Here is a 54,684-nt window from a genome sequence, read left to right as displayed (position 1 = left end):
TTCGGCCACGAGGTCGTCGAGGTCCACGCCATCGAGCCCCAGCCGCCGCCAGGCCCCGGCGTCGATGGGCGGAACGAGGTCCGTCCCTCCGGACCCCACGCCGAAGGCCCGGACCAGGGCGTCGGCCACGTGGACCACGGCGGCGAAGGGATGCTCGCTCTTTCCGGGGGCGTGGTGATACCGGATCCCGTGGACGATGCCCTCGGGGAGCCGCCACTCCGCGGCCAGCCAACCGCCGAGGCCCGCGTGACCCACCGTGAAGGCCCTCTTTTCGACCTCGCGGATGAAACGATCCTCCGCCCGGGCCGCCTGGAGCACCCCGGCGAAGCCCTCGGGGAAGAGGCGGAGGAGGAGGAGCTTTCCGATGTCGTGGAGGAGCCCCGCCACGAAGGCGTCGTTCGCCTCGGGGAGGGCGGCCCGGGCGGCCAGGCGCTGGCTGACGAGCCCCGCGGCGATGGTGTGGACCCAGAAGGGCTCCGGCGGGAAGTCCCGGCTGGCGATCCCCCGGAAGGCATCCGCCAGGGAGATGGAGAGCACCACGTTCTGGACCGTCTGGAGCCCCAGCACCACCACCGCCTGGCGGAGGTCCGCCACCCGGTTCGGCAGGCCGTAGAAGGAGGAGTTCACCAGCCGGAGGATCCGGGCGGCCAGGGCCTGGTCGAAGGCGATCTCCTCCGACAGGGCCTCCACCCGGACGTCGGGATCGCGCAGGGCCTCGAGGAGCCGCGAGACGGTCTGCGGGAGCGCCGGGAGATCCGGGGCCTTCTGGAGGCGCTCGCGGACGTCAATCCGTTCCACGCCCCTCCCCTCCCCCGTGCCCGGCCAGGTGCCGCGCCAGCGCCAGGCGGATGGCCTCCATGAGGGGGTCCCCCGCCACCCGCCGGAACCGGGGGGCCAGGGCATCGAGGGCCGCCCGGACGGCCATGTCCGCCCCGCCCTCGGCCGCCGCCTCCGGGGTCTCGGCCACCGGCACCGAGTCGATCCCCTTCTCCGCCAGCCAGGCGAGGGCCTCCGGCGTGAGCGCCGTCCCGGCCCGGAGCAGCAGCTGCCCCTCCGGGGTATGGAGGTCACGGGCGAGCACCGCGCCCTCCGGCACCTCGCCCACCGGCATGCGGACGGCCCCCGCCATGCGCCCTCAGTCCTCCAGGCTCACGCGGACCCGGCCCGCGATGGGGTCCACCTGGTGGAAGTTCCGGAGCCGCATGATCTGGACCTCGTTGAGCCGCGTGCCGCGGGGCACGAGGAACCGCCCCGAGGCCGTCTTGATGTCGGCGGCAAGGCGCATCCCGGGCTCGAGTTCCTCGAGGGGAAGCGCCACCACCTTCCGGGGCGGCGCCTGGGCGGGGACCAGCTCCGCCAGGACCCGCACCACCTCCGGGTCGAACACCGTGCCGGCGAGGCCCGACATCCGCTCCAGGGCCTTGGCCGGGGCCACGCCCTCCCGGTGGACCAGGCCGTCCAGGTAGCTCGCCGCGTGGGTGATCATGGCGCCCACGGGGATCGCCACCCCCGGGAGCCCGTCCGGGAACCCCTGCCCGTCGAACCGCTCGTGGTGACTCCGGACGAGGAGGGCGGCCTGGCGGAGGAACTCGATCTTCTTCAGCAGGCGCTGGCCGAGCGCCGGGTGGCCGCGGTAGATCTCCTGCTGGGCCGGGGTCAGGCGGTCGGCGGGCACCTTGACCACCTCCTTGGGCGCCCCGATGAGCCCGATGTCGTGGAGGGCCGCCCCGATCTCCACGAGGTCGAGGTCCACGCCCTCGATCCCCATGCGCTCGGCCAGGCGGCGGGCGAGGGCGGCCACCCGGTTGGCGTGCCCCCCGAGGAAGGGGTCGTAGAGCTCCATGATCTCCACGAAGACCCGGACCGTGTCGCGAAAGTTGGTCTGGAGCCGGGCGTGGAGTTCCTGGAGCTCCCGGTGGCGGTCCTCCAGCTCCCGGGTCCGCTCGAGGACCTTCTCCTCCAGCCGGGCGTTGAGTTCCTGGAGCCGCTGGTTCTGCTCCTCGGTCACCTGGAGGAGGCGCCGGTTCTCGGTGACCAGGAAGTGCTGCAGGGCCGCCTGGCGCACCGTGGCCACGAGGTCCGACTCCTGCCAGGGCTTGGTGATGAAGCGGAAGACCTCCCCCTTGTTGATGGCGTCCATGGCCGCCTCCATGTCGGCGTAGCCCGTGAGCATCACGCGCACCACGTCCGGGGCGGCCTCCTTGATGGCGGCGAGGAGCTCCGTCCCGCTCACCTCGGGCATCCGCTGGTCGGAGATCACCACGGCCACCGGGTGTTCCAGGACGAGGTCCATGGCCTCCATGGGGCTCGTGGTGGCCAGCACCCGGTAGCCTTCCCGCCGGAGCAGCCGGTTGAGGGCCTTGAGGATGTTCTCCTCGTCGTCCACGAGGAGGACGGTCTGGACGTTTCCGCCGGGAGCCGCCGCCCCGCCCCGCGGCGGGGTCTCCATCACCTGGTCCGTCACGGTAGACCTCCTTCTTCCGGGCCGCCGTCCCGTTCGATCAAGACCACCACCCGCCCCACGGCCCCGTGGGGGTAGCGCACCGGCGCCGCCCGGACCTCCACCGGCGACCCCCCGGGCCGCTGGAGGACGCCCCGGAAGGAGGGGCGGCCGGGGCCGACTCCGGCGACCTCCCGGGCCGTCTCCGGGCCGAGCACCGCCGCCACCGGGGCCTCGAGGAGCACCGGATCGGCCCCGCCCAGGATCCGGCGGGCCCGGTCGTTGGCGAAGGCCACGAGGCCGTCGTCGCCCACCCCCAGGACGCCCACCGGCACCTGGTGGAGGACGTGCTGGTAGTTCTCGAGCACCCGGTTTCGGAGTTCGAGCTCCCGGGTCCGGTCCGCCACCCGCTCCTCGAGGCGGCGGTTCCAGTCCTCGAGTTCCCGGTTGCGCTCCCGGAGTTCCCGGGCGAGGCGGTCGTTTTCCCGCCGGAGCCGGGCCACCTCCAGGGCCTCCCGGACGACGGCCTTGAGCTCGTCGTCGTCCCAGGGTTTCAAGAGGAACTTGAAGACGTGGCCCCGGTTGACGGCCTCTGTGATGGCGTCCACGGCGGTGTAGCCGGAGAGGATCATCCGGACCGAGAGGGGGGAGATCTCCCGGGCCCGTTCCAGGAACTCCGTGCCGCTCATCCCCGGCATGCGCTGGTCGGCGACGATGACGTCCGCCGGCGTCTCCCGGAGGAGGGCCAGGGCCTCCTCGCCCCCCGTGGCGGTGAGGATCCGGTACCCCTCGCGTCGGAGGAGGCGCCGGAGGGCCGCAAGCACGTTCTCCTCGTCGTCCACGATGAGGACGGTCTCTCGTTCCGCCATGCCCCGCTACCCCCCGGCCGCGCCGGCGGCGGGCGCCGCCGGGTCCGGCTCCCCGGCGAAGTCCGCCTCCTCGAGGACCGGGAGGAAGACCCGGAAGGTGGTGCCCCTGCCGGGTTCGCTCTCCACCTCGATGGTCCCCTGGTGGCGCTGGACGATCTTGTAGGTGACGTGAAGGCCGAGCCCCGTCCCCTTCCCCACGGGCTTCGTGGTGAAGAAGGGCTCGAAGATCCGGTGGCGGATCTCCTCGGGGATGCCCTTTCCGGTGTCGTGCACCACGATCTCCACCCCCGGCCGCGGCGCGTCCACCGCCCGGGTGGAGACGGTGATCTCGCCCCGGCCCTCGATGGCCTGGGCGGCGTTCACCAGGAGGTTCATGAAGACCTGGTTGAGCTGCTGGGGGTAACAGAGGAGGAGCGGGATGTCGCCCAGGTCCTTGTGGACCTCGGCCTTGTACTTGAGCTCGTTCCAGACCACGTTCAGGGTGCTCTCGATCCCCCGGTTGAGATCGGCCCGCTTGAGCTCCGCCCGGTCCACTTGGGAGAAGTCCTTCAGATCCGCCACGATCTTCCGGACCCGCTCCGTCCCCTCGAGCGACTGCGCCACGAGGTCGTCCAGGTCGGCGAGCAGGAAGTCGAGGTCCGCCTCCCGTTCCGCGGCGCGGACGCGGGCGGCGAGGTCCGCCGCCTCCCCGGGGCCCTCCCGTTCCACGAGGGCGGCCAGTTCCCGGTAGAGTTCGATCACCCGGCGGAAGTCCGCCGCGTAGGACCGGAGCGTCTGGAGGTTGCTGCTCACGAATCCCACGGGGTTGTTGATCTCGTGGGCGACGCCCGCGGCGAGCTGCCCCACCGAGGCCATCTTTTCCGACTGGAGGAGATGCGACTGGGCCTCCTTGAGTTCCCGGAGGGCCTTCTCGAGCTGGGCGTTGCGGTCCTCGAGCTTTTCGAGGTTGCCCTGGATCTCCCGGTTGAGCCGCCGGATCTCCTCCTCCGCCGCCCGGCTCTCGGTGATGTCCCGGAGGACCAGGGCCACCTGCCCGCAGCGCCCCTCGCCGTCCGGAACGGACGCGGCATTGACCCCGAAGATCCGCCGCCCGAGGCGGCCGGAGAGCTCCAGCACCCTGGCGACGGCCCGGCCCTCCGAGAACACCTGCCGGACGGGACACGCCGCCGGGTCCGCCTCCGTCGGGCATTCGCGCCCCCCGTGCAGCTCGGTGCAGGGCCGCCCCGCCGCCTCCTCCACCCGGCACCCCATCCAGTGGGCCGCCGCGTGGTTCGCCAGGGTCACCCGGAAGTCCCGGTCCACGGCGAGGATCAGGTCGGGGACCGCGTCGGCCACGGCCCGGAGGCGGTTCCGGCTCTCGATGAGCCGGGCCTGGAGCTCGCGGGCCCCGCCCATGTCGAGGAGGAGGCCCACCACCGTCCCGCCGTCCGCCGCCTCCGGCACGAGCGCCGCGGTCACCGAGAGGAAGGCCGGCCCTCCCCCGGGGAACTCCCACTCGCACTCGAAGTCCTCGGCGTACCCCTCCGCCCGGAGCGCGGCCACGAGGTGGTCCCACCGCTCGGGCGGCCGGCAGCAGGCCCGGAGGGCGGCCTTCTTCCCCTTGCCGGGAGCCAGGCCGAGGACGCGGCGCCCGTGGACGTTGAGCTCGACGAGCCGGCCCCCGGGCGTGGCCCGGAAGGCCGCCTGGGGGATGAGGTCGATCAGGGACGGGTGATCGGATGCGGGCATGGGCGTTCCTCCGGGAAAACCGCGGCGGCCCCGCGAAGGGGTCCCTTTTCTCTATCGGTACCCCGGCGGGGAAGGTTGAGCCGCCGCGCCCGCGGCGCCGCTTGCCGCCGTTAAAATTTTTTTGGCAAAATCCCGATGGGTTCGATAAGTTGAAGAGGTTGGAGGTTGGACGTCCCGTTCCTCCCATAGCCGGGGCCGGAACGGCGCCCCGGGCATGCCCGCGGGCGCCGGCCCCACGAAGGCGACGCGTGTTCGACTGTGGAATCTTCCTCCCATAAGAACCCCCGCCCCCGGGTGGGCCGGGCCGCGACCCTGGCGGCGCTCTGCGCCCTGCTCCTCGCCCTCGGCCCCCCGGCGGCGCCGGCCGCCGAGACCACCGAGGTGGTGGCGGTGCTGGAGGGACGGCTCCTGCCCTACCTCGAGGCCTACCAGGGCATCTCCGAGGGGTGCGGGTGCCAGCCCGCCGCGGTCTGGCTGGACACCCCCGTGCCGCAGCGGGAGCTGCTGCGCCGGATCCGGGCGCGGCACCCCAAGATCATCGTGGCCATGGGGTCCAAGGTGCTCCGGCTGCTCCTGACCTCGCAGATCAAGGCCCCCATGGTCTACGGCCTGGTCCTGAATCCCTGGACCTTCTTCAACTCCCGGCCGAAGAACGTCACCGGGGTGGCCATGAACATCGCCCCGGAGGACTACTGGTGGGCGCTGCTCACCCTCCGCCCGAACGCCCGCCGGGTGGGCCTGGTCTACGACCCCACCCAGTCGGCCTTCCTGGTGGAGGAGGCCCAGCGGATGACCCGGAAGCACCACCAGGTCCTCGTGGCGCGGGCGGTCTCGAGCCCGGCCGAGGCCCTCCACGCCATCAAGGAGATCTCCCCCGAGATCGACGCCTTCTGGCTGCTCCCGGACACCACCGTGATCCGCCGGGAGATCCTCGATTACCTCCTGCTCAACTCCCTCCGGTACAAGTTCGTGCTCATGGCGCTCTCCGACAAGCAGGTGGCGGCCGGGGCGCTCTTCTCCTTCGATTTCGACATCCGGGCCATGGGCCGGGCGGCCGGCGAGATCGTCAAGGTCCTGCAGAGCGGCGTCCCGCCGTCCAAGGTGCCGTTGCGGTGGTCGCCGCGGCCGCGGCTGATCATCAACATGAAGACGGCCGAGAAGATCGGGGTCCGGGTCCCCGAGGACCTGGCCAAGGCCTCGCGCCTCTTCGACTAGCCGGCGCCGCCCCGGCGGCGGAGGCACACGGTGGCGATGAACCGGATCTCTCCCCAGCCCCAGCGGCGGCCCGTCACCTTCCGGGCCAAGCTCATGGCCGCCACGCTGGCCGCGGTGGCGGGGGCCTTCCTGGTGCTGCTCGGGGTCACGGGCTACCACGAGATGCGCTTCCTGCGCGAGAACTTCTTGAAGCGCGGGGAAAGCCTGGTGGAGGGCCTCGCCTCCGGAAGCCGCATCCCCCTCCTGGCCGAGGACGGGGACCGGCTCCGCGCCATGGTCCGGGGGCTTCGGTCCCGGGACGCCGTCCTCTACGCCGTCTTCTACAATGCCAAGGGGGAATACCTGGCCGGCGAGCTCTTCCGGCCGGAGGCCCGGTGCGCCTTCGACCGCCTCCGGGCCGCCCCGGCGCCGCCCCTCGCCCCCGGCGCCGTGGAGATCCGGGAGCTGGCCGGGCCCCAGGGCCGTTCCTACGAATTCTGGCACTCGGTGGCCTCCCGGCGGATGACGGAGATCGACCTCCTCGGCGGCCTCGGGGACGGCGAGGCGGAGGGCGAGATCCAGTCCATCGGCACCCTGTGCCTCGCCGTCTCCGGGGAGGAACTCGCCGCCACCGCGCGCCGCCTGCTGCGCGACGGGCTCCTCATCGGCGTCCCGCTCCTCCTGGGACTGGCCGGGCTCATCCTCGTCCTCGTCCGGCGCCTCGCCCGGCCCCTCTCCGACCTCGCGGCGGTCATCCGCTCGGTGGAGTGGGAAGGGATCCACCGTCCCGTGCCCGAGGCGGGCCCCGCCGAGATCCGCCAGCTCGCCGAGGACTTCAACCACATGATGGCGGCACTGGAGGAACGGCGGGAGCGGCTGCAGGCCTCGGAATCGCGTTACCGGCGACTCTTCGAGGGGATCCGCCACGGGCTGGTCCACCTGGGCCCCGGGCGCGAGATCCTCGACTGCAACCCCGCCTTCCTGGAGCTGCTGGGTATCCAGGAGTGCGGCGGCGCCGCGGGCCACCGCCTGGACGACTTCGCCTGGGACCCGGCGGGCGCAGACGCGCTCTGGGAGGCCCTGGAGGCCCGGGGCGGGGTGCACGACTGGCCGCTCGCCCTCCGGGCGCGTCACGGCGGCCGGCTCGAGACCCTCTTCTCGGTGGTCGCCCACCGCGACGAGACCGGGCGGCTGCAAAACGCCGAGGCCATGGTGGTGGACGTCACCACGCTCCGCAACCTCGAGAGCCAACTCCGCCACGCCCAGAAGATGGAGGCCGTCGGCACCCTGGCCGGGGGCATCGCCCACGACTTCAACAACATCCTGACCGGCATCTCCGGCTACGTGAGCATGATCCGGCCGCTGCCGGAGGTGCGGTCGCACCCCCTCCTCGCCAAGGCCGTGGCCGCCATCGAGAAGAGCGCCGACCGCGCCGCCCACCTCACCGGCCAGCTCCTCGCCTTCGCCCGCAAGGGCAAGTACCAGGAGACCCTGGTGGACCTCAACCAGCTGCTGGAAGAGGTGGCCCGCCTGCTCCGCGAGACCTTCGACCGTCGCATCGAGATCCGGACCGAGCTGGCCCCGGGCCTGCCCCCCGTCCAGGCCGACGGCGACCAGATCCACCAGGCGATCCTCAACATCTGCATCAACGCCCGGGACGCCATGCCGGAGGGCGGCGTCCTGACCCTGGCCACCGAGCACCTGCGGCTCGAGGAGGCATTCGACTGCCAGGGCACCCTCGTCCCCCCCGGCGACTACGTCCGGCTCACCCTCTCCGACACCGGCCACGGCATGGACGAAGAGGTCCGGGCCAAGATCTTCGAGCCCTTCTTCACCACCAAGGGCCCCCGGGAGGGCACGGGCCTCGGCCTCGCCATGGTCTACGGCATCGTCCAGAACCACGGGGGCCACATCTCGGTGGCCTCCCGGCCCGGCGGCGGGACCACCTTCCGCCTCTACCTCCCGGCGGCGCAGGAGACCGGCGGGGCGGCGGCCGAGACGCGGCCGGAGCCCGGCCCCGTGGAGGCGCTGGGGCGGGGCGAGCTGATCCTGGTGGTGGACGACGAGGAGATGATCCGGGAGCTGTCCACCGACATCCTCGCCCCGGCGGGGTACCGGGTGGTGACCGCCGCCGACGGGGCAGAGGCCCTGGAGCGCCTCGGGGAAGAGGCGGAGATCCAGGCGGTGCTCCTGGACATCATCATGCCCGGGATGGGGGGGCGGGAGGCCTTCGAGCGGCTGCGGGCCCGGGCCCCGGGCCTGCCCGTCATCCTCGCCACCGGCTACACCAAGGACCAGACGGCCCAGGAACTCCTCCGGGCGGGGGCGGCGGGCCTGGTGCTCAAGCCCTACAAGCGCGAGGAACTGCTGCGGGTCCTCCGGCGGGCCCTGGACCAGGCCGCCGGCGGGTGAGCCGGAAGGGAGGGCGGGGGAGAAGGGGCCTCAGGCCACGGCCACGGCCACGGCCGGGCGCGGCCGCTTCGGGACGGGTCGGACCTCGGCGTCGGAGCGCCGGCGCTCCACCACGCACCAGGTGCCGGGCCGGGCCTCCAGCTCGGCGAGCAGGGCGTGGTGCAGGGCGTGGCCGCTCTTCCTGGCCACGACCCGCCCGATCAGGGGCAGGCCGCAGAGGTAGAGGTCCCCGAGGAGGTCCAGGACCTTGTGGCGGACGAACTCGTCGGGGAAGCGGAGCCCGCCCCGGTTCAGCACCCCGTCGTCGCCGAGGACCACGGCGTTGTCGAGGGAGCCGCCCTGGGCCAGGCCGTTGCGCTTGAGGTATTCCACCTCGTGGAGGAACCCGAAGGTCCGGGCGCGGCCGAGCTGACGCGCGAAGGCCTCGGGACCCACGTCGGCCGAGAACCGCTGCCGGGCGATGAGCGGATGGTCGAAGTCGATCTCGAAGGCCACCCGGAAACCGTCGAAGGGCTCCAGCCGGACGAACTTGTCGCCCTCCCGGACCTCCACCGGCTCGAGGATCTCGAGGTAACGCCGCGGGGCGGACTGCTCCTCGATCCCCGCCGCCTCGATGAGCTTCAAGAAGGGCCCGGCGCTGCCGTCCATGGCCGGGACCTCCGGGCCGTCCACCTCGACCCTGGCGTTGTCCACCCCCAGCCCCGCCAAAGCCGCCATGAGGTGCTCGATGGTGCCCACAGAGCAGGTGCCGTCGCCGATGGTGGTGGCCATGCGGGTATCCACCACGTTGGCGGTGCGGGCGGCGATCCACCGCGCGGGCGTCTCGTCCACCCGGACGAAGGTGATCCCGGCGCCCGGATCGGCCGGGTGGAGGCGAACGGTCACGACCCGGCCGGAATGGAGCCCCACCCCCCGGGCGGCGACACTCCTTTGCAACGTCTTTTGCATGACGACCACTGGCATCTCCTTGGACCGGGGCGGCGAGGGCACACCCCGACGTCGAATCCTTGATCCGCCGGTCTATGAGCAAAAAGGGTGCCAATCTGGAGATAAATTTTTATTCTTTTATTCCAGCCAGTTATATGTGTACCGGTACATCAACACCCCGGGGCGGGACCTCGATGTCCCATCCGCCGTCCCGAAATGGGACCAAAATGTCTCACCTTGAGACGACCCCGGCCGCCGGGGTCGAGAAGAAACGGGGACCGGCGCGGAAGGCGGAAGGCCCCGGCAGCGGCGCGCCGGCGGCGCCCGCCCTCACTCCTGGCGGGCCAGCCCGAGCCGGCGCAGGGCCTTTTCGTCCCGGGACCAGTCCTTGAGGACCTTGACCCGGAGATCCAGGTACACCTTGCGGCGCCAGAGTTCTTCCATCTCCTCCCGGGCCATCCGTCCGACCTTCTTGATGAAGCGCCCGCCCTTGCCGATGAGGATCCCCTTCTGGGAGGGACGCTCCACGTAGATGGTGGCCGTGACCCGCCGGAGCCCGGTCTCCGGCTCGTCGGCGATGTCCTCCACCTCCACGGCGGTGGAATAGGGGACTTCCTGGCCCGCCAGGAGGAAGACCTTCTCGCGGATGATCTCCGCGGCCAGCTGGGCCGGGCCCTGGTCCGTGAGGGTCTCGGCGTCGTAATACGGCGGGCCCTCGGGGAGGAGGCGCAGGATCTCGTCCAGCACCGCCTCCACCCCGTCACCGTCCCGGGCGGCCACGGGCACCAGGGCGGCGAAGGGGTGAAGCCGGCCGAGTTCATCGAGGATGGGCAGCAGGTTCTCCTTGGCCACCTTGTCGATCTTGTTGAGCACCGCCACCACGGGACACCCCACCTCCCGGAGAAGATCCAGGATGGCCAGCTCCCGGGCGCGGTCGCGGTGGCTGACGTCCACTACGAAGACCACCACGTCCACGTCGTGCAGGGCCCGGGTGGCCCACTGGACCAGCACCCGGTTGAGGAGCCGCTTCGAGTCGTGGATGCCGGGGGTATCCACGAAGACCACCTGGAAGTTCTCCCCCGTGAGGATACCGCGGATCTGCCCCCGGGTGGTCTGGGGCTTCGGGGTGGTGATGGCCACCTTGGCCCCGAGAAACTGGTTGAGGAGGGTGGACTTTCCGACGTTCGGGGCCCCGACGATGGCCACCACTCCGGAGCGGTGGCCGGGCCGGGAGCCGGCGGCGGTCCTCTCGGGTCCTTCCCTGGCCGGGTCATCCATGGGGGACGTCCTTCCCGCCGGCGGCCTCGAGGGCCTCGAGGGCCTTGCGGGCCGCCGCCTGCTCGGCCTCCTTCTTGCTGGCGCCCTCGCCGGTGGCCAGGCGGCGGCCCTTCAGGGAGAGCGCCACCACGAAGTGCTTGGCGTGGTCCGGGCCCCGGGCCTCGACGACCTCGTAGGCGGGGGCCTCATGGTACCGTCTCTGGGTGACCTCCTGCAAGGCGCTCTTGTAATCGCCCAGTCCCCCCACCTCCTCGGCGTGTTCCAGGAGGGGGCCGAAACTCGACCGCACGAAGCGGAAGACGGCCTCGAGCCCCCCGTCGAGGTAGAGCGCCCCCACCAGGGCCTCGAAGGCGTCCGCCAGGATGGAGGCCTTGTGCCGCCCCCCGCTCCGTTCCTCCCCCCGCCCGAGGCGCAAGAGGGCGCCCAGGCCCAGTTCGCGGGCCGCGGCGGCCAGCCGCCCCTCGTTCACCAGGCCGGCGCGCATCTTGGTGAGATCGCCCTCCCGGAGACGGCCGCCGTAGCGGTCGAAGAGCAGGCGGCTGATGACGAGGTCGAGCACGGCGTCGCCCAGGAACTCGAGCAACTCGTTGTCCGGAGACGTATCCCCGTGCTCCACGGTGTAGGACCGGTGGGTGAGGGCCTGGCGCAGCAGCCCGGGAGACGAAAAGGTGTGGGAGACCCGGCGCTGAAGCTCGGCGAGGGGATCGGGAGAGGGCGAGGTCGGCGCCTCGGGCATCGGGACTCCGGCGCGGGGAAGACCAGGGCGCCCCGGCTGTCAGCCGGCGGAGCCGGGTTCTTCCTCGAGGACGGCGCTCACCTGTTCCAGCTGCGGCGGCGTCTCCTGCCCGACGCCGATCATGCGGCACATCCCGTCCACGATGCCCCCCTCGTTGATCACGAAGGTGGGCGACATGATGTCGCCCTTGACCCGGCCGGTGGAGGTCACCTCGAGGTGCCCGGTGGCCACGATGTTGCCGACGACCTGGCCGCCCACCACCACGGAGGTGGCCAGGATGTCGCCCTCCACCTTGCCGTTGGTGCCGAGGATGACGCTCCCCTTGGATTCCACCCGGCCTCGGATGGTCCCCTCCACGCAGATGCTCCGTTCCGAGAAACAGTTGCCCTCGAAGAGGGTGTTGGCACCGATCATGGCATCGAGCTTTTGCAGTTCCTTCTTCTTGGTGAACACGGCCCGCTTCCTCCGCCTAGCCGCCCCAGGCGTAGTTGGTCTTCATGTTGAGGATGTAGTGGGTGGGGTTGACGGCCTTGCCGTTGATCTTGACGATGTAGTGGACGTGGTGCCCCGTGGAAAGCCCCGTGTTCCCCATGAAGGCGATCACGTCGCCCCGCCGGACCCGGTCGCCCCGCTGGACGTTGAACCGGGAAAGGTGCCCGTAGATGGTGACGCAGGAGGGGGAGTGGCGGAGCTGGACGTAGCGGCCGAGGTACTTGTCGCGGCCGACCTTGACCACCGTGCCGTCGGCGGGGGCGATGATGGGGGTTCCGGGCCGGCCGGCGATGTCGAGCCCGTTGTGGAAGTCACGCCCCCCGGTGAAGGGGTTCACCCGCCACCCGAACCCCGACGAAATCCAGTAGTCGCTGGCCTTGACGGGGACGATGCTGGGGGTGTGATCCCAGCGCTCCCGGCGTTCCTTGATGTAGGCGAGGATCTCCTGGACGCTGTCGGCCAGGGCCTCCACCTGGGCCACCGCGGGCCGGTCCGCCGGGCGCTGCGGCACCTGGACCGTGCTCTGGGCGGCGGTGTCCTCCGGGGCGATGGTGGAAAGGTCCACCCCCGGCACCCCGCCCTGGCCGAGGAAGGCCTCGGGCGAGTCGGCCGAGGCCTCCTTCTCGAGGCCGAGGAAATCGCGGATGAGGGCCTCGTCCTTCTGGAGGTGGCGCACCTTCTCCATCACGGCGTCCAGCTGGCTGGCCTTCCGGGCCAGGACCTCGTGCTCCTGGCGGATGGCGCGATACTCCCGGTAGTAGGTGTAGGCCAGGTAGCCCGAGACCGCCAGGGAGACCCAGGAGGCCGCGACCAGCGCCAAGACCCCGTAGAAGACGACCCCGGGGCTGGAGAACATCCGCGGCCGCGACCGCGCCGACGGCAACCACATCACGGTGACTGTACCGGCTTTCATGCCTTCGCCTGCCTCTTCCCCCGCGCGGCCGCCGGCCATGCCGGCGCCGCGCCTGGTCGGCCCGCCCGAAACGCCGGGCGGCCCTTTCTATGGGCGTGAAGATGGATCAGCCCGTACCCCCCACGCGACGTCGAGGCGGCCGCCCCTCCCCAAAAAAACGGGGCGCCGCCCTGCCACTTCGCTATTCCATAGCCAAGAAACGCCTCGTTGGCAAGGGAAAAACGCACACAAGACCCCCTTGCAGTCTCGTTATCGATATTCGGCCGCAACTTCTTTAAACAAAAAAAGCGGCACTTTCGCCCCACGCCATCCCTTTGCGGGGCCGCCCGGGCGCCGACCCTTGGCAGGGCCGAAATCCGGGGTAAAGTGGGACGAAACGGGGAGGATCCGGCCCGCCGCGCCGGCCGGGCCTCCCGCAAAGGGGTGAATCATGCGAAGCGACAGGATGAAAAAGGGCCTGGAGCGGGCCCCGCACCGCTCCCTCTTCAAGGCCATGGGCTACACCGACGAGGAGATCCGGCGGCCGCTCATCGGCGTCGCCAACTCCTTCAACGAGATCATCCCGGGCCACGTGCACCTGCGCCAGGTGGCCGAGGCGGTCAAGGCGGGCATCCGCATGGCGGGCGGAACGCCGGTGGAGTTCGGCGGCATCGGGGTTTGCGACGGCATCGCCATGAACCACCTCGGCATGCGCTATTCCCTGGCCAGCCGGGAGCTCATCGCCGATTCCGTGGAACTCATGGCGCAGGCCCATCCCTTCGACGGCCTCGTCCTCATCCCGAGCTGCGACAAGGTCACCCCCGGGATGCTCATGGCCATGCTCCGCCTGGACATCCCGGCCATCGCCGTCAGCGGCGGCCCCATGCTGACCGGCTCCTGGCGGGGGCACCCGGTCAACCTCATCAGCGTCTTCGAGGGGGTCGGCCGGGTGAAGGCCGGCGAGATCTCCCGGCGCGACCTGGCGGAGCTGGAAGACGAGGCCTGCCCCACCTGCGGCTCGTGCGCCGGCATGTTCACCGCCAACTCCATGAACTGCCTCACCGAGGCCCTGGGGCTGGCCCTGCCCGGCAACGGCACCATCCCGGCGGTCAGCGCGGCGCGGCTGCGGCTGGCCAAGGCCACGGGCCGGCGCATCGTCGAGATGGTGGCCGAGGACCTCCGGCCCCGCGCCATCGCCACCCGCGCCGCCTTCGAAAACGCCATGGCGGTGGACATGGCCCTCGGATGCTCCACCAACACCGTGCTCCACGTACCGGCCATCGCGCGGGAGGCCCGGGTGCGGCTCCCGCTGGAGAGATTCAACGAGGTGAGCCGCCGCACCCCCCACCTGTGCAACCTCATCCCCGCCGGGCCCCACAGCCTCCAGGATCTCCACCTCGCCGGCGGCATCCCCGCCGTCCTGAGGTCCCTGGCCGAGATCGGCGGCCTCCACAAGCGGGCCATGACGGTCACCGGGCGGACGGTGTGGGCCAACGTGAAGGAGGCCGCGGTGCGGGACCCCGGGATCATCCGGCCGGTCACCGACCCCTACCACCAGGAGGGCGGCATCGCCATCCTGTACGGGAACCTCGCCCCCCAGGGCGCCGTGGTGAAACAGGCCGCCGTGGACGAAAGGATGCTCCGCCACCAGGGGCCGGCGCGGGTCTTCGACTCGGAGGACGAGGCCTACAAGGCCATCCTCGCCGGCCGCATCCGCAAGGGCGACGTGGTGGTCATCCGGTACGAGGGCCCCAAGGGCGGCCCGGGCATGCCCGAGATGCTCTCCCCCACCGCCGCCATCGTCGGCATGGGCCTCGACCGGGACGTGGCCCTCATCACCGACGGCCGCTTCAGCGGGGGCACCAAGGGCGCCGCCATCGGGCACGTCTCGCCCGAGGCCGCGGAAGGCGGCCCCGTGGCCCTGGTGCAGGAAGGCGACACCATCGCCATCGACATCCCCGGGCGCAAGCTCGAACTCCGCGTGCCCGAGGCGGAACTGGCCCGGCGCCGAAAGCGCTGGCGGCCCCGGCCGCCCCGGGTCCGGACGGGCTACCTCGCCCGCTATGCCCGGCAGGTGGGAAGCGGCGCCACCGGCGCCGTGCTCCCGGACTAGGCGCAGGAGGACCGGAGAGACCCCATGAAGACCCGAAAGCTCGTCATCCACGTCCCCGAGCCCGAGCGCTGGGAGGTCGCCGTGGCCAACGCCCTGAACTTCTTGAAGACCAGGGCGGAAGGGGAAGACCTCCGGGTGGCCGTCATCGCCAACGACCGGGCCGTCACCCGGTGCACCGCCTGCGACCCGAAGCTCTTCCAGCACCTTCGGCAGCTCAAGCTCGACGGCGGCGAGATCTACCTGTGCGAGAACTCCCTGCGGCGGTTCGAGATCCCCAGGGAGCGGCTGCCCGACGTCTTCGGCACCGTCCCCGCCGCCGTCCGGGCCCTGGCCGACCGCCAGGCCGACGGCTGGTGCTACGTCCGGGCCTAGCAGGGCCGGCCGGGCGGCCGCCCCTCCGGCTCCGGGAACCAGGTCAGGTGCCAGAACCGGAAGTACTCCGAGGCCGTCATGCACTCGGGGGAGACGCCGAGCCGCTCGCAGAAGCGCACCAGGTTGTCCCGCCGCCCGCAGATGACGTGAAAAGAACGGCGCCGGCGGCTATGGTAGTTCTCGTGGATGGCGATGTGCCCCCGCTCCGCCCAGGCCACCGCCTGGGGGATCTCCTGGAGGGAGAAGAACCGGACCTGGAACTCTTCCTGGAGAGGCGCGATGAGGGGCCGGATGTCAGGAAGAGGTCGCTTCTTTCGCCGGGGCACAGCGGGCCACCTCATCCGCCGGGCCGGCCCTTCGGGGAGAAGACGGCCCGGCAAGCCGCAATATATTGAAATAAGAGGGGAAAATATTTCACCTCGTCCTCCCGGCCCGTGTCGGCCCGATGGCGGGCCACACCGTTCTATTCGGCGTCCGGAACGGGAGGCTTGAACAAGGACGAAAAACGCCTTTCATGGCAAGGGGTTGGAAGGGGGACCGAATGGACCGCACCAGCACCATCCAGCGCACCACCGCCGAGACCGACATCCGGGTCGCCCTGAACGTGGACGGGCGGGGCGATGCCTCCGTGGCCACGGGCCTCCCCTTCTTCGACCACATGCTCACCCTCTGGGCGGTCCACGGCTTTTTCGACCTGGAGGTCCAGGCCCGGGGCGACATCGAGGTGGACGGCCACCACACGGTGGAAGACGTGGGGATCTGCCTCGGGCGGGCCATGCGCGAGGCCCTGGGGGACTTCCACGGCCTGCGGCGCTTCGGCCACGCGGTGGTCCCCATGGAAGACGCCCTCGCCCGGGCGACGGTGGACTTCTGCCGGCGCCCCTACCTGCGGTTCCGGGCGAAGTTCCCGGCGCCCACCGTGGGCGGGTTCGACCTGGAGCTGGTGGAGGAGTTCCTCAGGGCCCTGGCCGTGAACGCGGGGCTCACCCTCCACGTGGAGGTCCCCTACGGGGGCAACGGCCACCACATGGCCGAGGCCGTCTTCAAGGCCCTCGGCCGGGCCATGGACCAAGGCACCGGGCTGGATCCCCGGCTCAAGGGCCCCCTCTCCTCCAAGGGGACCCTCTAGGCGCCCCGAGAGAAAGGAGTCTCCCGCGTGGCCGCACACCCGTCTCGCACCGGCCGTCCCGGCCCGCCCCCCGCCCTGGCCCTGGCCATGGCCCTGGCCATGGCCATGGCCCTGGCCGCGGGCTGCGCCCGCACCCGGCCGGCCCCCGGGCCGCCCCTTCCCGACCTGTCCCGGATCGCCGTCCTCCCGGTGGACCGGGCCTCCGTGCGCCCGGGACAGGAAAAGGCCACCTGCGCCCTGAGCGACACCACCTTCGCCGCCTCCGAGGTCAACCCGGAACAGGCCGAGGCGGTGACCCGCGTCCTCTTCGAGCTCGTGGAGGGCGATCCCCGCTTCCGGCCGGTGCCGGAGGGCCGGTGCCTCGGGCTCCTGGGCGCCCTCCTGGCGGCGGACGTCAAGGCCACCCAGCTCCGGCTCATCCGGGCCTTCGGCCGGGAGCTCGGCGCCGACGCGGTGCTCTACGTGAAGCTCTTCCGCTTCTCGGAGCGGGAGGGGACGGCCTACGGCGTCCGGAGGCCGGCCTCGGTGGCCTTCAACCTGCACCTCATCCGGGTGGCGGACGGGGCCGTGCTGTGGCGGGCCGCCTTCGACGAGACCCAGAAGCCCGTGTCCGAGAACCTCCTGGCCCTGGACACCTACCGCCGCCGGGCCGTGCGTTGGCTGACGGCGGCCGAGCTGGCGCGCATGGGGCTCGAAGCGGCCCTGGCCGACCTCCGCCGCCGCCTGCCCTGACCGGAGCCCCATGACCCTCGATATCGGCCAGGTGGTGGAATACCTGGAGGCGCAGCGGTTCATCTGCGGCCTCTGCCTGGGGCGGAAGGGGGCGCGGAGCCACGTCCTGACCCACCTCGGCCGCGAGGTGAACCTGGCCCCGAACCGCTTCCTGCACGTCTCCCGGCAGCGCCTGCCGGCCGGGACCCGCGAGGAGCACCTGGACCGGCTCCGCCGGATCTGGGAACGCCGCGACGCGCTGGCCGCCCGGGTGGACATCGTGGAGCTCTGGAACCTGGTCCACGACGAAAGGCCCGCCTGGTCGCCGGCGGAGCTGGCCGGGCTCGCCTTCTCCGGCCCCGTCTCCGACGACCACGCCGCCGCCCTCATCCGGGCCGTCATCACGGAGCAGGTCCACTTCAAGTTCCGGGACGGCGCCATCCAGGTCCGATCCCCCGAGGAGGTGGCCCGCTCGCTGGAAAGGCGGCGCCAGGAGGCCGAGCGCGCCGCGCGTCTCTCCGCCGGCTCGGCCTGGCTCCAGGCCCTCTGGGGACAAGGCGCGCCGCCGCCGGGCCTCGACCCGGAGCAGGTCCGGTTCTGGACCGAGGCCCTCCGCGGCTACTGCCTCCACGGGGACGAGGCCCCTCACGCGGCCGAGGCCCGGCAGGTCTTGAAGACCGTGCACCGGGCCTCCCCGGCGGGGGCCTTCGAGACCCTGGTCCGGGCCGGGGTCTTCTCCAGGGACGAAAACCTGGAACTCCTCCGCCTCGACCTCCAGGCGGACTTCTCCGCCGAGGTCGAGGCCGAGGCCCGGCGCCTGGCCGCCGCCCCCACCGAACCGGACGGACGCGAAGACCTCCGGGACCTCGACACCTTCACCGTGGACGCCCCGGAGAGCCAAGACCTCGACGACGCCCTGAGCCTGCGCCCGTGGGCGGAGGGCCTCGAGGTGGGCGTCCACATCACCGACATCGGTCTCCGCCTCCCACCCGGCTCGCCCGCCTTCGAGGAGGCCATGGCCCGGGGGACCAGCATCTACCTCCCGGACCAGCGCCTCCCCATGCTGCCGGAGGTCCTCTCCCAGGAGGCCTGGAGCCTGCGCGAGGGGGCCGAGATGCCGGCGGTCTCCTTCCTCGCCCGGCTGACCCCGGAGGGAGAACTCCGGGACTACCGCATCACCCGGAGCCTCGTCCGCATCCGGGAACGGCTGGGGTACCGGGAGGCCGACGCCCGCCTGGCGGCGGAGGGCCCCTTGAAGGCCCTCCACGGGGTCTGCCGGGAGCTTCAGCGCCGCCGCGTGGAGGCGGGGGCGCTGCCGCTTCCCATCCCGGACCTCGTCATCCGGGTGGACCCGGACGGCACGGTTCACGTCTCGGTGGAGGAGCCCGGTCCCTCGCGGTTCCTGGTGGCCGAATGCATGATCCTGGCCAACAGCCTGGCCGCCGCGTTCCTCCGGGATCACCGGATCCCGGGACTCTTCCGCAGCCAGCCGCCGCCGAAGCAGCGCCTCATCGACGGCATCGAGACGGACCTCGTGGCCAACTTCCGCCAGCGGCGCCTCATCAGCCGGGGCGTCCTCGGCCCGGAACCCGAGTTCCACCACGGGCTCGGCGTGGCCGCCTACACCACGGTGACCTCGCCCCTGCGCCGGGCGCTGGACCTCCTCATGCAGCAGCAGATCGCGTCCACCCTCAGGGACGGGCGGCCGCTCCACGGGCCGGAGGACCTGGCCCGTTACGGGGCCGTGCTGGGCGAGGGGCTCCGCAAGGCCGCCGCCGCCCGCCAGGCCCGGGTCCGCTACTGGATCCTCCGGCACCTGGAGCAACGCGCCCCCGCCCGGCTCCGCGGCCGGGTGCTGGAGAGCGGACCCCGCCGCGTCCTGGTGTTGCTGGAAGACTACCTCATGGTGGGGGAACTGCCGCGCCGGCCCGGGCGCCACTACCCGGTGGGCGACGCCGTGGAGGTGACGGTCCGAAAGGTGGACGCCCGGGAGAACGTCCTCAAGCTCGACTGGCCGTAACGGCGCCCCCGGTCAGACGAGGTGGGGATGCAGGGCCTTGAAGGCCGGCGTCCCCGCCCGGCCGAGCCACTCGTAGACCAGCATCTCCGCCGGGCCGACCAGCCCGCCGGCCGCGGCGACCCGGCGGAAGGCCCACTCCGCGTGGGCCGGATCCCGGGACCCCGCGGCGTCCGCCACCATCCAGACGCGGTAGCCGGCCGCCAGGGCGCCGAGGGCGGTCTGCGCCACGCAGATATGGGCCTCGACACCGGCCAGCACCAGGGTCTCCACCGACCGGGGCCAGGAACCGAGGACCTCCTGCACCCCGGGGGCCTCGAGGGCGTCGAACTCCACCTTGTCGACCCGCGGGACCTCCGCCAGGAGGGCATCGAGGGCCGGGTCCAGCCCGCCGAGCCCCCTGGCATACTGCGTGGTCACCAGGGCGGGCACCCGGAGGACGGCGGCGGCCCGGGCCAGGAGGGCCATCCGCTGCACCACCTCCCGGCCGTTGGAGACCACGTCGAGGAGCCGGGCCTGGGGATCCACGAGGATGAGGCCGCACGCCTCCGGCGCCGCTCGCCCGCCTCCCGTCCGCGGCCCGCCCGCCTCGGCCGTCATTCCCCGAGCAGCGCCTTCTTCCCGGCCATGAGGTCCTCGATCACCACCGGGTCCGCCAGGGTCGAGGTGTCCCCGAAGTCGCCGTAGTCGCCGGCGGCGATCTTCCGGAGGATGCGCCGCATGATCTTGCCGCTCCGGGTCTTGGGCAGCCCGGAGGAGAACTGGATCACCTCGGGGGAGGCGATGGGCCCGATCTCCTTCCGGACGTGGGTGCGGAGTTCGGCCCGAAGCTCGTCCGTCCCCTCCACGCCCGCCTTGAGGATGACGTAGGCGTAGATGGTCTGCCCCTTGACGGGGTGCGGCATCCCCACCACGGCGGCCTCGGCCACCGCGGGGTGAGCCACCAGGGCGGACTCGATCTCGGCGGTCCCGAGCCGGTGACCCGAGACGTTGATCACGTCGTCGAGGCGGCCCATGATCCAGAAGTAGCCGTCCTCGTCCTTCCGGGCGCCGTCGCCGGCGTCGTACACCCCGGGGAAACGCTCGAAATAGGTGGTGCGGAAGCGCTCGGGGTCGCCGAAGACGCCCCGGAGCATCCCGGGCCACGGCCGCTTGACCACCAGGTGGCCGCCCTCGTTCGGCGGCGCCGGCGTCCCCTCCTCGCGGAAGACGTCGGCGTCCACGCCGGGCAGCGGCAGGGTGGCCGAGCCCGGCTTGAGGGGGGTGGCATAGGGGAGGGCCGATATCAGGATGCCCCCCGTCTCGGTCTGCCACCAGGTGTCCACGATGGGCAGGCGGCCGCCGCCCACGTGCTGGTGGTACCACATCCAGGCCTCCGGGTTGATGGGCTCGCCCACGCTGCCCAAAAGCCGCAGGGAGGACAGATCCCGCTTCCGGGTCCACTCCACGCCCTCCCGCATGAGGGCCCGGATGACGGTGGGGGCGGTGTAGAAGATGTCCACCTTGAACTTCTCCACCACCTGCCAGAAACGGTCCGGGGCGGGCCAGGTGGGGACCCCCTCGAACATGAGGGAGGTACCCCCGAGGGCCAGCGGGCCGTAGACGATGTAGGTATGCCCGGTGATCCAGCCGATGTCGGCGGTGCACCAGAAGATGTCGTCGTCCTTGAGGTCGAAGACCCACTGGGTGGTGTGGGCGGCGTAGGTGAGGTAACCGCCGGTGGTGTGGATCACCCCCTTGGGCTTCCCGGTGCTGCCGCTGGTGTAGAGGATGAAGAGGATGTCCTCCGCGTCCATGGACTCGGGCTCGCACCGGTCGGTGATGTCGTCGGCGGCCATCTCGTCGTGCCACCAGGAATCCCGCCCCGGCTCCATGGCCACCTCGTTGCCCGCCCGGCGCACCACGATGCAGCGGCTGACCGAGGGGCAGTTGCGCAGGGCCTCGTCGGCGTTGGGCTTGAGCGGGATGGTCCGACCGGCCCGGAGCACGGCGTCAGCGGTGACCAGGACCTTGGCCTCGCAGTCGCGGATGCGGTTTTCGAGGCTGTGAGCGCTGAAGCCGGCGAAGACCACGCTGTGGACGGCGCCGATCCGGGCGCAGGCCAGCATGGCGATGGGGAGTTCCGGGATCATGGGGAGGTAGATGGAGACCCGGTCGCCCTTTCCGACCCCCATCTTGCGGAGGACGTTGGCGAAGCGGCAGACCTCGGTGTGAAGCCGCTGGTAGGTGTAGACCCGGACGTCGTCCTCGGGCTCGCCCTGCCAGACGAGGGCGGCCTTGTTGCGCCGGCCGACGGCGAGGTGCCGGTCGAGGCAATTGGCGGCCACGTTGAGCCGGGCGCCCGAGAACCAGCGGATGGACGGCTCGTGGAAGTCGGCCTCGAGGACCTTGTCCCACGGCCGGTCCCAGGTGACGAGCTCGCGGGCGCGGTCCCCCCAGAAGCCCTCCGGGTCTTCCATGGACCGCCGGTAGTGGGCCCGGTATTCGTCGAGACTCTTCACCCAGGCCGCGGCCCGTCCCTCCTCGGGGGGCTCGAAGATGCGTTTCTCCTTGAGAAGGCTTTCGATGTTGGTGGACTTGTCACTCATGACGCGACTCCTGTGGATGAGGCACGGCGGCGGACCCAATGCAATAAGATTGCATGGTTTCCAAACTGCGCCCGCTTTGTCAAGGATGCGGCATCACCCGGACGCGGCCGGGCCGCTCCTCCCCGGCGAGTCCCCCGTCTGGGGCCCGGCGACCCGGACCACCGTGTGGACGTTGCCCCGGGGGTGGAAGTCCCCCACCACCTCGATGGACCGGGGCTGGATGACCGCCACGAGGTCCGCGTAGATGCGGTTGGTGGCCTCCTCGTGGGAGATGTAGGTCTGCCGGAACCCGTTCAGGTAGAGCTTGAGGGACTTGAGCTCCACGATGAAGCGGTCGGGCACGTAGCGGATCCGGATGGTGGCGAAGTCCGGGTAGCCCGAGCGCGGGCACAGGCACGTGAACTCCGGGAAGGAGATCTCCACGGTGTAGTCCCGCTCGGGGCAGGGGTTGGGCCAGGGTTCGAGCCGGGCCGCCGCCACCGCCGCCTCGCCGTACTTCGGGCCGTCTTCTCCTGCCGTCATGGCAGCCCTCCTCGGCCGAGATTTCTTTGACTGACAAGCAGCCGTCCTACTTGACCAGGACGTGCACCGGCACCAGCTCCACCTGGGACCGGAGCCGGGGCAGTTCCTCGGACAGCACCTCCCAGGTGGCGGGGTAGGGATGCCCGATGGCCACCACCTCGCCCCGGCGGCGGGCCGCCGCCACCACCCGGCGCAGCTGGCGTCGGATGGCCCGCGGGGAGGGATCGTCGTCCAGGAAGACCGTCCGGGCCGCCGCGGGGACCCCCAGCGCGGCGGCGGTGGCAAGCCCCGTGCTCCCGGAGGCGGTGCGGCTGTCCACGAAGAAGAGCCCCCGGTGCCTGAGTTCCGCCAGCACCACGGACATGGCCGCGGCGTCCCGGGTGAAGCGGGACCCCATGTGGTTGTTGGCGCCCACCGCCCCGGGCACCTCCGAGAGGCACCAGCGCAGGCGCGCCCGGAGTTCCCCCGGGGGAAGGTCCACCCGGAGGGCCCCCGGGCCGGGGTCCACCCCGGGGTCCATGGGTTCCATGGGCACGTGGACCAAGACGTCCCGTCCCCGGCGCGCCGCCTCCCCCGCCAGGACCTCCGTATAGGGCGCCCCGGGGAGGAAGGAGAAGGACAGGTCGGCGTCGATCTCGTAGAAGGCCCGGTCCAGCTCGAGGTCATAGCCGAGGTCGTCGATGAGGAGCGCCACCCGCGGGCGGGCGTGGGGCCGCGGAGAGCGCGCGGCGGGGGCGGGCGGCGGCCCCGGCCGAACCCGCTCCTCGAAGGGCGGCCGGGCCCCGCCGCCGGCGGGACCGCCCAGGGGCCAGAGGTAGGCCAGGGCCACGGCGGCCGCGGCCACGCCCGCCAGGGAACAGGCGAAGACCGCGGGCCAGAGACGGCGCCGGGGCCGCGGTCTCCGCCGCCTTCGAGTGCGCCGCCGGCCGGCCACCCGCGCCCCCTAGCCCCGGACCTCGCCCGCCGCGGCGGCCCGGGAGAAGACGTCCCAGGCCTTGAGGATCCGGAGCGCCTCCTCGATCTGGTTGTCCATGGGAACCTGGCTGCCGCCGCTCTCGGCCTTGGCGGCCTCCGGCTTCTGCCGCTCCGCCACGCCGAGGCGCTCGTAGAGCCCCTGCCCGGCCTCCTCCGCCTCCGGCGCCGCCTCGACGTAGGGCACCACGAGGTCGGGGACGATGCCCTTTTCGTGGATGGAACGCCCGGCCGGGGTGAAGTAGTGGGCCGTGGTCAGCCGGAGGGCGGCGCCGTCCTCCAGGGGGATGATGGTCTGGACGGAGGCCTTGCCGAAGGTCTTGGTCCCCAGGACGAGGGCCCGGTGGTGGTCCTGGAGGGCGCCCGTCACGATCTCCGAGGCGCTGGCGCTGCCCCCGTTGACCAAAACCACTACGGGGTAGGTGCGCGGGTGCCCGTTCTTGCGGGCGTAGTACTTCTTCTGCTGCTCCTTGAGCCGGCCGTCGGTGTAGACGATGAGTCCCTCGTCCAGGAAGAGGTCGGCCACCCCGATGGCCTGGTCGAGGAGGCCGCCGGGGTTGTTCCGGAGGTCCAGGACGAGCCCCCGGAGCCCGGCCTTCCCCTCCAGGGCGCGAAGGGCCTTTCGGACGTCGGCGGTGGTGTGCTTGTGCTGGAAGGTGGAGATGCGGACGTAGCCGTAGCCGTCCTCGAGCCGCCCCCACCGGACGCTCCGGATGGGGATGACGTCGCGGACGATCTCCACGTCCTGGAGCTGCTGCCAGCCCTCCCGGTAGATGGAGAGCGTCACCTTGGATCCCTTGGGGCCCCGGAGCCGCTTGACCGCCTCGAACATGGTCATGTTCTTGGTGGAGACCCCGTCGATCTTGAGGATGCGGTCGTTGGAGCGGATCCCCGCCCGGTCCGCCGGCGTCCCCTCGATGGGCGCCACCACCGTGAGGACGCCGTCCCGGATGGAGATCTCGATCCCGATCCCGGTGAAGCGGCCCTCGGTCTCCACGTTCATCTCGCCGTATTCCTCGGGGGTGAGGAACGAGGAGTAGGGATCGAGGGCGGCCAGCATCCCGTTGATGGCCCCGTAGATGGCCTTCTGGGGGTCCACCTCCTCCACGTAGTTGCGTTCCACGAGGTCCAGCACGGCGGCGAAGGTCTTAAGATGCCGGTAGGTGTCGTCTTCGCCGGCGAGGGCCCCCGGCGCCCCGCCCCCCAGGAAAAGGACCGCCAAGAGGACCCAGGCCGCGGGCCGCAGCATCCATGCACGTCTCTTCATCTCCATCGACTCCGTTCTCCCGGGCGCGGTCCGGGCCGCCGCCTCAGGGCTGCTCCGCCTGCGCCGCCATCTGGTCGAGCACCTCCCGGTCCAGCCAGGCCAGGGGATCCTCGGCCTTTCCCTTGTAGCGTATCTCGAAATAGACGCCCTCGTCGGCCCACGGTCCGCCGCCGACGAGGCCCACCGTTTCCCCCTCGCTCACCTCGTCACCCACGGCCTTGAAGTACTTCGCCCCCTGGGCCACCAGGCTGTAGAACCCCTCCCCGTGGTCGATGATGAGCACCTTCCCGTAGCCGGGCAGCACGTCGTTGTAGACCACGTGGCCGTCGAAGACCGCCCGGATCTCGCTCCCGTACGGGGCGCCGAAGACCACCCCCGCCCCCTGGAGCACCAGGTGGCCGGCGGCGTCGTCCGCCTTGGAGGTGGAATAGAGGAGGCGGCCCCGCCGGACGGGGGGCAGAAGCCGCCCCTTCTGGGCCTCGAAGGCGGCCGTGTCCGGGACGCCCGCCTTCGCCCGGGCAACCGCCCGGGACAGCTGCCCGATGACCGCCTCGAGGGACTGCTTGGCCGATTCCAGCTCGGCGAGGAGGGCCCGGTAGCGCTCCCCCTGCTGGCGAAGCTCCTGGACGAAGGCCTCGCGCTCGCGCTTTCGTTCCTCGAGCCGAAGGGCCTCGGCCTCGAGGCGGGCCGCCGCCTTCTTGAGGGCCGCCCGGTCCCGTTCGAGCCGCGCGGCGGTGGCCTTGAGCTCCGCCAGGCGCCGCCGGTACCGCCCGCGCAGGTCCTTGTCGCGGGAGAGGATGCGCCGGATGTAGGCCTCGCGGGAGATCATCTCCGGGAAGGAATCCGCCGCGAAGAGGACGTTCAGGGTGCCCACCGTCCCCATCTGGTAGTAGGCCCGGAGGCGCCGCTCCAGCTGGCGGCGGAGATCGGCCAGGGCCTTCCGCTGCTTGGCGAGGGACTCCTGGGTCTCCATGAGGGCGAGCTCCTTCTGGGTCCAGGCCCGCCGCGTGGCGTCCAGCTGCTCCCACTGGCGGGAGATCCGGGCCTCCAGGGCCGCCAGCTCGCCGAGGACGGTCTTCTCGCTGGCGGCCACCTCCTCGGCCCGGAGCCGCTGCTCGGCGATCTCGGACTCCACCGCCTCGAGGCGCTGGCGCTGCTGGCGGAGCTCCTCCTGGATCACGTCGTCGGCCTGGACCGGGCCGGACGGGCACAAGAGGAGGAGCAGGAGGAGGAACCGGAGGACCTTCACAGCCGGAGGAATCTCCTCATGGCCAGGGCGGTGCCGAGGACGCACAGGAAGACGCTCCCCCCCACCACGGCGGCCACCGCCTCGGGCGGGAGAAAGGCCAAGTGGACGTCCCGGAGGAGCCCCGAGCCCGTCATGAGGCCCTGGACGTAGCGGTAGCCCACGTAGAGCGCCGCCAGGGCGGCCGCGGACCCCACGAAGCCCTGGAGGAAGGCCTCGAAGAGGAAGGGGCCCTGGATGTAGGCGTTGGTGGCGCCCACCAGGCGGAGGATCTCCAGTTCGTCCTGCCGGGCGTAGACGGTGAGCTTGATGGTGTTGGCCACCACGAAGGTGGCGGTGAGCAGCAGCAGGAGCCCGCTCGCCGCCACCACCGCCCGGAGGAAGCCGGAGAAGAGCTCCAGCCGGTGCAGCCACTCACGTCCGTACTGGACCTGGGCCACACCGGGCCACTTCTGGACCTTCTCGGCCAGCTCGCGGACGCGGCCCACGTTGAAGACGGCCTTGTCGATCTGGATCTCGAAGGCGGGCGGGATGATCCGGGGATCGACCCCCTCCAGGATTCCCGGCTCCGACTCGAGGTAGCCCTGGAGCCGCTTGAAGGCCTCTTCGGAGGAGACGTAGCGCACCGTGGCCACCTCCGGCAGCCCGATGAGGTCCTGGTACATCTGGGGGATCCGCTCCTGGTCGATGTCCGGCTGGAGGTAGACCACCACCCCGAGTTCCCGGCCGAACCGCTCCACGAAGCGTTGCAGGTTGTGGTAGATGAGTGCAAAAAAGACGAAGATGAGGATGGAGAGCGCCACCACCACCGTGGTCACGAACTGCATCCCGAGGTGCTGGCGGAGGTCCGAGGCCGCCCGCCGGAGAAAGACCCCCATCATGGCCTATTCCTCCACCCGCCCATCCACCAGCCGGAGCACCCGCCGGTGGGTGTGCCGGTAGAGCCGCTCGTTGTGGGTCGCGAAAAGGATGGTCGTCCCCTGGGCATTGAGTTCCTCCATGAGGGCCATGACCTCGTCGGTCCGGGCCCGGTCGAGGTTGCCGGTGGGCTCGTCCGCCAGCAGGATGGGCGGCCGGTTCACCACCGCCCGGGCGATGGCCACGCGCTGCTGCTCCCCGCCGGAGAGCTGGTGGGGCAGCTGCCCGATCCGCCCGCCGAGGCCTACGCTGTCGAGGATCTGCCGGACCCGGCGCTCCACCTGGTCGCGCTTGAGCCCCGTGACCTCGAGGCTGAGGGCCACGTTGTCGAAGACCCGCCGGTTGGTGAGCAGCTTGAAGTCCTGGAACACCACCCCGATCTTCCGGCGAAGGTGCGGTACCTGCGAGGCGGAGAGGCTGGCAAGGGGGATCCCGTCCACGAAGATCTCCCCCTGGGTGGGGCGCTCCGCGCAGAAGAGGAGCTTGAGGAGCGTGCTCTTGCCCGCGCCGCTCGGGCCGGTGAGGAAGACGAACTCCCCCTTCGCGATGGCGAGGTTCAGGTCCTGGAGGGCCACGATGTCCGGTGGATAGTGCTTGGCGACGCCCTCCAGCCGGACGATGGCGTTTTCTGGATTCATGTCGGCCACTCCCGCGGGTGATGGATTGTCGGCTGGGCCCCGCCGGGCCCCGGCAGGTCTCTACCACGATCCGGCGGCGGCGGAAAGCCCGGGCCGGGGCCGGGCCCCGGACCGTGGGGAAGCAATCCCCGGGCCACGTTCCGGGTCCGGGCCGGCGCCGGGAATGCTAAACCGGAGACCGGCTTCGGCCGATAGGAGAAGTGGTCCGGCGCCGGCGGCGCCGCGACGGACCCCCCGCCCCCCGGGCCGGGGATGCCAGGCACCATCGAGGGCACGCACATGGCGAAGATAGACGCATTCTTCAAGTTGATGCACGAGCAGAAGGCCTCGGACCTCCACCTCGCCGCGGGCTCCCAGCCCATCCTCAGGATCGCCGGGGATCTCCAGCGGGTGAAGTATCCGCCGCTCGACAACGACGAGCTCAAGGCCATGCTCTACGAGATCGCCCCGGAAATCAAGATCAAGCAGTTCGAGGAGACGGGCGACGTGGACTTCGGCTACGAGATCCCGGGGCTGGCGCGCTACCGCGCCAACTTCTTCCGGCAGCGGCTCGGGGTGGCCGCGGTCTTCCGGGAGATCCCCGACAAAATAATGACGGCCGAGGAGCTGGGCCTCCCCCCGGTCATGACCAAGCTGGCGGAGCTGCCGCGCGGGCTCGTCCTGGTCACCGGCCCCACGGGGAGCGGGAAATCCACCACCCTCGCCGCCATCGTGGACCACGCCAACCGCGTCCGGAAAGACCACATCATCACCATCGAGGACCCCATCGAGTTCGTCCACGAGAGCAAGAACTGCCTGGTGAACCACCGGGAGGTGGGGACCCACACCCAGTCCTTCAGCGCCGCGCTCCGGGGGGCCCTCCGCGAGGACCCGGACATCATCCTGGTGGGCGAGCTCCGCGACCTCGAGACCATCTCGCTGGCCATCGAGGCCGCCATGACCGGGCACCTCGTCATGGGGACCCTCCACACCATCAGCGCCGCCAAGACCGTGGACCGGGTGATCGAGATCTTCCCCGAGACCCAGCAGGCCCAGGTGCGGGCCAGCTTCGCCGACGCCATCCGGGCCGTCATCTCCCAGACCATGTTCAAGCGGATCGACATCCTCGGCCGCTGCGTGGCCTTCGAGATCCTCGTCGCCACCCCGGGCGTCCGGAACCTCATCCGCGAGAGCAAGACCTACCAGCTGCCCTCCGCCATGCAAACCGGGCGCAAGTTCGGCATGCAGACCCTGGACGACGCCATCATGGAACTCCTCCAGAAGGGCTGGATCAGCGCCGACGAGGCCTACACCAAGTGCGTGGACAAGGCCAAGTTCCGGCCCTTCGCCACCAGCGCGCCCCAGGACTTCACGGAGGTCGGGGGATGAGAAAGGCGGAACTCGACATCCTGCTCACGCGGCTCCTCCAGGCCCATCCCCGGATCTCGGACCTCAACTTCGCCGTGGGCCGCCCCTTCCAGATCGCCGCCGACGGCCTCCTCCACCCCGTGGACATGGAACTGGCCACCGGGGAGCTGACCGGCTTCCAGACGGAACAGCTGGCGCTGGCCCTCATCGACAACAACCGCCGGCTCCTGACGGACCTCTTCACCCACGGCTCCTGCGACTTCTCCTACTTCATCCCCGACGGCCCCCGCTTCCGCGTCAACATCTTCTCCCAGAAGGGCTACATCAGCATCGTGATGCGGAAACTCGAGAGCGAGATCCCCACCATCCAGGGCCTCGACCTGCCGGAATGCTTTCACGACATGGCCAAGGAGAAGAACGGGATCATCCTCTTCGTGGGCGCCACCGGGACGGGCAAGACCACGTCGCTGGCGGCCATCCTCGACGAGATCAACGAGAACGAGCCGCTCCACATCATCTCCCTCGAGGACCCCATCGAGTACGTCCACCACCACAAAAAGGCCACCTTCAACCAGCGGGAGCTGGGAAAGGACTTCGACACCTTCGCCAACGGCCTGCGGGCGGCCATGCGCCAGGCCCCCCACGTCATCCTGGTGGGCGAGATCCGCGACCGGGAGACCATGGAGATCGCCCTCAACGCCGCCGAGACCGGCCACCTGGTCTTCAGCACCCTGCACACGGTCAACGCCGGCCACACCATCAACCGGATCATCGGTCTCTTCTCCGCCGAGGAGGAGCAGCAGGTCCGGTTCCGCCTGGCCGACACCCTGCGCTGGGTGGTGGCCCAGCGGCTGCTCCCCAAGGTGGGCGGCGGGCGCCAGGCCGCCTTCGAGATCCTCCAGAACAACCTCCGGGTCAAGGACAGCATCCTCCACGGCGAGCGCGAGGGAAAGACCTTCTACGAGATCATGGACGCCGGCAGCGCCTACAAGATGCAGACCTTCGACCAGCACATCATCGAGCTCTTCCGGGCCGGCATCATCTCCGAGGAGACCGCCGTGGCCTACGCCACCAGCCAGGCCAAGGTCCGCCAGGGCGTGGACCAGATCAAGAGCGCCAAGGGCGAGAAGACCTCGGACATCGAGGGGCTCTCCCTGGAACAGGACTACCGGTAGGGCCCGCGCCAGGAGAAAGCCGTGAACGTCACCTGCCCCGGTTGCCAGCGAAGCTACAACATCCCCGACGAGAAGATCCCGGCCACGGGCACGGCCTACGTGACCTGCCCCCAGTGCCAGCAACGGTTCCCCGTCCAGGCCCGACCCGCGGCAGCGCCGCCGCCCCCCGGCCCCTCGGCCACAACCGCGCCCGCCGCCCCCGAGCCCGGCGGCGGCGAGGAGGACCTCCAGGAATACTTCCCGCCCGGGACGCAGACCGCCCTCATCCACTGCACGGAGTACGACGCCCGAACCCAGATCGAGAAGTCCCTCACGGAGATGGGCTACGAGGTCCGCACCGTCCGGAAGGAGCGGGAACTCGCCGTCCGCCTCCGCTACCACGTCTACGACGTCCTGGTGGTCTACCAGGGCGGTGCCGAGGCCACGGACGATTCCCGGGCCATCCTTCGCTTCGTCCACCAGCTCCCCATGGACGTCCGGCGCGAGATGTTCCTGGTCCTGGTCCACCTGGGGGGCAACAAGCACGATACCCTGAAGAGCTTCCTCCTCAGCGTGGACCTCAACATCACGCCCCTGGATCTCAGCGACTTCGCCCACCTCCTCAAGCAGGGACTGGAGCAAAAGCACGCCCGGTACAAGGCCTTCCTCGACAGCCGGGCCATGGTGGACTCCGAGCTCTTCTGAGACACCCGGCGGGCCCGGGCAAGCTTGAAATTCCCGCTCCATCAAGTAAGTTGGGCAGGGTTCGTGGCATGTCGGACGTCCCCCCTTCAACCTGCACGGAACGGTTCACATGGCCGACAAAACCGAAGACCGGCGGCGGTTCCTCCTCGGGCTGGCGGGCTCGGCGGCGGCCGTGGTCGCGGCGCCCCTGGCCGCGGCGGCCCCCGCAGCCGCCACCGGGTTCGATCCCGCCCGCCTGGCCGGGGCCCTGGAAGGCTTCTCCGCCAGCCTGATCCGGGAACACCTCGCCCTCTACGAGACCCTCCGGCGGCGGCTCCAGGCCCTGGACCAGGCGGAGGCCCGGCTGGACCTGGCGGAGGCGGACGCCGGCACCGGCCGGTTGCGCGCCCACCAGGCCGAGTGGCTCGAGTGCCGAAACGCCCTCGTCCTGCACCAGAGCTACTTCGGCGCCCTGACCCCCCGGTCCGTGACCCCGCCCCCCGCCCTGGAAGCGGCCCTGCGAAGGGCCTTCGGCTCCCTCGACCGCTGGTGGGTGCACCTTCGGGCCACGGCCCTGGCCGCGCGGGCCTGGGCCGCCCTGGTGTGGGACCCGGCCGGCGGCGGGCTCCGGAACGTGGGCACCGACGACGACCGCCAGTGGCCCGCCACGGCCGCCCCCCTCCTGGTGGTGGACCTCCACGAGCACGCCTGGGTCCTCGACTACCTGGGCCGGCCCGAGGCCTACCTCGCCGCCTGGAGGAAGCGCGTGGATTGGAACGTGGTGGCGGCCCGGCTCGAGGCCGCCCGAGGCGGCGCATGACCGACGGCCCCCCGAAAAGTCGAACTGGGAGCAGGACATGACCGATGAGATCCGCAAGGCGGTGGTGCCCGTGGCCGGCCTCGGCACCCGATTCCTCCCGGCCACCAAGGCGATCCCCAAGGAGATGCTCACCATCGTGGACCGCCCCACCATCCAGTACATCGTGGAAGAGGTGGTGGCCTCGGGGCTCAAGGAGGTCATCCTGGTCACCGCCTCGGGGAAATCCGCCATCGAGGACCACTTCGACTATTCCTTCGAGCTCGAGACCTTCCTGGCCCAGAAGGGAAAGGAGGACCTGCTCCGGGAGGTCCAGCACATCTCCCGGCTCATCGACGTGGTCTCGGTGCGGCAGAAGGAGCCCCTCGGCCTCGGCCACGCCGTCCGGGCCACCGAGACCGTGGTGGGCGACGAGCCCTTCGCCGTGGTGCTCGGCGACGACCTCGTGGACGCCGACATCCCCTGCGTCTTCCAGATGCGCGGCGTCTTCCAGGAGGTGGGCGAGGCCGTGGTGGCGGTGCAGCGGGTCCCGCCGGAGGAGACCTACCGCTACGGGATCGTGGAGGGCGAGCCCGTGGCCGAGGGGGTCTACAAGGTGACCCGGCTCATCGAAAAACCCCGCCCGGGCACCACGGACTCCAACCTGGCCATCATCGGCCGCTACATCCTCCGGCCCGAGATCTTCGACTGCCTCCGCCGGACGACCCCCGGCGTGGGCGGCGAGATCCAGCTCACCGACGCCCTGGACCTCCTCCGGGCCGAGCGGGGCCTCTACGCCTACGAGTTCCACGGGCAGCGCTTCGACGCCGGCGACAAGTTCGGCTACCTCCAGGCCACGGTCCGCTTCGCCCTGGACCACCCGGAACTCGGGCGCCGGTTCCGGGCCTACCTCCGCCAGGTACTCGAGGCCGAAAAGGTGTGATCGACGTCCTGGTGCCGCTTCCCCTGCCGGGCCCCCTCACCTACGCGCTCGCCGGCGGGATGCGGAAGGCGCCCCCGCCGAAGGGGGCCCGCGTGGTGGTTCCGGTGGGACGGCGGACCCTGGTGGGCCTCGCCTGGGGCCGGCCGGCCCGCCCCCCGGCCGGGGCGCGGCTCAAGGCCGTCCGGGACTGCCTCGACCCGGAGGCGGTCCTCCCCGCCCCCCTCGACGGGCTCGTGGAATGGGCCGCGGGCTACTACCTCTACCCGCCGGGGCTCGCCGCCGCCGAGGCCCTGCCGCCTGGGCTCCTCTCGGCCCGCGCCCGGCGGCTCGACCGCATCCTGGGCCGCCGCGCCCCCCTCCGGGAACGGGACCCGGGGCTCGCCGCCTGGCCCGGCGGCCCTCCGCCCGAGCCCACCCCGGCGCAGGCCGCCGTGCTCGGCGAGTTGGACGCCGCGCTCTCCCGGGGGGGCTTCGCCCCCTTTCTCCTCCACGGGGTGACGGGAAGCGGCAAGACCGAGGTCTACCTCCGGGCCGCCGCCGCCTGCCTGGCCCGGGGCCGCGGGGTCCTGGTACTGGTGCCGGAGATCGCCATGACGGCGCAGACGGTAGGCCGCTTCATCGACCGGTTCGGCGAGGCGGTGGCCGTGCTCCACAGCGGCCTCACCGAGGCCGAGCGCCTCGGCCAGTGGCTGCTGCTCCGGCAGGGCAAGCGGCGGCTCGCGGTGGGGACCCGGTCGGCGGTCTTCGCGCCGGTGGCCGACCTCGGCCTGGTGGTGGTGGACGAGGAGCACGACCCCTCCTACAAGCAGGACGACAAGTTCCGGTACCACGCCCGGGACGTGGCCGTGATGCGGGCCAAGCTCCAGGGCGCCGCGGTGGTGCTCGGTTCCGCCACCCCCTCCCTGGCCTCCTTCCGGAACGCCCTCGACGAGCGCTACCGCCTCCTCTCCCTGGACCACCGCGTGGAACGCCGCCCCCTCCCCGAGGTCGTCCTGGTGGACCGGAAGGCGCACCGGCCGCCCCGGCGCCGCCCCCGGCGCCGGGAGGCCGGGGCTCCGCCGTGGCTCTCGCCGGAGCTCCACCGCGCCCTGGGCGAGACCCTGGAGAGAGGCGAGCAGGCCCTCCTCTTCGTCAACCGCCGGGGCTTCGCCACCTTCCTCTTCTGCCAGGACTGCGGCCACGTCTTCCGGTGCCCCCGGTGCGAGATCTCCCTCACCTGGCACAAGGCGGACGCCGGCCCCGGGGCGGCCAAGGGGGACGGCCGCCTCGCCTGCCACTACTGCGGCCTCACGGCCCCCGCCCTCCCGGTCTGCCCCCAGTGCCAGGGCCATACCGTCCGGGCGGCGGGCTGGGGGACGGAGCGGGTGGCCGAGGACCTGGCCGGGCTCTTCCCCGGCGTCCGGGTCGCCCGCCTCGACCGCGACGTGGTGCGCCACCGGCAGGACACGGAGGCCACCCTCCGGGCCGTCCGGGACGGCGCGGTGGACGTCCTGGTGGGCACCCAGATGGTCACCAAGGGCCACGACTTTCCCGGGCTCACCCTGGTGGGGGTGCTGTGGGCGGATCTCTCCCTCCACTTCCCCGAGTACACGGCGGCGGAGCGGACCTTTCAGCTCCTGGCCCAGGTGGCCGGGCGGGCGGGCCGCGGCGACCGGCCCGGCCGCGTCGTGGTCCAGACCTGGTCCGCGGACCACTACGCCCTCCAGGCGGCGACGCGCCACGACTTCGCCGCCTTCTTCGAAGCGGAGATGGCACTGCGCCGCGCCCTCGGCTACCCCCCCTACGGACGCCTGGTCAACATCCGGCTCTCCGGGGCCGACGGCGAGCGCGTGGCGGCCGCCGCCGCGCGGCTCGGCCGGGCGGCGGGGCGCCTGGCCGCCGCCTGCCGGGACGGCACCGAGGTCCTGGGCCCCGCGCCGGCCCCGCGCCCGAAGCTCCGGAACCGTTTCCGCTGGCAGCTCCTGCTCAAGGGGCCCTCCGGGGCGGCCCTCCGGCGGATATGGCAGCGGGTGGCGTCGGCGGAGGCCGGGGATCTCCCCTCCGGCATCCGGGTGGACGTGGACGTGGACCCCCAGCACCTCCTGTGAGGGCCGGCCTCAGCGGGGCATCCGCCAGGGCCGCACCCGGAGCCGGCGCCGGATGATGTGCCCCGCCAGGTCGAGGAGGGCGGGGTGGCGGTCCAGCACCACGGAATCCGCCGTGGCGGCCACCCCGTCGAAGGCCGCCAGGACGCCCTCCGGCCGCCGGACGGCCCGCACCTCCCCCGGGATCCCGGCCTCGCGCATCCACCTCCGGATCCGCCCCGCCAGCTCGCCGCTCCGGGGAAGCGGCGCGTCCAGGACGACCAGGACCTCCGCCGGGGGATGGTCCCGGAGGCAGGCGCCCACCAGGCCCCAGGCGGCCCGGGTCCGGTCCGTGGGGCGGAAACGCCGGAAGACCCGGCTCACGTCCCGGACGAACCCGTCGTCGGCCACGAGCAGCGGCCGCCCGCGGAGGGCGCTCTCCAGGGTGATGAGGACGTTGTGCCCGTCGATGGCGAGACCGCGGCCGGCAAGGTCCCGGAGCCGCACCCGCCGGGCCCGCCGGGCCCGGGCCTGGTCCCGCCGGAAGATGCCGCGGTAGAGGAGGTCCCGCTCGCCCTGGTGCAGCTGGAAATGGTTCCCCACGAAGGCCAGCGCCGGTTGCCTGGGGTAGCCCCGGTCGAGCAGCCAGCGGAGGTCCCGCGCCGCCGGCCGCCACCTGTCCTCCCGGAAGGGTCGATCCCTCACGGCCCCGGGGCGCCGCGGTTGCCGCCGCCGCGGCAAGGCCTTATTATCTTTCCGTCATGAAAAAAATCCTCGTCTATCCGCACGATATCCTCCGCACCCCCGCCGAGCCCGTCCACCGGGTGGACCAGGCGATCCAGGAGCTCATCGACGAGATGCTCGAGACCATGTACGCGGCCTCCGGCGTGGGGCTGGCGGCCAACCAGGTGGGGGAGCTCAAGCGCCTGGTGGTCATGGACGTCACCCCCCGGGAGCAGGGGCCCAGCCCCATCGTCCTCGTCAACCCCCGCATCACCCTGGCCGAGGGCGAAGACGTCTGCGAGGAAGGCTGCCTCAGCGTGCCGGAATACAGCGCGCGGGTCAAGCGCGCCCAGCGGGTGCAAGTCTGCGGCTACGACCGGAACGAGAAGGAGGTCTGCATCGAGGCCGAGGGGCTGCTCGCCCGTTGCATCCAGCACGAGCTGGACCACCTGGAGGGCATCTGCTTCGTGGACCGGCTGGCCCCGGTGAAGAAGGCCCTCTTCCGGAGAAAGTGGACCAAGCTCCGCCCGAAGGACGCCTGACGTGACCGGGGCGCCCCCCCTCCGCATCGTCTTCATGGGCACGCCGGAGTTCGCCGTGCCGTCCCTCGAGGCCCTCCTCCGCCGCGGCCACCGCGTGGCGGCCGTGGTGACGCAACCCGACCGCCCCCGCGGCCGGGGCCGGGCGCCGCGCCCTTCGCCGGTCAAGGAGGCCGCGACCCGGGCGGGCATCGAAGTCCTCCAGCCCGAGTCGGTCCGCGACCCGGCCTTCATCGCCCGCGTCCGGGAGCTGGCCCCGGACTTCCTGGTGGTGGCCGCCTACGGCCAGATCCTCCCCGAGGCGCTCCTCGCCGTCCCCCGGCGGCATCCCGTCAACGTCCACGCCTCGCTGCTGCCCGCCTACCGGGGCGCGGCCCCCATCCAGTGGGCGATCCTGAACGGCGAGACGGAGACCGGCATCACCCTCATGGTGATGGACCGCGGCATGGACACCGGCCCGGTGCTCCTCCAGCGCGCCCTGGAGATCGGGCCGGACGAGACCTTCGGGGAACTCCTGCCGCGGATGGCCCGCCTCGGGGCCGAGGTCCTGGTGGAGGGTCTCGACCGCCTGGCGGCCGGTGAGATCCAACCCATGCCCCAGCCCGGCGAGGGGATCAGCCTCGCGCCCCCCATCCGCCCGGAGATGGCCCGGGTGGACTGGCACACCCCCGCGGCCCGGCTCGCCGGCCTCCTCCGGGCCCTCGACCCGAGGCCCGGCGCCTATACCACGTGGGCAGGGGAACGGCTTCGGCTGTTCCGCCCGTTTCTCCCGGGCGGCCCCGCCCCGACCGCCCCGCCGGGAACGGTCCTTTCGGCCGGCGCCGACGGCCTCGTGGTGGCGGCGGCCGACGCCCCCCTGGGTATCCGGGAACTCCAGCGGCCCGGGGGGCGCCGCCTGCCCGTGGCGGACTTCCTCCGGGGCCGCCCCCTGGCCCCGGGAACCCGTCTTTCGCCTTGAGGCCCTCTCCCCGGCGACGGGCCGCCGAAATCCTGCTCGCATGGGAGGCCGAAGGCCCGGGGCGACGGCCGCCCCTGGAGCGGCTGCTGGAGCGAGAGACCGCCGGCGCCGCCTGGGACCCGAGGGACCGGGCCCTCTGCCGGGAGCTCGTCCTGGGCGTCGTCCGGTGGCGCAGCCGGATCGACGCCGCCGTGGACCGGTGCCTCCACGGCCCGGCCCGCCGCCTCTCGCCGCGGGTCCGGCAGCACCTCCGGGTGGCCGCCTACCAGGTGCTCTTCCTCGACCGGGTGCCGGACCGGGCCGCCGTCCACGAGGCGGTGGCCGCCGTCAAGGCGGGGCCCGAGCGCCGGGCGGCGGGGCTCGTCAACGCCGTCCTCCGCCGCCTGGCGCGGGAGGGGGAGGGGCCACCCCACGCCGGCGCCGATCCGGTGGAACGGCTCGCCCGCGAGACCGCCCACCCCGCCTGGATGGTCCGCCGGTGGGCCGGCCGGCTCGGCCTGGAGGCGGCGGCCGCCCTGTGCCGGACGAACAACACCCGGGCCCCCCTCACCCTCCGGGCCAACACCCGGCGCCTTTCGCGCTCGGTCCTGCTGGACCGGCTGCAGGATGCAGGGATCGAGGCGGTGCCGGGCGGCCTCGCCCCGGAGGCGGTGGTGCTGCCGGGGTGGCGGGGCGACCCGGCGGAGATCCCCGGCCTGGCGGAGGGCCTCTGCCTCGTCCAGGACGAGGCGGCCCAGCTCGTCTCCCACTGCCTCGCCCCCGCCCCCGGGGAGGCGGTCCTGGACGCCTGCGCCGGTGTCGGCGGTAAGACCACCCACATCGCCGCCCTCATGGACGACCGGGGGCGGGTGGCGGCGGCGGACCCCGACGCCGGCCGGCTCGGGCGCCTCGCCGAAAACGCCCGCCGCCTGGGGCTCCGCGCCGTGGAGATCCTGCCGCCGGGCGACTTCCGGCGACTCCGGGCGGCGGGACGGCCCGCCTTCGACCGCATCCTGGTGGACGCCCCGTGCTCCGGGCTCGGGGTCATCCGCCGCCACCCGGACATCAAGTGGAACCGCACCCCCGCGGACGTCCCGCGCCTGGCCGCCCTGCAGCTGGACCTCCTCCGCGGCGCCGCCCCCCTCCTCCGGCCCGGGGGCCGCCTTGCCTACGCCACCTGCACCCTGGAACCCGAGGAGACCTCCGGCGTGGTCCGGGCCTTCCTGGAGGCGGCCCCCGGCTGGCGGCTCGTCCCGGTGGCGGCGGCCCTGCCCCCGGCGGCCCGCCGGTTCGTGACGCCCGATGGGTGCCTCGAGATACGGCCCGAACCCGGGGGGCCGGACGGGTTCTTCGCCGCCGTGATGGAGGCCCCGGCCTAGGCCGCCGCCCCGGCCAGGGCCCGCTCCCTGGCGCGCCGGAACCCCTCCGCCGCCCGGTCGATCACCTCGTCGGCCACGCAGAAGGCGACCCGCATGTACCCCGGGGCGCCGAAACCGGAGCCGGGCACCGCCAGGATCCGTTCCTCCTGGAGGAGGCGGACGAAGGCGCGGTCGTCGGGGATGGGGGTCTTGGGGAAGAAGTAGAAGGTGCCCATGGGGAGCTGAAACTCGTAGCCTGCCGCCTCGAGGACGGCGGCCAGCCGGTCGCGGCGCCGCTCGTAGACGCCGACGTCCACGCAGGCGTCGAGACACGCGGCCACCGCCCGCTGCATGAGGGCGGGGGCGTTGACGTAGCCCAGGATCCGGTTGGCCAGGGTGAGGGCGCCGAGCAGCTCCCCCCGGCCCGCGGCCGCGGGGTTCACGGCCACGTAGCCGATCCGCTCCCCGGGCACGGACAGATCCTTCGAGAAGGACGTCGCCACCAGGCTGTCGGGGTAGAGGGCCAGGAAGGGCGGCACCCGGTGCCCCGAAAAGGCCAGCCGCCGGTAGGGCTCGTCGGCCACGAGGTAGACGGGACGCCCGCGGCGGGCCGAGACCCGCCGGAGCAGCCCCGCCAGCTCGGCGAGGCTTTCGGCGTCGTAGATCACGCCCGTGGGGTTGTTGGGCGAGTTGAGGAGGACGGCCCGGGTCCGGGGGCCGACGGCGGCCTCGATGGCCGCAAGATCGAGGCCGAAGTCGGGCCGCGACGGCACCGGGACGAGCACCCCGCCGTGGTTGTCCACGTAGTAGCGGTATTCCACGAAGTAGGGGGCGGGGACCACGACCTCGTCCCCCGGGTCGAGGATGGCCTTGAAGACGACGTTGAGCCCGCCGGCCGCCCCGCAGGTCATGAGGACGTCGTCCGCGCCGAGCGGGACCCCCTGCTCCACGGCGGCGTGGCGCGCCACCCGCTCCCGGACCTCCCCGTAGCCGGCGTTGGGCATGTAGCCGTGGGCCAGGGGGGCCTCTTCCCCGCAGGCCCGCCAGAGGGAACGGGTGAAGGCCTCCGGGGGGGAGAGGTCGGGGTTGCCGAGGCTGAAGTCGCAGACCGCGTCGGCCCCGTGGCGGGCCTTGAGGCGCGCACCCTCCTCGAACATCTTCCGGATCCACGAGCCCCCCTCCATGAAGGCCCGCATCTTGCGGGAGACCGCCGATGGATCCATCCCGTCTTTCATGTCCGCGTCCTCCGTCCGCGGGGCCCCGGCACCCCGTTCCGTCAAGCGAAGCACCCGACGGCGAAAATGTCAATGACGCCCGGGCGGGAAGCCCTTATAATGCCTCCATGCCCGTGCGCATCGCCCCCTCCATCCTCTCCGCCGACTTCGGCCGCCTCGCCGACGAGATCCGCGCCGTGGAGGCCGCCGGGGCCGACCTCCTCCACGTGGACGTCATGGACGGCCGCTTCGTGCCCAACATCACCATCGGCCCGCCGGTGGTCCGGGCCATCCGCCCCGTGACCCGCCTCCCCCTCGACGTCCACCTCATGATCGAAGACCCGGACCGCTACATCGAGGCCTTCGTGGCGGCCGGCGCCGACTGGGTGAGCGTCCACGTGGAGGCCTGCCGCCACCTCCACCGGACCGTCCAGACCATCCGGGAACTCGGGGCCAGGGCCGGCGCCGTGCTGAACCCCGCCACCCCGGCCGCCTGCCTGGAGGCCATCCTCCCGGACCTCGACTTCGTCCTGGTCATGAGCGTGAACCCGGGCTTCGGGGGCCAGTCCTTCATCCCGGGCTCGCTGGCCAAGATCCGGACCATCCGGGGCATGATCGACCGCCTCGGCGGCGGCGTGGACCTCGAGGTGGACGGCGGCGTCAACCCCGAGACCATCGCCGCCGTGGCGGCGGCCGGGGCCGACGTCTGCGTGGCCGGCTCCGCCGTATACGGCGCCGGGGACTACGCCGCGGCCATCGACGAGCTCAAGCGCCTGGCCGAGGCCGGCGACCCTTAGGCGCCGCGAGCCCAAAAACGCGCCGAATGCAACCAAGGACCGCCCAGCGAGCATCGCCAAGGACAAGAGGCGGCCATCGCGAGGATCGCGGCGCATTCATGATACGCCGCAGTGACGATGCGATGGGAAGCACACAGGCATGGGGGATGCTCGCAACGCCATCAAAAAAGGGGGAAGGCCGATGGCCCTCCCCCCTCGAAACCTTATTGACCGTGCCCGGTCGGCCTTAGCAGCCCTCGATCTTCTTCCGGGCCTTCTTGACCTTCCCGTTCTTCACGGTGACCTCGTCGCCGACCTCGAACTCCTTGGCCTTCTTGACCTCGACCTTCATCTCGCCGCACTTGGCGGAGTCGATCACCAGGGTGTTGCCCTCGACGGCCGTCACCTTGCCCTTGCACTTCTTGGCGATGGCAACCCCGGCGACACCCAGGGCGAACACCAGACTCAAGACCAGGCTCAAAATCTTCTTCTGCATGCGTCTCCTCCTTTGGCTCGGCTTCTTCGACCCGGCTGGGCCGCATAATGGAAAACCCGAAATTCCACGTTACTATGACGGCAATTTACGGGCGTGTCAAGTTGGTGTATAGGAAGCATGCGAGGGAAAAAGGGAGGAAGAACGACCTTTCACCCAGCCGCCCCCCGCCGCTGTACAAGGGCCGGAACGGTCCCGGCGCCGCGGGGGGAGACGCAGGGGAGACCGGGCGGACCATGGCGGAGCAGGACCTCGAACCGGCGGGCGGCACACGTTACCCGGCGCGGCTGCTGCTGGAGCTGGCGGCCCAGATGAACCGGGCCTTCCTCCGGGCGCGTGACCTCGAGGGCATCCTCAGGGCCGTCCTGGTGGGGGTCACCGCCGGGGAGGGCCTCGGCTTCAACCGGGCCTTCCTCCTCCGGGTCCTCCCCGCGGAGGGGATCCTCGCCGGCGAGATGGCCGTGGGGCCGGCGAGCCGGGAAGAGGCCGGCCGGATCTGGCACGAGGTGCAGCGCCGCCAGCTCTCCCTCTTCGACCTCATCGACCACTCCGGGGAGACACCGGTCGCCCCGCCCCTGGGAGAGACGGCCCGGGCCATCCGGGTCCCCCTGGCGGAGCGGGGACATCTCCTCGTCCGGGCCCTCCTGGAGAACCGGGAGGTGCTGGCGGGCCCCGGCGCCGAGCCGGCGCCCGAGCCCCTGGCCCGGCTCCTCGGCACCGGCCGCTTCGCGGCCGCGCCCCTCTCCTCCGCCGAGGCCCCCTACGGGCTCATCCTGGTGGACAACCGCTACACCGGGCGCCCCATCACGCCCGAGGACATGGAGGCCCTCCGGTTCTTCGCCGGCCTCGCCTCCCTGGCAGTGGACAAGGCCCGGACCTGCGAGGTGCTCGGCGCCCAGCTTCGGGAACTGGCCCGGATGAACGAGGAGATCGAGCGGAACAAGGACCTCCTGGTCCAGGCGGAACGCTATGCCGCCCTGGGCCGCATGGCGGACCAGCTCCTCCACGAACTCCGCAACCCCGTGGCGGCCATGGGCGGCCTGGCCCGCCGGCTTCACCGGGAGGCGGCGGACGGCACCCGCCTGCATGCCGATGCGATCTTGCAGGAATGCCGCCGGGTGGAAACGATCCTGGACCGCCTGATGGACTTCGCCGAGCCGCCGCCCGGCCTCCGCCCGGAACGGGTCCCCCTCCACGGCCTCGTCCACGAGGTCCTGGTGCTCCTCCGGTCGGAGATGGAGCGGCGGGGCATCTGCTGCCTCACCCGCCTCGATCCCGGGGAGCCGGCCCCCGACCTCGACCCGGAACAATTCCGGCGCTGCCTCCTGAACGTGCTGAAGAACGCCCTGGAGGCCATGCCGGGGGGCGGCACCCTCACCGTGGGCACCCGGATCGTCGGAGACCGGGTGGAGATCCGGGTCTCGGACACGGGCCCCGGCCTCGCCCGGGGCCACCTCTCCCAGGCCATGGAGCCCTTCTTCACCCTGAAGCCCGGGGGAATGGGCCTCGGGCTCGCCGTGGCCAAGCAGATCATGGAACGCCACGGCGGCAGCCTCCGCCTGGCCTGCGAGGGCCCGCCGGGGGTCACCGCCGTCCTCACCCTGCCCCTCGCCCGGACGACGCCGGAAGGGCCGCCGGGGCCGCCGGGGCCGCCGCGGCGGGCGCCCGCCGCGGGCCGCCTCGCCTGAGGCCGGCGAGCGGGCGCCGTCCCGGGCGCTACATGTCCACCCAGCGGTTGGCCTTCATCTGCTCCTTGCGGAGGTTCATGGCGTGGCTGGTATCGGCGGCGGCGCTCTCCTCGTCGCCGAGCCGCTCGTAGAGCTGCCCCCGGATGTAGTAGGCGGCGGCATAGGCGGGATCGAGGTCGATGGCGCGGGAGACGGCCTCCACGGCCTCCTCCAGCCGATCCATCTGCATCAGGACCGCCGCGTGGTGGTAGTGGAAGCGGGGGTTTTCGGGATCCAGGCGGAGGGCCTCCCGGAGGTCCGCCAGGGCGCTCTCCCGGTCGCCGAGCCGCAGCCGGGAGATCCCCCGGGCCTGGTAGGCCTTGGCGTAGGCGGGGTCCATCTCCAAGACCCGGGTGAAGATCTCGATGCTCCCCTCGAAATCCTCGTCCATGAAGCGGAACTGCCCGTCGGCGAAGAGGTCGTCGATGTCCGTGGCCATGGGTGCTCGTGCCTCCTGCGATAGGGTGACGCGAAGAACATAAGGCGGCGGGTCGACCGGGGCAAGCCCGGCCGAAAAAGACGGGGCCGGGCACAGGCGGCCCGGCCCCGGTGGAATCGTCCGCAGGGACGGATCAGGCGCCGAAGGCCTTCTGGAGCGGCGGCACCATCTGCTTCTTGCGGCTCATGACGCCGTCCAGCCAGACCGAGCGGCCCTGGAGGGCGGTCCCGAAGGCCTTGTCCACCACCCCGGGGTCGTCCGTGGCCGCCAGCAGCTCGGTCCCTTCCTTCATGATGTCGGTCAGCATGAGGAAGACGCTGTGGCGGTTCCCCTCGGCCTTGACCTTCTCCATCTCGGCGTAGAGGGCGTCCTTCATGTCGGCCACGAGGTCGAGGGAGACCAACTCGAGCTGGCCGATGCCCACGGTCTTGCCACCCATGTCGAAGTCCTTGTAGTCGCGGAAGATGAGATCCCGCGGCGCCACGCCCTCCACGGCGCTCTTGGCCTTGGCCATCTCCATGCCCCAGGCCATCATGTCGGAGATGCCGGCGATCTTGGCCAGGGCCTCGGCGGCCGCCTTGTCGTCGGGGGTGCAGGTGGCGGACTTGAAGAGGACCGTGTCGCTCAGGATGGCCGACAGCATGAGCCCCGCCACCTTCTCCGGGATGGGCTTCTTGTAGAGGTCGGTGTAGAGCTTGTAGAGGACCGTCCCGGTGCAGCCCACGGGCATGGCGCAGAAGAAGATCGGGTTGCCGGTGGTGATGTCGCCGATCTTGTGGTGGTCCACGATGGCCATGAGCTCGCCCTGGTCCCAGTTGTCCGGGGCCTGCTTGATGTCGCTGTGGTCCACCAGCATGTACTTCCGGCCGCTGACGTCGGTGACGAGCTCGGGGGCGGCGTAGCCGAACTTCTCGAGCACGAGCGCGGTCTCGGGGTTGAGCTCGCCCTGCCGCCCCGGGACGGCATCCACGCCCAGGGCCTTCTGCAGCTCGGCGAAGGCGATGGCGGCGGTGACGGAATCGGTATCGGGGCTCTTGTGGCCAAGGATGATGACGGACATGGTGCGAATCCTCCTCGTATTGAATGTATGGCGGCGGACCGGCGATGAAAGCCGGCTCATGCCCCCGGAGCGGCCGGGGGGCCTCTTCGGGGCACTCCTGGCAAGGGTAACCGTGCCTTGATGTAGCACACCGCCCCGACTTTGCCAAGTCCCGGGCGGCAATCACTGAACGGCGCCTCAGGAAGCGGCGGCGGCGGGACAGGCGGGCTAGCCCGCCTGGATGGGGGCCACCTGGACCTCCCCGTCGCGGAACCGGAACTCCACGGGCTGTTCCACGTTGCGGTCCAGGTGGAGGCGGACGTCCTTGATCTCCACCACGGTCTTGGCGTAGGCCTTGACCAGGGCGCGGGCACGGGCGTCGCGCTTGTTCACGAGGTGGGGCTCCATCTCGGCCAGCAGCCGTGTGGCCTCGCGGAGCCGCGCCTCGATCTTGGGGCGGAGATCGGTGAGGCGGTCCTTGATGAACTTGGGCTTGCGGCCGAGGGGCCCCTTGGCCTCCATGGCCGCCAGGGCGGCCAGGCCCTTCTTGACCTCCTTGAGCTTCGCCCCCCACGTCTCCACCTCGGCCACGACCTTCTCGTAGCGCTCCTCCAGGGCGAGATCCCGGCCCACCGAGATCCGGGTGGGCACGTTGGCGGAGGTCCCGAACACCTTGGCCTCGAGGGAGCCGCCGGCATAGACCGCGCCGCCGGCGATCTGCCCCTTGCCCTCCACCACCTGAACGTCCCCCCGGACCCGGCAGGTGGCGTCGAGCACGTAGTCCTTGACCTCCATCCGCCCCCCCACGGTGACATCGGCATACTCGATGCTTTGGCAGGTGAGCACCCCGCCCACCTTGATCACGGTCTTGGCCGCCCGGATGATGCCCCCCACGTCGAGGCTCCCCCGGACCTCCACGTGGGCCCCGTCCTCGATGTCCTTCCCGACCTCGAGGTCCCCCTCCACCTGGACGCGGAACCCGTGCTGGACGGACCCAGATATCTTCATGTGCCGGCCGATGAACTCGATGTGGCCGGTGCCGGCGTCCACGTCGCCCTCCAGGGTCCACTCGTCCCGGACGGAGATCTTCCCCTCGCCCTCGAGCTCGATCTTCCCGCTGAGCGCCGCTACCATGGTCATCCCGTCCTGGGAGATCTCCACCCCGGCCCCGGGCTTGAAGGCCGCGTACTGGCCGGGCTTTGCCGGGATCTCGCCGCCGAAGACGTCCTGCCCCGGGACACCGGGGGTCGGCGGGACCTTCCGGGCGATGGTCTCCCCCTCCCGGACGTTCACCACCAGGTTCAGCATGTTCGGGTCCACGTAGAGCGGACCGGCATCCGGGTCGCCCTCGCCCTCCTCGGGCGGGCGCATCACCGGGCGGCCGTCGGGGAGCCGGACCAGGTACTCGATGGTGCCGTCCTCGCCCTTCTCCGGCGGGGTCCCCCGGGCCACCACCCAGCCGTCCCGGGTCCGCTCCGGCACGGGGAGGCGGCCGTGGACGATACCGGCCTCGTCGAGCACCTGGGGCAGCACCCGTTCCAGCTCCGGGGTGAGTTCCCCCTCCACCGGGGACGCCACCGCCTCCATCCGGTCCTTGGAGACCTTGAGCTTGAGGGCGCCGTCCAGGACGAAGACACCGTTCGTGAGTTCTTCCGGGGTCATGGGACCTCCTTCTCCATACCCTTATCGGCCGCCGTGCCGGAATCCTGTACGGGGCACCCGGCTTTCCTTCCCCCGGGGGATTTGGTAGGCTGGACCATCCATCCCCAGCGTGCCGAGAGGAGGAGCGAGGATGCAATTCTTCATCGATACCGCCAACCTGGACGAAATCCGCGAAGCCGCCGACCTCGGGATGGTGGACGGCGTCACCACCAACCCCTCCCTGGTGGCCAAGGAGGGCTGCCCGCTGGAAGACCGGATCCGGGAGATCTGCCAGATCGTGGACGGCCCGGTCAACGCCGAGGTGGTGAGCCTCGACGCCGAGGGCATGGTGACCGAAGGCCGGCGCCTGGCCCAGATCGCCCCCAACGTGGTGGTCAAGGTCCCCATGACCCCCGAGGGCCTCAAGGCCACGCGGCGGCTCGCCGGGGAGGGCATCCGCGTCAACGTGACCCTCGTCTTCTCGCCGCTCCAGGGGCTGCTGGCCGCCAAGGCCGGCGCGGCCTACGCCAGCCCCTTCGTGGGCCGGCTGGACGACATCTCCCAGGACGGGATGGACCTCATCCGGGACCTCGCCCTGATCTACGAGAACTACGCCTACGACACCGAGATCATCGTGGCGAGCGTCCGCCACCCCGTCCACGTGCTGGAGGCGGCCCGCATCGGCGCGGACATCGCCACCATCCCCTTCAAGGTCATCCGCCAGCTGGCCTCCCACCCCCTCACGGACCGGGGCCTCGAAAAATTTTTAGCCGATTGGGAGAAAGTGCCGAAGAAGTGATTGATGGAACGCCGCACCGGACATGACGGGTGGGGAGTGGTGTCTCCCGCCGCCGCCGCGCTGGCGGCCCTCGTGATCGTGTCGGCGGCCGCCGCGCCCGCCCTGGCGGGGGGGCTCTACGCCTACGTCGACTCCCGCGGCGTGCTCCACGTCACCAACGTCCCCACCGACCCCCGGTACCGGCCCCTGGAGGCGGCAAGACACCGCCGCTGCAGGGAGCGCCTCGACGACCTCATCACGAGGGCGGCCCGGGCCCACGGCCTTGACCCCGCCCTCGTCCGCGCGGTGATCCACGCCGAGTCCGCGGGCAACCCCCTGGCCCGATCCCGGAAGGGGGCCATGGGGCTCATGCAGCTCATGCCGGAGACCGCCGAGGAGGTCGCCGTGGCCGACCCCTTCGATCCCGCGGCCAACATCCGCGGCGGCGTCGCCTACCTCAAGAAGCTCCTGGACCGTTTCGGCGGCAACGTGGTCCTGGCCCTGGCCGCCTACAACGCCGGCCCGAACCGCGTGGAGGCGGCGGGCGGCGTGCCGCCCATCCCCGAGACCCGCGCCTACATCCGGCGGGTCATCCAGCTCTGGGAGCGCTTCCGCCGGACCTCCTGACCCGGCGGGCCGACGCCCCTCCCCTTGACAACCCGGCCCAATTCTTTTATGAACCGAGCTTGCCTTGCGTCGAAGGCTCGGCCTTCGGCCCAACCTACTGAGGGGAACCCGGATCCATGAAGACACCGTTGCCCAAGGTGAACGACATCCAGCGGAACTGGTACGTGGTGGACGCCGACGGGGAGGTCCTGGGGCGCCTCGCCTCCCGAATCGCGACCCGTCTGCGGGGCAAGCACAAGCCCATCTTCACCCCCCACCTCGACACCGGCGACTTCGTCGTCGTGGTCAACGCCGAGAAGGTTCGTCTCACCGGCGGCAAGCTCGACAAGAAGCTCTACCGGCGCCACACCGGCTACCTCGGCGGCCTCAAGACGGCCACCGCCCGGACCATGCTCGAGAAGCGGCCCGAGGAGGTCCTCCGCCTGGCGGTCCGCCGCATGCTCCCCAAGAACCGGCTCGGCCGCCGCCAGCTCAAGAAGCTCAAGATCTACCGGGGGCCCGAACACCCCCACCAGGCCCAGAAACCCGAACCCCTCCGGTTCACGCCGTAAGGATCCAACCACCATGGCCGAAGCCAGATACTACGCCACCGGAAAGAGGAAGACGGCCGTCGCCCGCGCCTGGCTGACCCCGGGCAACGGCGAGATCACCGTCAACGGCAAGTCCTTCGACGAGTACTTCGACGTCGAGACGGCCCGCATCGTCGCGGAGCAGCCCTTCGTGCTCACCGGCACCCTGGGCAAGTTCAATGTCCAGGCCACCCTCAAGGGCGGCGGGAAGAACGCCCAGTCCGAGGCCCTGCGGCACGCGGTGGCCCGGGCCCTCCTGGCGGTCAACGACGACTACCGAGGAACGCTCAAGAAGGCGGGCCTCCTGACCCGCGACGCCCGCGTCAAGGAACGCAAGAAGTACGGCCTGGCCGGCGCGCGGAAGCGTTACCAGTACTCCAAGCGCTGATGGGCACGACCTCTGCACCCGCCCGGGGGGAAGGCACGCCTTCCCCCTTTTTCGTGGGGCCGGTTCCGGGCCCGCCGTCCGCGGAGGATCGAACATGCTGAAGGTGGCCATCGTCGGGGGATCCGGCTACACCGGCCTCGAATTGCTCCGCCTGCTGGCCCGGCACCCCGAGGTGCGTGTCACGGCGATCACCTCGCGCCGGTACGAGGGCCGGGAGGTCACCGAGGTCTTCCCGTCGCTCCAGCCATACCGGGGACTCGCCTTCACGGCCCCGGAGCCGGCGGCCCTGGCCGGGCAGGCGGAGTTCTTCTTCACCGCCGTGCCCCACCAGGCCGCCATGAAGGTGGTCCCCGGACTCCTCGCCGCCGGGGGCCGGGTGGTGGATCTTTCCGCGGACTTCCGCCTGCGGGACCGGCAGACCTACGAGGCGTGGTACCAGGCCCACGAGGCCCCCGAGCTCCTGGACGAGGCCGTCTACGGCCTTCCCGAGGTCTACGGGCCGCGCATCGCCGCCGCCCGCCTCGTGGCCAACCCGGGCTGCTATCCCACCAGCGCCCTGCTCCCCCTCGTGCCCCTCTTGCGGGAAGGGCTCGTGGCCCCCGAGGGCCTCGTCATCGATTCCAAGTCCGGCGCCAGCGGGGCCGGGCGGGGGGCCTCCCTGGCCACGGCCTTCTGCGAGGTGAACGAGGCGTTTCGTGCCTACAAGGTGGGCGAACACCGGCACACCCCGGAGATCGAGCAGGAGCTGTCCGCCGCCGCCGGGCGGCCCGTGGTGGTGAACTTCACCCCCCACCTCGTGCCCGTCTCCCGGGGGATCTTCACCACCATCTACGCGGATCTCGCCCGGCCGGGGACCGGCACCGCCGAGATCCTCGCTTGCCTCGAGGCCTTCCACCGGCCCCACCCCTTCGTCACGGTCCTCCCCGAGGGAACGCTGCCCAACGTCCTCCATGTCCGGGGCGGCAACGCCTGTCACATCGGAGCGCGGGTCGACCCCCGGACCGGCCGGGTGATCCTCCTCTCCGTGATCGACAACCTCGTCAAGGGGGCCGCCGGCCAGGCCATCCAGAACCTCAACCTCATGGCCGGCCTCGACCCCGCCTCGGGCCTCGACATCACCGGCCTGTGCCCCTGACCCGCAGCGGCCCATGGTCCGCCGCCGGCTCAAGCTCGTCCTGAGCTACCACGGCGCCGCCTTCCACGGGTGGCAGCGGCAGGCGGCGGGCCGCCCCACCGTCCAGGCGGCCCTGGAGGCGGCGCTCTCCCGGATGACCGGGGAACGCAGCACCGTGGTGGGGGCCGGCCGCACCGACGCCGGCGTCCATGCCGCCGGCCAGGTGGCCCACTTCGAGACCCGGGCCGCCATCCCCTGCGATGGGTTCCGAGAGGGGCTCAACAGCCTGCTCCCCGCCTCGGTGGCCGTCCTCGGCGTGGAAGAAGCCGCCCCCGACTTCCACGCCCGCTACGACGCCGTGGCCAAGACCTATTCCTACCGGGTCCTCGTCGCCCCATCCAAGGCGCCGCTCTGGGAGGACCGGGCCTGGCGCCTGCCCAGTCCCCTGGACATCGAGGCCATGCGGCAGGCCGCCGCCGCCCTCCTCGGCCGGCACGACTTCGCCGCCTTCCAGGCCAGCGGGAGCAGCGTCAAGACCACCGTCCGCACCCTCTACCGCTGCCGCATCGAGGTCCTGGAACCCGGGGCCCTGGCCGTCCCGGCCCCGGGACCCATCGTGCACTTTTCGGTTGCCGCCGACGGCTTCCTTCGTTATATGGTCCGAAACATGGTGGGAACGCTCGTGGAGGTCGGCAGCGGGCGGCGGCCGCCCGACGACCTCCAGCGGATCCTCTCCGGGGGCGACCGCCGCCTCGCCGGCCGGACGGCGCCGGCAGAGGGGCTCTGCCTGGACCGCGTCCACTACCACGGCCCGCCGCCCCGGCACGACACACTCGAGGACTAGGACATGCCAGATTCCGCGCCCCTCCGGCTCGCCCAGCGCGTCACATCACTCAAGCCCTCCCCGACGCTCACCATCAACGCCAAGGCGAAGCACCTCAAGGCCCAGGGAGTGGACCTCGCCAACCTCTCCGCCGGCGAACCGGACTTCGACACCCCGGAGCACATCAAGGAGGCCGCCGTCAAGGCCATCCGCGACGGCTTCACCAAGTATACCCCGGTGGGCGGCATCCCCGAGCTCAAGGAGGCCGTCATCGCCCGCCTCGCCGAGGACTACGCCGTCACCTACCGCCCCGAACAGATCCTCGTCTCCACGGGCGGCAAGCAGGCCCTCTACAACATCGCCCAGGCCCTGCTCGACCCCGGCGACGAGGTGATCATCCCCGTTCCCTACTGGGTCTCGTACCCGCCCATCGTGGAACTGGCCGGGGGTGTCCCGCGATACCTGGAGACCCGGGCCGAGGCCGGCTTCGACATCGACCCGGCGGCCCTGGAGGCCCTGGTGGGGCCGCGGACCCGGGCCATCATTTTGAACAGCCCGTCGAACCCCACGGGGTGCGTCTACTCCCGCGCCACCCTCGCCGCGGTGGCCCGCGTCGCCGCCGCGCACGGCCTGGTGGTGATCTCCGACGACATCTACGACCGGATCCGCTTCGACGGCCGCCCCCCGGAGAACATCCTCTCCGTGGCCCCGGACCTCGCGGACCGCGTGGTGCTCGTCAACGGTGTGTCCAAGACCTACGCCATGACGGGGTGGCGGATCGGCTACATGGCCGGCCCCGAGGCCCTCGTCAAGGCCGCCACCCGCGTTCAGGGGCAGAGCACGTCGAACCCCAACTCCATCGCCCAGATGGCGGCCCTGGCGGCCCTCACCGGCCCCCAGGAGTGCGTGGACCGCATGACCGCCGCCTTCCGGGAGCGGCGGGACTTCATCACCCGGCGCCTGAACGCCCTCCCCGGCGTGACCTGCCCCGAGCCCATGGGGGCCTTCTACGCCTTCGCCGATCTCTCCGCCTACCACGGCGCGCGCGCCGGGGACCGGGCCATCGGCGACAGCCTCGCCATGACGGACTACCTCCTGGACGAAGCCCGCATCGCCTCCGTCCCGGGCGTCGCCTTCGGTGACGACCGGTTCGTCCGGTTCTCCTACGCCAGCGACTTGGCGACCCTGGAAGCGGCCCTGGCGCGGCTGGAGGCCGCGCTGGGGAGACTCACGCGCGGCTGAGAGGCCCGCTCGGGACCGCCCCACGCCATCAAGCTGATTCTTCGACCTCCGCGTAAGGCACGGGGTGAGGATATCGGGAACGCGCCGGGCCGAGCGCCGCCGCAAGGACGAGGACATCCGAAGCAACACGGCAGCCCGGGACGTTGTGCGACGCCACCAAAAAGGCCCGCCTCCGAGGAGGCGGGCCTTCCGGCGCCGCGGGCCGAACCCTGCTCAGCGGCGGCCGCGGGCGGCGCGTTTGGCGGCCTTGAGGGGGTTGATCTTCTTGCCGGCGGCGTCCTTGGCCACCTCGGGCCGCGCGTGGGTGGCGAAGTTACAGACCCCCCGGCGCCACTTCGCGGCGGGATGGGGATAGACCGCGCAGAAACGACCCTCCTCCCGCTGGACGATCCGCCCGCACCCCTCGCATTGTTCCACGACCTCGAAGCAGGCCCCGCCCAGAAAGGTGCACCCCTTCGCCGTCATGAACCCGCATTCGTCCCCCGGTCTCTTGGTGGTACATTCCATGTCGTTCTCCCGGCCGCCGACACCGTCGGCGTGCGATGTGGTGCCGAAGGGGAGATTCGAACTCCCACGGGCATACACCCACTAGATCCTGAATCTAGCGCGTCTACCAATTCCGCCACTTCGGCCCGGCGAAGGCCTATTAAATAGGCCCATCTTGCGCTTGTCAAGGCCCTGGGGTAGCTTCAGGCGGGCCGTTTGCCAGGGCCGGAGCCGGCCCCGGCAGGGCCCCCGGAGCCGCGCATGCGCATCTACCAGGACTGGCGAAACCTCAAGGGCGTCTTTCACCGCCCCGCGCTCACCATCGGCAACTTCGACGGGGTTCACCTGGGGCACCGGGCGCTCTTCGACAAGGTGGTGCAACTGGCCCGGGCCGGGGGGGGAGAGGCCGTCGCCATGACCTTCGAGCCCCACCCGCTCCGCGTCCTCCGGCCCGATTCCCCGCCCAAGCTCATCTCGACCCTGGAGCAGAAGATCGAGCTCATCGAGCGCGCCGGCATGGACGCCCTGGTGTGCCTGCGCTTTACGCGGGAGCTGGCGGCGACCACCGCCGACCGGTTCGTGGACCTCGTCCTCGTGGAACACCTGGGCATCCGGGACCTGGTCATCGGCTACGACTACGCCCTCGGCCGCGGCCGGGAAGGCGACCGCGACTTCCTCCGCCGCAAGGGCGAGGCCCTGGGCTTTGCCGTCCACGTCGTCCCGCCCGTGGTGGTGGACGGCATGACCGTGAGCAGCACGCTGGTCCGGCGCCTGGTGGCCGAGGGAGAGATGCGGAAAGTCCGCCGGCTCCTGGGCCGCTACTACCAGATCCGCGGCACCGTGCAGCGAGGCCGGCAAAGGGGCGGGCCCGAGGTCGGCTTCCCCACGGCCAATCTCACCATCTCCGAGGAGGACCTCTGCCCCAAAAAGGGCGTCTACGTCGTCCAGGTCCTCCACGAAACGGCCTGCTACGGAGGCGTCCTCAACATCGGCTTCAACCCCACCTTCGGCGACGGCCGGCTCTCGGCCGAGGTGCACATCTTTGACTTCGACCGCGACATCTACGGCCACCCCATCAAGGTCAACCTCATCCAGCGCCTCCGCGACGAGCGCCGCTTCCCCGGCCCCGAGGCCCTGGCCGCCCAGATCCGCCAGGACATCGAGGCCGCCCGCCGCGTGCTCGAACAAGAGAAAGGGCTCCGCCAGGCCTGCCTCGAAGGCTGAAAAAAGGAGGGCCGGCGCCACGGCGCCGGCCCAGCTTCGTGCCGTTGGACAGATCCGGGCTCTAGACTTCTTCCACCGTGATCGCGCCCACGGGGCAGACCTCGACGCAGGTCTCACAGCCGAGGCAATCCTCACCCCGGGCGATGACCGGCTTGTCATCCTCGAAGTCGTACACCTGCGCCGGACAGGCGTTCACGCATTCCTCGTCGCCCTGGCACTTGTCGTAGTCGATGGTGATCTGAAACATGTCGATTCCTCCTCAGTCGGGTCTTTGGTGGGGCCAAGGGCCCGGTTTTCACCGGGCTCCGTATCATATAGACGATGATTCTCCGGCTTGTCAAGCCGAAGACCCGGAGGCCGCCGCGTGCCGGGCCTCCCGGGCGGCGCGGAGGAGCCGGGCGGCCCACGCCGGCTGCCCGAGGGCATGGACGTGGGTATAGGTGCCGAAGACGGTCCCCCGGCAGAGGCCGTCCCGCTCTCCGTCGAAGCCGCTCCCCCGGAGCACCCTGCACGCAAGCCGCTCGCCGGCCTTGGGCTGAAGGGGAACGGGCCGGGAATAATGGAACTCGTGGCCGGAGATCTCCTCCCCGGGCGCATAGAACGGGGTCGGCCGCTCCACCCGGAGCCGGCTGTACCCGTGTCCTTGCGGCCGCCCCTCCAGGACGAAGTCCCAGTCGATGACGCCCAGCATGGGGAAGGTCCGGCCCCGCCACTCGATCCGGCGCCCGAGGTACATGAGCCCGCCGCATTCCGCGTAGACCGGCAGGCCCGCCGCCACCCGGCGGCGCAGCCGCTCCATCAGCTCCGCGTTCCGGGCGAGGCGCTCCCCCTGGGTCTCCGGGAAGCCGCCCCCGATGTAGAGGAGGTCGATGTCGGGCAACCGGCGATCCGCGGCAAGATCCAAGAAGACCAGCTCCGCGCCCCCGTCCTCCAGGGCCTGGAGGTTCTCCGGGTAATAGAAGTTGAAGGCGGCGTCCCGGGCCACCCCGATGCGGAGCCCCCCGCCCGGCCGGCCCGAGGCCGCCCAGGGCCGCGCCTCCCCTGCCCCCGGGTCGAAGGGCCCCGCCCCTTGCGCCAGCTCCAGGAGGCCGTCCAGGTCGACCCGTTCCGCCACCGCCTCGGCGAGCCGGTCCAAGGCCCGATCCGCCTCCGGATGCTCGGCAAGCGGGGTCACGCCCAGGTGCCGCATGGGGAGGGGATCGGCGTCGAGACGGGGAAAGGCCCCGAGGACCGGGAGGCCGCCGTAACGTTCCACCGCGTCCCGGAGGACCCGGACGTGGCGCGCACCGCCGGTGCGGTTGAGGATCACACCGCCCACGGAGAGATCGGGGTCGAAGTGCCGGACCCCCTGGACCACGGCGGCGGCGGTCCGGGTCATCTTGGCGCAGTCGAGGACCAGGACCACCGGCGCCCCGAGGAGCTTGGCGAGTTCCGCCGTGCTGTAGGTCCCGGCGGCGTCGACCCCGTCGAAGACGCCGCGGTTTCCCTCGACGAGGGCCAGGTCCGCCGGGCCGGAGCGGGCCGAGAAGGCGGCCCTCAGCCGCTCCGCCGGGACGAGGTAGGGGTCCAGGTTGCCGCAATCCGCGCCGGCGGCGAAGGCGAGCCACGCGGCGTCGATGTAGTCCGGCCCCTTCTTGAAGGGGGCCACGGCGAGGCCGCGGCGCCGCAACGCCCTGACCATGCCCAGGGTGAGAACGGTCTTCCCGGACCCGCCCCGGATGGCGGCCACCACCAGCCTGGCGATCACCCGGTCGGCCATGTCCCGGCGCTCCTCCCCGGCCGGCGCCCGGGGATCCAAGAAAAAGGGCCCCCGGCGGGGGCCCCTCGATGGCGTTTCGCGGTCACGATCCCTAGCCCAGGGCCTTCTCCTCCTTGATGGAGATGGCGATCTTGTAGAGGGCCGTGAGGATCAGGGCCCCGATGGCCCAGATGGCCAGAGCGATGGTGATCTCCCTCGCGGTGGGGTGGTACTCGATGACCTCCTCGAAGGGATTCGGGATGAAACCGCCGATCACGAGGCCGACCCCCTTGTCAGTCCATGTGGACGCGAAGATACAGGCCGCGGCCACCGCCAGGATCCGCTCGTTGCGCCGGAGCGG

General features: G+C 71.6%; 55 protein-coding genes and 1 tRNA gene (2 of these 56 cut by a window edge). 26 read left to right on the top strand and 30 right to left on the bottom strand.

The features are described 5' to 3' along the window. The 5 genes in view from HCU62_RS08890 to HCU62_RS08870 are tightly spaced (at most 6 nt apart) and all read right to left on the bottom strand, a layout consistent with a single transcriptional unit that may run on beyond the window. Positions 1-798, bottom strand: the 5' portion of a protein-coding gene (locus tag HCU62_RS08890; protein ID WP_163297966.1) for an HDOD domain-containing protein. The gene continues 69 nt to the left of window position 1, outside the view; 798 of the gene's 867 nt are visible here — the first part of the coding sequence; it begins with the start codon at positions 796-798; its stop codon lies beyond the left edge, outside the window. After that, the gene (locus HCU62_RS08885; RefSeq protein WP_163297967.1) at positions 785-1,129 is read right to left on the bottom strand and encodes a hypothetical protein; all 345 of its coding nucleotides are present in this window, start codon (positions 1,127-1,129) and stop codon (positions 785-787) included. Before HCU62_RS08885 ends, HCU62_RS08890 begins: the two co-directional genes overlap by 14 nt. 6 nt (positions 1,130-1,135) lie before the next feature. Continuing rightward, entirely contained in the window at positions 1,136-2,464 is a 1,329-nt protein-coding gene (nosR, locus tag HCU62_RS08880) for a response regulator c-di-GMP phosphodiesterase, NosR family (RefSeq protein ID WP_163297968.1), read from the bottom strand. Next, complete coding sequence (locus tag HCU62_RS08875) at positions 2,461-3,309, bottom strand: response regulator (protein ID WP_163297969.1); 849 nt, start codon at positions 3,307-3,309, stop codon at positions 2,461-2,463. The genes nosR and HCU62_RS08875 overlap by 4 nt, the downstream gene beginning before the upstream one ends. Positions 3,310-3,315: 6 nt before the next feature. After that, a complete protein-coding gene (locus HCU62_RS08870) occupies positions 3,316-5,037 on the bottom strand; it encodes a PAS domain-containing sensor histidine kinase (protein ID WP_163297970.1) in 1,722 nt (573 codons plus the stop codon). Positions 5,038-5,331: 294 nt separating this feature from the next. Here HCU62_RS08870 and HCU62_RS08865 point away from each other — a divergent pair, with 294 nt between their 5' ends. Together HCU62_RS08865 and HCU62_RS08860 are read left to right on the top strand one after the other, a co-directional pair. After that, on the top strand, positions 5,332-6,252 hold the full coding sequence (locus HCU62_RS08865) for an ABC transporter substrate binding protein (RefSeq protein WP_169755573.1): 921 nt from the start codon (positions 5,332-5,334) through the stop codon (positions 6,250-6,252). 36 nt (positions 6,253-6,288) lie between these two features. Then, positions 6,289-8,643, top strand: a complete 2,355-nt coding sequence (locus HCU62_RS08860; protein WP_169755572.1) for a response regulator — start codon at positions 6,289-6,291, stop codon at positions 8,641-8,643. Positions 8,644-8,673: 30 nt separating this feature from the next. On the opposite strand, the gene lpxC is transcribed toward HCU62_RS08860, so the two are convergent. From lpxC to HCU62_RS08835, 5 genes are all read right to left on the bottom strand, one after another. Then, the gene (lpxC, locus tag HCU62_RS08855) at positions 8,674-9,591 is read right to left on the bottom strand and encodes a UDP-3-O-acyl-N-acetylglucosamine deacetylase (protein ID WP_163297904.1); all 918 of its coding nucleotides are present in this window, start codon (positions 9,589-9,591) and stop codon (positions 8,674-8,676) included. Positions 9,592-9,900: 309 nt separating this feature from the next. Beyond that, the gene (gene era, locus HCU62_RS08850) at positions 9,901-10,848 is read right to left on the bottom strand and encodes a GTPase Era (RefSeq protein WP_163297905.1); all 948 of its coding nucleotides are present in this window, start codon (positions 10,846-10,848) and stop codon (positions 9,901-9,903) included. Then, positions 10,841-11,584 (bottom strand): ribonuclease III, encoded by a 744-nt coding sequence (gene rnc, locus HCU62_RS08845; RefSeq protein WP_163297906.1) that lies wholly within the window; start codon positions 11,582-11,584, stop codon positions 10,841-10,843. The genes era and rnc overlap by 8 nt, the downstream gene beginning before the upstream one ends. A gap of 39 nt (positions 11,585-11,623) precedes the next feature. After that, entirely contained in the window at positions 11,624-12,037 is a 414-nt protein-coding gene (locus tag HCU62_RS08840; protein WP_163297907.1) for a bactofilin family protein, read from the bottom strand. 16 nt (positions 12,038-12,053) lie between these two features. Next, positions 12,054-12,989: a M23 family metallopeptidase gene (locus tag HCU62_RS08835; RefSeq protein ID WP_163297908.1), complete on the bottom strand. Its 936-nt coding sequence runs from the start codon at positions 12,987-12,989 to the stop codon at positions 12,054-12,056. A gap of 430 nt (positions 12,990-13,419) precedes the next feature. Here HCU62_RS08835 and ilvD point away from each other — a divergent pair, with 430 nt between their 5' ends. Beyond that, on the top strand, positions 13,420-15,081 hold the full coding sequence (ilvD, locus tag HCU62_RS08830) for a dihydroxy-acid dehydratase (protein ID WP_163297909.1): 1,662 nt from the start codon (positions 13,420-13,422) through the stop codon (positions 15,079-15,081). A gap of 24 nt (positions 15,082-15,105) precedes the next feature. After that, entirely contained in the window at positions 15,106-15,453 is a 348-nt protein-coding gene (locus HCU62_RS08825) for a DsrE family protein (RefSeq protein WP_163297910.1), read from the top strand. Here HCU62_RS08825 and HCU62_RS08820 read toward each other — a convergent pair. Next, a complete protein-coding gene (locus HCU62_RS08820; RefSeq protein WP_163297911.1) occupies positions 15,450-15,779 on the bottom strand; it encodes a hypothetical protein in 330 nt (109 codons plus the stop codon). The genes HCU62_RS08825 and HCU62_RS08820 overlap by 4 nt on opposite strands. A 215-nt stretch (positions 15,780-15,994) precedes the next feature. On the opposite strand from HCU62_RS08820, the gene hisB reads away from it, so the two are divergent. Genes hisB through HCU62_RS08805 form a run of 3 tightly spaced genes read left to right on the top strand, consistent with a single transcriptional unit; the run spans position 15,995 to position 19,313 of the window. Beyond that, positions 15,995-16,582, top strand: a complete 588-nt coding sequence (gene hisB, locus HCU62_RS08815; RefSeq protein ID WP_163297912.1) for an imidazoleglycerol-phosphate dehydratase HisB — start codon at positions 15,995-15,997, stop codon at positions 16,580-16,582. Positions 16,583-16,609: 27 nt separating this feature from the next. Beyond that, positions 16,610-17,314 (top strand): hypothetical protein, encoded by a 705-nt coding sequence (locus tag HCU62_RS08810; protein WP_163297913.1) that lies wholly within the window; start codon positions 16,610-16,612, stop codon positions 17,312-17,314. A 10-nt stretch (positions 17,315-17,324) separates the two neighbouring features. Next, on the top strand, positions 17,325-19,313 hold the full coding sequence (locus tag HCU62_RS08805; RefSeq protein ID WP_163297914.1) for a ribonuclease catalytic domain-containing protein: 1,989 nt from the start codon (positions 17,325-17,327) through the stop codon (positions 19,311-19,313). 12 nt (positions 19,314-19,325) lie between these two features. On the opposite strand, the gene HCU62_RS08800 is transcribed toward HCU62_RS08805, so the two are convergent. From HCU62_RS08800 to ftsE, 8 genes are all read right to left on the bottom strand, one after another. After that, positions 19,326-19,910, bottom strand: coding sequence for an isochorismatase family protein (locus HCU62_RS08800; protein WP_163297915.1), 585 nt, complete (start codon positions 19,908-19,910; stop codon positions 19,326-19,328). Beyond that, entirely contained in the window at positions 19,907-21,898 is a 1,992-nt protein-coding gene (gene acs / locus HCU62_RS08795; RefSeq protein WP_163297916.1) for an acetate--CoA ligase, read from the bottom strand. Before acs ends, HCU62_RS08800 begins: the two co-directional genes overlap by 4 nt. Positions 21,899-21,991: 93 nt before the next feature. Continuing rightward, a complete protein-coding gene (gene queF, locus HCU62_RS08790; protein ID WP_163297917.1) occupies positions 21,992-22,420 on the bottom strand; it encodes a preQ(1) synthase in 429 nt (142 codons plus the stop codon). A gap of 46 nt (positions 22,421-22,466) precedes the next feature. Further along, the gene (locus HCU62_RS08785) at positions 22,467-23,354 is read right to left on the bottom strand and encodes a divergent polysaccharide deacetylase family protein (RefSeq protein WP_163297918.1); all 888 of its coding nucleotides are present in this window, start codon (positions 23,352-23,354) and stop codon (positions 22,467-22,469) included. Between the two features lie 9 nt (positions 23,355-23,363). Further along, positions 23,364-24,659, bottom strand: a complete 1,296-nt coding sequence (locus HCU62_RS08780) for a S41 family peptidase (protein ID WP_246325402.1) — start codon at positions 24,657-24,659, stop codon at positions 23,364-23,366. Positions 24,660-24,702: 43 nt separating this feature from the next. After that, complete coding sequence (locus HCU62_RS08775) at positions 24,703-25,908, bottom strand: murein hydrolase activator EnvC family protein (RefSeq protein ID WP_163297920.1); 1,206 nt, start codon at positions 25,906-25,908, stop codon at positions 24,703-24,705. Further along, positions 25,905-26,786: a cell division protein FtsX gene (locus tag HCU62_RS08770; RefSeq protein ID WP_163297921.1), complete on the bottom strand. Its 882-nt coding sequence runs from the start codon at positions 26,784-26,786 to the stop codon at positions 25,905-25,907. Before HCU62_RS08770 ends, HCU62_RS08775 begins: the two co-directional genes overlap by 4 nt. A gap of 3 nt (positions 26,787-26,789) precedes the next feature. After that, positions 26,790-27,461, bottom strand: coding sequence for a cell division ATP-binding protein FtsE (gene ftsE, locus HCU62_RS08765; RefSeq protein ID WP_181447979.1), 672 nt, complete (start codon positions 27,459-27,461; stop codon positions 26,790-26,792). A 279-nt stretch (positions 27,462-27,740) separates the two neighbouring features. Between ftsE and HCU62_RS08760 the strand changes: the two genes are divergently transcribed. The 6 genes from HCU62_RS08760 to priA all read left to right on the top strand — a co-directional run bounded on the left by HCU62_RS08760 (position 27,741) and on the right by priA (position 34,472). Then, positions 27,741-28,829, top strand: coding sequence for a type IV pilus twitching motility protein PilT (locus tag HCU62_RS08760; protein WP_163297922.1), 1,089 nt, complete (start codon positions 27,741-27,743; stop codon positions 28,827-28,829). Continuing rightward, positions 28,826-29,983, top strand: a complete 1,158-nt coding sequence (locus HCU62_RS08755) for a type IV pilus twitching motility protein PilT (protein WP_163297923.1) — start codon at positions 28,826-28,828, stop codon at positions 29,981-29,983. The genes HCU62_RS08760 and HCU62_RS08755 overlap by 4 nt, the downstream gene beginning before the upstream one ends. A gap of 21 nt (positions 29,984-30,004) precedes the next feature. Next, positions 30,005-30,667: a zinc-ribbon domain-containing protein gene (locus HCU62_RS08750; protein ID WP_163297924.1), complete on the top strand. Its 663-nt coding sequence runs from the start codon at positions 30,005-30,007 to the stop codon at positions 30,665-30,667. Between the two features lie 109 nt (positions 30,668-30,776). Continuing rightward, the gene (locus HCU62_RS08745) at positions 30,777-31,466 is read left to right on the top strand and encodes a Fe-Mn family superoxide dismutase (RefSeq protein ID WP_163297925.1); all 690 of its coding nucleotides are present in this window, start codon (positions 30,777-30,779) and stop codon (positions 31,464-31,466) included. Between the two features lie 37 nt (positions 31,467-31,503). After that, complete coding sequence (gene galU / locus HCU62_RS08740) at positions 31,504-32,385, top strand: UTP--glucose-1-phosphate uridylyltransferase GalU (protein WP_163297926.1); 882 nt, start codon at positions 31,504-31,506, stop codon at positions 32,383-32,385. Then, entirely contained in the window at positions 32,382-34,472 is a 2,091-nt protein-coding gene (gene priA, locus HCU62_RS08735; RefSeq protein ID WP_343066729.1) for a replication restart helicase PriA, read from the top strand. Before galU ends, priA begins: the two co-directional genes overlap by 4 nt. A 9-nt stretch (positions 34,473-34,481) precedes the next feature. On the opposite strand, the gene HCU62_RS08730 is transcribed toward priA, so the two are convergent. Next, complete coding sequence (locus tag HCU62_RS08730; RefSeq protein ID WP_163298148.1) at positions 34,482-35,153, bottom strand: DUF434 domain-containing protein; 672 nt, start codon at positions 35,151-35,153, stop codon at positions 34,482-34,484. 56 nt (positions 35,154-35,209) lie between these two features. Here HCU62_RS08730 and def point away from each other — a divergent pair, with 56 nt between their 5' ends. From def to rsmB, 3 genes are read left to right on the top strand one after another with little or no spacing between them, the layout of a single operon-like run. Then, a complete protein-coding gene (gene def / locus HCU62_RS08725; RefSeq protein ID WP_163298149.1) occupies positions 35,210-35,713 on the top strand; it encodes a peptide deformylase in 504 nt (167 codons plus the stop codon). Position 35,714: 1 nt separating this feature from the next. Then, on the top strand, positions 35,715-36,668 hold the full coding sequence (gene fmt, locus HCU62_RS08720) for a methionyl-tRNA formyltransferase (protein WP_309474774.1): 954 nt from the start codon (positions 35,715-35,717) through the stop codon (positions 36,666-36,668). Further along, the gene (rsmB, locus tag HCU62_RS08715; RefSeq protein WP_163298150.1) at positions 36,665-38,026 is read left to right on the top strand and encodes a 16S rRNA (cytosine(967)-C(5))-methyltransferase RsmB; all 1,362 of its coding nucleotides are present in this window, start codon (positions 36,665-36,667) and stop codon (positions 38,024-38,026) included. Before fmt ends, rsmB begins: the two co-directional genes overlap by 4 nt. On the opposite strand, the gene HCU62_RS08710 is transcribed toward rsmB, so the two are convergent. Further along, complete coding sequence (locus tag HCU62_RS08710) at positions 38,023-39,240, bottom strand: pyridoxal phosphate-dependent aminotransferase (protein ID WP_246325400.1); 1,218 nt, start codon at positions 39,238-39,240, stop codon at positions 38,023-38,025. The genes rsmB and HCU62_RS08710 overlap by 4 nt on opposite strands. A 107-nt stretch (positions 39,241-39,347) precedes the next feature. Between HCU62_RS08710 and rpe the strand changes: the two genes are divergently transcribed. Further along, positions 39,348-40,016, top strand: a complete 669-nt coding sequence (gene rpe / locus HCU62_RS08705) for a ribulose-phosphate 3-epimerase (protein WP_163298151.1) — start codon at positions 39,348-39,350, stop codon at positions 40,014-40,016. 226 nt (positions 40,017-40,242) lie between these two features. Here rpe and extJ read toward each other — a convergent pair whose 3' ends face one another. After that, on the bottom strand, positions 40,243-40,491 hold the full coding sequence (gene extJ / locus HCU62_RS08700) for a selenite/tellurite reduction operon protein ExtJ (protein ID WP_163298152.1): 249 nt from the start codon (positions 40,489-40,491) through the stop codon (positions 40,243-40,245). Positions 40,492-40,724: 233 nt separating this feature from the next. Here extJ and HCU62_RS08695 point away from each other — a divergent pair, with 233 nt between their 5' ends. Continuing rightward, entirely contained in the window at positions 40,725-42,176 is a 1,452-nt protein-coding gene (locus tag HCU62_RS08695) for an ATP-binding protein (protein ID WP_163298153.1), read from the top strand. Positions 42,177-42,204: 28 nt separating this feature from the next. Here HCU62_RS08695 and HCU62_RS08690 read toward each other — a convergent pair whose 3' ends face one another. The 3 genes from HCU62_RS08690 to HCU62_RS08680 all read right to left on the bottom strand — a co-directional run bounded on the left by HCU62_RS08690 (position 42,205) and on the right by HCU62_RS08680 (position 45,355). Continuing rightward, entirely contained in the window at positions 42,205-42,654 is a 450-nt protein-coding gene (locus tag HCU62_RS08690; protein WP_163298154.1) for a tetratricopeptide repeat protein, read from the bottom strand. Between the two features lie 133 nt (positions 42,655-42,787). Then, on the bottom strand, positions 42,788-43,714 hold the full coding sequence (locus HCU62_RS08685) for a manganese-dependent inorganic pyrophosphatase (RefSeq protein WP_163298155.1): 927 nt from the start codon (positions 43,712-43,714) through the stop codon (positions 42,788-42,790). 207 nt (positions 43,715-43,921) lie between these two features. After that, the gene (locus HCU62_RS08680; RefSeq protein ID WP_163298156.1) at positions 43,922-45,355 is read right to left on the bottom strand and encodes a flagellar assembly protein A; all 1,434 of its coding nucleotides are present in this window, start codon (positions 45,353-45,355) and stop codon (positions 43,922-43,924) included. Between the two features lie 130 nt (positions 45,356-45,485). Here HCU62_RS08680 and fsa point away from each other — a divergent pair, with 130 nt between their 5' ends. From fsa to HCU62_RS08645, 7 genes are all read left to right on the top strand, one after another. Further along, positions 45,486-46,133 carry a fructose-6-phosphate aldolase gene (gene fsa / locus HCU62_RS08675; RefSeq protein WP_163298157.1) on the top strand — a complete coding sequence of 216 codons (648 nt, stop codon included), beginning with the start codon at positions 45,486-45,488 and terminating at the stop codon, positions 46,131-46,133. Between the two features lie 3 nt (positions 46,134-46,136). Next, positions 46,137-46,739 (top strand): lytic transglycosylase domain-containing protein, encoded by a 603-nt coding sequence (locus HCU62_RS08670; protein ID WP_163298158.1) that lies wholly within the window; start codon positions 46,137-46,139, stop codon positions 46,737-46,739. Between the two features lie 116 nt (positions 46,740-46,855). Further along, entirely contained in the window at positions 46,856-47,290 is a 435-nt protein-coding gene (rplM, locus tag HCU62_RS08665; protein ID WP_163298159.1) for a 50S ribosomal protein L13, read from the top strand. Between the two features lie 13 nt (positions 47,291-47,303). Then, the gene (gene rpsI, locus HCU62_RS08660; protein ID WP_163298160.1) at positions 47,304-47,696 is read left to right on the top strand and encodes a 30S ribosomal protein S9; all 393 of its coding nucleotides are present in this window, start codon (positions 47,304-47,306) and stop codon (positions 47,694-47,696) included. A 94-nt stretch (positions 47,697-47,790) separates the two neighbouring features. Further along, positions 47,791-48,831 carry an N-acetyl-gamma-glutamyl-phosphate reductase gene (argC, locus tag HCU62_RS08655; protein WP_163298161.1) on the top strand — a complete coding sequence of 347 codons (1,041 nt, stop codon included), beginning with the start codon at positions 47,791-47,793 and terminating at the stop codon, positions 48,829-48,831. A 13-nt stretch (positions 48,832-48,844) separates the two neighbouring features. Further along, the gene (gene truA, locus HCU62_RS08650; protein WP_163298162.1) at positions 48,845-49,654 is read left to right on the top strand and encodes a tRNA pseudouridine(38-40) synthase TruA; all 810 of its coding nucleotides are present in this window, start codon (positions 48,845-48,847) and stop codon (positions 49,652-49,654) included. A gap of 3 nt (positions 49,655-49,657) precedes the next feature. After that, positions 49,658-50,875, top strand: coding sequence for a pyridoxal phosphate-dependent aminotransferase (locus HCU62_RS08645; protein ID WP_163298163.1), 1,218 nt, complete (start codon positions 49,658-49,660; stop codon positions 50,873-50,875). Between the two features lie 213 nt (positions 50,876-51,088). On the opposite strand, the gene HCU62_RS08640 is transcribed toward HCU62_RS08645, so the two are convergent. After that, on the bottom strand, positions 51,089-51,382 hold the full coding sequence (locus tag HCU62_RS08640) for a PxxKW family cysteine-rich protein (protein ID WP_163298164.1): 294 nt from the start codon (positions 51,380-51,382) through the stop codon (positions 51,089-51,091). 38 nt (positions 51,383-51,420) lie between these two features. After that, positions 51,421-51,507, bottom strand: a tRNA-Leu gene (locus HCU62_RS08635). A 115-nt stretch (positions 51,508-51,622) separates the two neighbouring features. Here HCU62_RS08635 and HCU62_RS08630 point away from each other — a divergent pair. Beyond that, complete coding sequence (locus HCU62_RS08630) at positions 51,623-52,585, top strand: bifunctional riboflavin kinase/FAD synthetase (protein WP_163298165.1); 963 nt, start codon at positions 51,623-51,625, stop codon at positions 52,583-52,585. A gap of 61 nt (positions 52,586-52,646) precedes the next feature. Here HCU62_RS08630 and HCU62_RS08625 read toward each other — a convergent pair whose 3' ends face one another. The 3 genes from HCU62_RS08625 to dsrP all read right to left on the bottom strand — a co-directional run. Further along, entirely contained in the window at positions 52,647-52,832 is a 186-nt protein-coding gene (locus HCU62_RS08625; protein ID WP_163298166.1) for a 4Fe-4S dicluster domain-containing protein, read from the bottom strand. A gap of 90 nt (positions 52,833-52,922) precedes the next feature. Beyond that, positions 52,923-54,344, bottom strand: coding sequence for a cobyrinic acid a,c-diamide synthase CobB (locus tag HCU62_RS08620; protein ID WP_169755570.1), 1,422 nt, complete (start codon positions 54,342-54,344; stop codon positions 52,923-52,925). Positions 54,345-54,435: 91 nt separating this feature from the next. Next, on the bottom strand, positions 54,436-54,684 hold the end of the coding sequence (gene dsrP / locus HCU62_RS08615; protein WP_163299252.1) for a sulfate reduction electron transfer complex DsrMKJOP subunit DsrP. It continues 912 nt past the right edge of the window; only the last 249 of its 1,161 coding nucleotides appear in the window; its start codon lies off the right edge, out of view — the gene reads right to left on this strand; its stop codon occupies positions 54,436-54,438.

The sequence above is a fragment of the Dissulfurirhabdus thermomarina genome (genome assembly GCF_012979235.1).
GTDB lineage: Bacteria > Desulfobacterota > Dissulfuribacteria > Dissulfuribacterales > Dissulfurirhabdaceae > Dissulfurirhabdus > Dissulfurirhabdus thermomarina.
This window is presented reverse-complemented; position numbering and strand designations above follow the sequence as displayed.

Bases quoted from the DNA above. Each gene is read 5' to 3' on its own strand.
- HCU62_RS08885 (WP_163297967.1), bottom strand. From the start codon at position 1,129: ATGGCGGGGGCCGTCCGCATGCCGGTGGGCGAGGTGCCGGAGGGCGCG.
- HCU62_RS08875 (WP_163297969.1), bottom strand. From the start codon at position 3,309: ATGGCGGAACGAGAGACCGTCCTCATCGTGGACGACGAGGAGAACGTG.
- HCU62_RS08870 (WP_163297970.1), bottom strand. From the start codon at position 5,037: ATGCCCGCATCCGATCACCCGTCCCTGATCGACCTCATCCCCCAGGCG.
- HCU62_RS08860 (WP_169755572.1), top strand. From the start codon at position 6,289: ATGAACCGGATCTCTCCCCAGCCCCAGCGGCGGCCCGTCACCTTCCGG.
- lpxC (WP_163297904.1), bottom strand. From the start codon at position 9,591: ATGCAAAAGACGTTGCAAAGGAGTGTCGCCGCCCGGGGGGTGGGGCTC.
- era (WP_163297905.1), bottom strand. From the start codon at position 10,848: ATGGATGACCCGGCCAGGGAAGGACCCGAGAGGACCGCCGCCGGCTCC.
- rnc (WP_163297906.1), bottom strand. From the start codon at position 11,584: ATGCCCGAGGCGCCGACCTCGCCCTCTCCCGATCCCCTCGCCGAGCTT.
- HCU62_RS08835 (WP_163297908.1), bottom strand. From the start codon at position 12,989: ATGAAAGCCGGTACAGTCACCGTGATGTGGTTGCCGTCGGCGCGGTCG.
- ilvD (WP_163297909.1), top strand. From the start codon at position 13,420: ATGCGAAGCGACAGGATGAAAAAGGGCCTGGAGCGGGCCCCGCACCGC.
- HCU62_RS08825 (WP_163297910.1), top strand. From the start codon at position 15,106: ATGAAGACCCGAAAGCTCGTCATCCACGTCCCCGAGCCCGAGCGCTGG.
- hisB (WP_163297912.1), top strand. From the start codon at position 15,995: ATGGACCGCACCAGCACCATCCAGCGCACCACCGCCGAGACCGACATC.
- HCU62_RS08805 (WP_163297914.1), top strand. From the start codon at position 17,325: ATGACCCTCGATATCGGCCAGGTGGTGGAATACCTGGAGGCGCAGCGG.
- HCU62_RS08800 (WP_163297915.1), bottom strand. From the start codon at position 19,910: ATGACGGCCGAGGCGGGCGGGCCGCGGACGGGAGGCGGGCGAGCGGCG.
- acs (WP_163297916.1), bottom strand. From the start codon at position 21,898: ATGAGTGACAAGTCCACCAACATCGAAAGCCTTCTCAAGGAGAAACGC.
- queF (WP_163297917.1), bottom strand. From the start codon at position 22,420: ATGACGGCAGGAGAAGACGGCCCGAAGTACGGCGAGGCGGCGGTGGCG.
- HCU62_RS08780 (WP_246325402.1), bottom strand. From the start codon at position 24,659: ATGAAGAGACGTGCATGGATGCTGCGGCCCGCGGCCTGGGTCCTCTTG.
- HCU62_RS08770 (WP_163297921.1), bottom strand. From the start codon at position 26,786: ATGATGGGGGTCTTTCTCCGGCGGGCGGCCTCGGACCTCCGCCAGCAC.
- ftsE (WP_181447979.1), bottom strand. From the start codon at position 27,461: ATGAATCCAGAAAACGCCATCGTCCGGCTGGAGGGCGTCGCCAAGCAC.
- HCU62_RS08760 (WP_163297922.1), top strand. From the start codon at position 27,741: ATGGCGAAGATAGACGCATTCTTCAAGTTGATGCACGAGCAGAAGGCC.
- HCU62_RS08755 (WP_163297923.1), top strand. From the start codon at position 28,826: ATGAGAAAGGCGGAACTCGACATCCTGCTCACGCGGCTCCTCCAGGCC.
- HCU62_RS08745 (WP_163297925.1), top strand. From the start codon at position 30,777: ATGGCCGACAAAACCGAAGACCGGCGGCGGTTCCTCCTCGGGCTGGCG.
- galU (WP_163297926.1), top strand. From the start codon at position 31,504: ATGACCGATGAGATCCGCAAGGCGGTGGTGCCCGTGGCCGGCCTCGGC.
- def (WP_163298149.1), top strand. From the start codon at position 35,210: ATGAAAAAAATCCTCGTCTATCCGCACGATATCCTCCGCACCCCCGCC.
- HCU62_RS08710 (WP_246325400.1), bottom strand. From the start codon at position 39,240: ATGAAAGACGGGATGGATCCATCGGCGGTCTCCCGCAAGATGCGGGCC.
- rpe (WP_163298151.1), top strand. From the start codon at position 39,348: ATGCCCGTGCGCATCGCCCCCTCCATCCTCTCCGCCGACTTCGGCCGC.
- extJ (WP_163298152.1), bottom strand. From the start codon at position 40,491: ATGCAGAAGAAGATTTTGAGCCTGGTCTTGAGTCTGGTGTTCGCCCTG.
- HCU62_RS08695 (WP_163298153.1), top strand. From the start codon at position 40,725: ATGGCGGAGCAGGACCTCGAACCGGCGGGCGGCACACGTTACCCGGCG.
- HCU62_RS08690 (WP_163298154.1), bottom strand. From the start codon at position 42,654: ATGGCCACGGACATCGACGACCTCTTCGCCGACGGGCAGTTCCGCTTC.
- HCU62_RS08685 (WP_163298155.1), bottom strand. From the start codon at position 43,714: ATGTCCGTCATCATCCTTGGCCACAAGAGCCCCGATACCGATTCCGTC.
- HCU62_RS08680 (WP_163298156.1), bottom strand. From the start codon at position 45,355: ATGACCCCGGAAGAACTCACGAACGGTGTCTTCGTCCTGGACGGCGCC.
- fsa (WP_163298157.1), top strand. From the start codon at position 45,486: ATGCAATTCTTCATCGATACCGCCAACCTGGACGAAATCCGCGAAGCC.
- HCU62_RS08670 (WP_163298158.1), top strand. From the start codon at position 46,137: ATGGAACGCCGCACCGGACATGACGGGTGGGGAGTGGTGTCTCCCGCC.
- rplM (WP_163298159.1), top strand. From the start codon at position 46,856: ATGAAGACACCGTTGCCCAAGGTGAACGACATCCAGCGGAACTGGTAC.
- rpsI (WP_163298160.1), top strand. From the start codon at position 47,304: ATGGCCGAAGCCAGATACTACGCCACCGGAAAGAGGAAGACGGCCGTC.
- argC (WP_163298161.1), top strand. From the start codon at position 47,791: ATGCTGAAGGTGGCCATCGTCGGGGGATCCGGCTACACCGGCCTCGAA.
- truA (WP_163298162.1), top strand. From the start codon at position 48,845: ATGGTCCGCCGCCGGCTCAAGCTCGTCCTGAGCTACCACGGCGCCGCC.
- HCU62_RS08645 (WP_163298163.1), top strand. From the start codon at position 49,658: ATGCCAGATTCCGCGCCCCTCCGGCTCGCCCAGCGCGTCACATCACTC.
- HCU62_RS08640 (WP_163298164.1), bottom strand. From the start codon at position 51,382: ATGGAATGTACCACCAAGAGACCGGGGGACGAATGCGGGTTCATGACG.
- HCU62_RS08630 (WP_163298165.1), top strand. From the start codon at position 51,623: ATGCGCATCTACCAGGACTGGCGAAACCTCAAGGGCGTCTTTCACCGC.
- HCU62_RS08625 (WP_163298166.1), bottom strand. From the start codon at position 52,832: ATGTTTCAGATCACCATCGACTACGACAAGTGCCAGGGCGACGAGGAA.
- HCU62_RS08620 (WP_169755570.1), bottom strand. From the start codon at position 54,344: ATGGCCGACCGGGTGATCGCCAGGCTGGTGGTGGCCGCCATCCGGGGC.